Annotated in this window: 41 protein-coding genes; 14 read left to right on the plus strand and 27 right to left on the minus strand. The window is 70.7% G+C overall.

What is annotated here, in order from left to right:
• Positions 1 to 49: 49 nt before the first annotated feature.
• On the minus strand, positions 50 to 1,558 hold the full coding sequence (gene hflX, locus Q1K33_RS11950) for a GTPase HflX (RefSeq protein ID WP_300404198.1): 1,509 nt from the start codon (positions 1,556 to 1,558) through the stop codon (positions 50 to 52).
• Between the two features lie 159 nt (positions 1,559 to 1,717).
• Between hflX and Q1K33_RS11955 the strand changes: the two genes are divergently transcribed.
• The gene (locus Q1K33_RS11955; RefSeq protein WP_300404201.1) at positions 1,718 to 2,029 is read left to right on the plus strand and encodes a hypothetical protein; all 312 of its coding nucleotides are present in this window, start codon (positions 1,718 to 1,720) and stop codon (positions 2,027 to 2,029) included.
• A gap of 22 nt (positions 2,030 to 2,051) precedes the next feature.
• Positions 2,052 to 3,068 (plus strand): hypothetical protein, encoded by a 1,017-nt coding sequence (locus tag Q1K33_RS11960; RefSeq protein WP_300404203.1) that lies wholly within the window; start codon positions 2,052 to 2,054, stop codon positions 3,066 to 3,068.
• A 126-nt stretch (positions 3,069 to 3,194) separates the two neighbouring features.
• On the opposite strand, the gene Q1K33_RS11965 is transcribed toward Q1K33_RS11960, so the two are convergent.
• From Q1K33_RS11965 to miaA, 5 genes are all read right to left on the minus strand, one after another.
• A complete protein-coding gene (locus Q1K33_RS11965; RefSeq protein ID WP_300404205.1) occupies positions 3,195 to 3,971 on the minus strand; it encodes an SDR family NAD(P)-dependent oxidoreductase in 777 nt (258 codons plus the stop codon).
• 20 nt (positions 3,972 to 3,991) lie between these two features.
• Positions 3,992 to 4,837, minus strand: a complete 846-nt coding sequence (gene dapF, locus Q1K33_RS11970) for a diaminopimelate epimerase (protein ID WP_300404207.1) — start codon at positions 4,835 to 4,837, stop codon at positions 3,992 to 3,994.
• Entirely contained in the window at positions 4,830 to 5,471 is a 642-nt protein-coding gene (locus tag Q1K33_RS11975; RefSeq protein ID WP_300404210.1) for a pyridoxamine 5'-phosphate oxidase family protein, read from the minus strand. Before Q1K33_RS11975 ends, dapF begins: the two co-directional genes overlap by 8 nt.
• A gap of 186 nt (positions 5,472 to 5,657) precedes the next feature.
• Positions 5,658 to 7,157: an MDR family MFS transporter gene (locus Q1K33_RS11980; protein WP_300404212.1), complete on the minus strand. Its 1,500-nt coding sequence runs from the start codon at positions 7,155 to 7,157 to the stop codon at positions 5,658 to 5,660.
• Positions 7,158 to 7,230: 73 nt separating this feature from the next.
• Complete coding sequence (miaA, locus tag Q1K33_RS11985; RefSeq protein ID WP_300404215.1) at positions 7,231 to 8,193, minus strand: tRNA (adenosine(37)-N6)-dimethylallyltransferase MiaA; 963 nt, start codon at positions 8,191 to 8,193, stop codon at positions 7,231 to 7,233.
• 82 nt (positions 8,194 to 8,275) lie between these two features.
• Between miaA and Q1K33_RS11990 the strand changes: the two genes are divergently transcribed.
• Genes Q1K33_RS11990 through Q1K33_RS12010 form a run of 5 tightly spaced genes read left to right on the plus strand, consistent with a single transcriptional unit; the run spans position 8,276 to position 9,742 of the window.
• Positions 8,276 to 8,479 (plus strand): antitoxin, encoded by a 204-nt coding sequence (locus Q1K33_RS11990; protein WP_300404217.1) that lies wholly within the window; start codon positions 8,276 to 8,278, stop codon positions 8,477 to 8,479.
• Complete coding sequence (locus tag Q1K33_RS11995) at positions 8,476 to 8,640, plus strand: hypothetical protein (RefSeq protein ID WP_300404220.1); 165 nt, start codon at positions 8,476 to 8,478, stop codon at positions 8,638 to 8,640. Before Q1K33_RS11990 ends, Q1K33_RS11995 begins: the two co-directional genes overlap by 4 nt.
• A complete protein-coding gene (locus Q1K33_RS12000) occupies positions 8,637 to 9,134 on the plus strand; it encodes an NUDIX domain-containing protein (RefSeq protein WP_300404222.1) in 498 nt (165 codons plus the stop codon). Before Q1K33_RS11995 ends, Q1K33_RS12000 begins: the two co-directional genes overlap by 4 nt.
• Before the next feature lie 24 nt (positions 9,135 to 9,158).
• Complete coding sequence (locus tag Q1K33_RS12005) at positions 9,159 to 9,443, plus strand: hypothetical protein (RefSeq protein ID WP_300404224.1); 285 nt, start codon at positions 9,159 to 9,161, stop codon at positions 9,441 to 9,443.
• Entirely contained in the window at positions 9,440 to 9,742 is a 303-nt protein-coding gene (locus Q1K33_RS12010) for a hypothetical protein (RefSeq protein ID WP_300404226.1), read from the plus strand. Before Q1K33_RS12005 ends, Q1K33_RS12010 begins: the two co-directional genes overlap by 4 nt.
• 93 nt (positions 9,743 to 9,835) lie before the next feature.
• Here Q1K33_RS12010 and miaB read toward each other — a convergent pair whose 3' ends face one another.
• Positions 9,836 to 11,344, minus strand: coding sequence for a tRNA (N6-isopentenyl adenosine(37)-C2)-methylthiotransferase MiaB (miaB, locus tag Q1K33_RS12015; RefSeq protein WP_300404228.1), 1,509 nt, complete (start codon positions 11,342 to 11,344; stop codon positions 9,836 to 9,838).
• Positions 11,345 to 11,509: 165 nt separating this feature from the next.
• Here miaB and Q1K33_RS12020 point away from each other — a divergent pair, with 165 nt between their 5' ends.
• Entirely contained in the window at positions 11,510 to 12,082 is a 573-nt protein-coding gene (locus Q1K33_RS12020) for a DinB family protein (protein WP_300404230.1), read from the plus strand.
• 41 nt (positions 12,083 to 12,123) lie between these two features.
• Here Q1K33_RS12020 and Q1K33_RS12025 read toward each other — a convergent pair whose 3' ends face one another.
• The 13 genes from Q1K33_RS12025 to ligD (Q1K33_RS12085) form a co-directional block, all read right to left on the minus strand.
• Positions 12,124 to 12,561, minus strand: coding sequence for a pilus assembly protein TadG-related protein (locus tag Q1K33_RS12025; RefSeq protein ID WP_300404232.1), 438 nt, complete (start codon positions 12,559 to 12,561; stop codon positions 12,124 to 12,126).
• Complete coding sequence (locus tag Q1K33_RS12030; protein WP_300404234.1) at positions 12,545 to 13,009, minus strand: hypothetical protein; 465 nt, start codon at positions 13,007 to 13,009, stop codon at positions 12,545 to 12,547. Before Q1K33_RS12030 ends, Q1K33_RS12025 begins: the two co-directional genes overlap by 17 nt.
• Positions 13,006 to 13,389 (minus strand): pilus assembly protein, encoded by a 384-nt coding sequence (locus tag Q1K33_RS12035; RefSeq protein WP_300404236.1) that lies wholly within the window; start codon positions 13,387 to 13,389, stop codon positions 13,006 to 13,008. Before Q1K33_RS12035 ends, Q1K33_RS12030 begins: the two co-directional genes overlap by 4 nt.
• Positions 13,389 to 13,598 (minus strand): hypothetical protein, encoded by a 210-nt coding sequence (locus Q1K33_RS12040; protein WP_300404238.1) that lies wholly within the window; start codon positions 13,596 to 13,598, stop codon positions 13,389 to 13,391. The genes Q1K33_RS12035 and Q1K33_RS12040 overlap by 1 nt, the downstream gene beginning before the upstream one ends.
• Before the next feature lie 54 nt (positions 13,599 to 13,652).
• Positions 13,653 to 14,597: a type II secretion system F family protein gene (locus tag Q1K33_RS12045; RefSeq protein WP_300404240.1), complete on the minus strand. Its 945-nt coding sequence runs from the start codon at positions 14,595 to 14,597 to the stop codon at positions 13,653 to 13,655.
• Positions 14,594 to 15,451 carry a type II secretion system F family protein gene (locus Q1K33_RS12050; protein ID WP_300404242.1) on the minus strand — a complete coding sequence of 286 codons (858 nt, stop codon included), beginning with the start codon at positions 15,449 to 15,451 and terminating at the stop codon, positions 14,594 to 14,596. The genes Q1K33_RS12045 and Q1K33_RS12050 overlap by 4 nt, the downstream gene beginning before the upstream one ends.
• Before the next feature lie 3 nt (positions 15,452 to 15,454).
• Positions 15,455 to 16,738: an ATPase, T2SS/T4P/T4SS family gene (locus Q1K33_RS12055; protein WP_300404244.1), complete on the minus strand. Its 1,284-nt coding sequence runs from the start codon at positions 16,736 to 16,738 to the stop codon at positions 15,455 to 15,457.
• A 131-nt stretch (positions 16,739 to 16,869) separates the two neighbouring features.
• Positions 16,870 to 18,651 carry a CapA family protein gene (locus Q1K33_RS12060; RefSeq protein WP_300404246.1) on the minus strand — a complete coding sequence of 594 codons (1,782 nt, stop codon included), beginning with the start codon at positions 18,649 to 18,651 and terminating at the stop codon, positions 16,870 to 16,872.
• Between the two features lie 31 nt (positions 18,652 to 18,682).
• Positions 18,683 to 19,897, minus strand: coding sequence for a HAMP domain-containing protein (locus Q1K33_RS12065; protein WP_300404248.1), 1,215 nt, complete (start codon positions 19,895 to 19,897; stop codon positions 18,683 to 18,685).
• Positions 19,890 to 20,585, minus strand: a complete 696-nt coding sequence (locus Q1K33_RS12070; RefSeq protein WP_300404250.1) for a response regulator transcription factor — start codon at positions 20,583 to 20,585, stop codon at positions 19,890 to 19,892. The genes Q1K33_RS12065 and Q1K33_RS12070 overlap by 8 nt, the downstream gene beginning before the upstream one ends.
• A gap of 40 nt (positions 20,586 to 20,625) precedes the next feature.
• Positions 20,626 to 21,174, minus strand: coding sequence for a hypothetical protein (locus tag Q1K33_RS12075; protein WP_300404253.1), 549 nt, complete (start codon positions 21,172 to 21,174; stop codon positions 20,626 to 20,628).
• Positions 21,175 to 21,371: 197 nt separating this feature from the next.
• Positions 21,372 to 22,277 (minus strand): non-homologous end-joining DNA ligase, encoded by a 906-nt coding sequence (gene ligD, locus Q1K33_RS12080; protein WP_300404255.1) that lies wholly within the window; start codon positions 22,275 to 22,277, stop codon positions 21,372 to 21,374.
• Complete coding sequence (gene ligD, locus Q1K33_RS12085; RefSeq protein WP_300404258.1) at positions 22,277 to 23,218, minus strand: non-homologous end-joining DNA ligase; 942 nt, start codon at positions 23,216 to 23,218, stop codon at positions 22,277 to 22,279. Before ligD (Q1K33_RS12085) ends, ligD (Q1K33_RS12080) begins: the two co-directional genes overlap by 1 nt.
• Before the next feature lie 81 nt (positions 23,219 to 23,299).
• On the opposite strand from ligD (Q1K33_RS12085), the gene Q1K33_RS12090 reads away from it, so the two are divergent.
• The gene (locus Q1K33_RS12090) at positions 23,300 to 24,286 is read left to right on the plus strand and encodes a Ku protein (protein ID WP_300404260.1); all 987 of its coding nucleotides are present in this window, start codon (positions 23,300 to 23,302) and stop codon (positions 24,284 to 24,286) included.
• Between the two features lie 8 nt (positions 24,287 to 24,294).
• Here Q1K33_RS12090 and Q1K33_RS12095 read toward each other — a convergent pair whose 3' ends face one another.
• The 6 genes from Q1K33_RS12095 to Q1K33_RS12120 form a co-directional block, all read right to left on the minus strand.
• A complete protein-coding gene (locus Q1K33_RS12095; RefSeq protein WP_300404262.1) occupies positions 24,295 to 25,161 on the minus strand; it encodes an SDR family NAD(P)-dependent oxidoreductase in 867 nt (288 codons plus the stop codon).
• Complete coding sequence (locus Q1K33_RS12100; protein ID WP_300404265.1) at positions 25,161 to 26,561, minus strand: amidase; 1,401 nt, start codon at positions 26,559 to 26,561, stop codon at positions 25,161 to 25,163. Before Q1K33_RS12100 ends, Q1K33_RS12095 begins: the two co-directional genes overlap by 1 nt.
• A 47-nt stretch (positions 26,562 to 26,608) precedes the next feature.
• Positions 26,609 to 28,477, minus strand: coding sequence for an ABC transporter ATP-binding protein (locus tag Q1K33_RS12105; protein WP_300404268.1), 1,869 nt, complete (start codon positions 28,475 to 28,477; stop codon positions 26,609 to 26,611).
• On the minus strand, positions 28,474 to 30,285 hold the full coding sequence (locus Q1K33_RS12110) for an ABC transporter ATP-binding protein (RefSeq protein WP_300404270.1): 1,812 nt from the start codon (positions 30,283 to 30,285) through the stop codon (positions 28,474 to 28,476). The genes Q1K33_RS12105 and Q1K33_RS12110 overlap by 4 nt, the downstream gene beginning before the upstream one ends.
• A 71-nt stretch (positions 30,286 to 30,356) precedes the next feature.
• On the minus strand, positions 30,357 to 35,237 hold the full coding sequence (locus tag Q1K33_RS12115; RefSeq protein ID WP_300404273.1) for an NAD-glutamate dehydrogenase: 4,881 nt from the start codon (positions 35,235 to 35,237) through the stop codon (positions 30,357 to 30,359).
• A 30-nt stretch (positions 35,238 to 35,267) separates the two neighbouring features.
• Entirely contained in the window at positions 35,268 to 36,089 is an 822-nt protein-coding gene (locus Q1K33_RS12120; protein WP_300404275.1) for a tryptophan 2,3-dioxygenase family protein, read from the minus strand.
• Positions 36,090 to 36,194: 105 nt separating this feature from the next.
• Between Q1K33_RS12120 and Q1K33_RS12125 the strand changes: the two genes are divergently transcribed.
• The 4 genes from Q1K33_RS12125 to Q1K33_RS12140 all read left to right on the plus strand — a co-directional run bounded on the left by Q1K33_RS12125 (position 36,195) and on the right by Q1K33_RS12140 (position 39,165).
• The gene (locus Q1K33_RS12125) at positions 36,195 to 37,118 is read left to right on the plus strand and encodes a hypothetical protein (protein WP_300404277.1); all 924 of its coding nucleotides are present in this window, start codon (positions 36,195 to 36,197) and stop codon (positions 37,116 to 37,118) included.
• A gap of 181 nt (positions 37,119 to 37,299) precedes the next feature.
• The gene (locus Q1K33_RS12130) at positions 37,300 to 38,058 is read left to right on the plus strand and encodes a hypothetical protein (RefSeq protein WP_300404281.1); all 759 of its coding nucleotides are present in this window, start codon (positions 37,300 to 37,302) and stop codon (positions 38,056 to 38,058) included.
• A 140-nt stretch (positions 38,059 to 38,198) separates the two neighbouring features.
• The gene (locus Q1K33_RS12135) at positions 38,199 to 38,681 is read left to right on the plus strand and encodes a DUF2505 domain-containing protein (protein WP_300404283.1); all 483 of its coding nucleotides are present in this window, start codon (positions 38,199 to 38,201) and stop codon (positions 38,679 to 38,681) included.
• Position 38,682: 1 nt separating this feature from the next.
• Complete coding sequence (locus tag Q1K33_RS12140; RefSeq protein WP_300404285.1) at positions 38,683 to 39,165, plus strand: DUF2505 domain-containing protein; 483 nt, start codon at positions 38,683 to 38,685, stop codon at positions 39,163 to 39,165.
• Here Q1K33_RS12140 and Q1K33_RS12145 read toward each other — a convergent pair.
• The gene (locus Q1K33_RS12145) at positions 39,150 to 39,341 is read right to left on the minus strand and encodes a hypothetical protein (protein WP_300404287.1); all 192 of its coding nucleotides are present in this window, start codon (positions 39,339 to 39,341) and stop codon (positions 39,150 to 39,152) included. The genes Q1K33_RS12140 and Q1K33_RS12145 overlap by 16 nt on opposite strands.
• An 83-nt stretch (positions 39,342 to 39,424) precedes the next feature.
• Between Q1K33_RS12145 and Q1K33_RS12150 the strand changes: the two genes are divergently transcribed.
• A complete protein-coding gene (locus Q1K33_RS12150; protein WP_300404290.1) occupies positions 39,425 to 40,495 on the plus strand; it encodes an alkene reductase in 1,071 nt (356 codons plus the stop codon).
• Positions 40,496 to 40,710 lie beyond the last annotated feature (215 nt).

Here is a 40,710-nt window from a genome sequence, read left to right on the forward strand (position 1 = left end):
CTTCGTCGTCTCACACGCGGATCACGCCGCCACTACTCGCGGATCCGGGTCAGAGCGCGTAGTCGACCAGCTCTCCGGCGAGGTCCTCGTTGGCCCGGCCCTTGACGACGCTGCCCTGCGCGGTGTGCTCCAGCAGGTCGATCTCGCCCTCCTGGTGGAGGCGGTTGATCAGGTCTCCGCGCTCGTAGGGCAGCAGCGCATGGAACGCCACGCCCGGGCGGGGCAGCTCCCCCTCGACCAGGGCGATCGCCTCGGCGATGCCGGCGCCGGTCTTGGCGCTGACCACGACGGAGTGCGGCTCGGCGCGCTGCAGGCGGGCGAGCACGAGGGGGTCGGCGGCGTCGGCCTTGTTGATCACCACGAGCTCGCGCACGTCGCTCGCCTCGATCTCGGCGAGCACCTCACGCACGGCGCTGAGCTGACCCTCGGGATCGGGGTGCGAGCCGTCGACGACGTGCACGATCAGGTCGGCCTCGGCCACCTCCTCCAACGTCGAGCGGAACGCCTCGATCAGCTGGTGCGGCAGGTGCCGGACGAAACCGACGGTGTCGCTCATCGTGTAGATCCGGCCGTCGGCGGTCGTCGTACGGCGGGTGGTCGGGTCGAGCGTGGCGAACAGCGAGTCCTCCACGAGGACGCCGGCTCCGGTGAGCCGGTTGAGCAGCGAGGACTTGCCGGCGTTGGTGTAGCCGGCGATGGCGACACTGGGGATCTGGTGGCGCGTCCGGTCCTGGCGCTTGGTGTCGCGGGTGCCCTTCATCGCCTTGAGCTCGCGCCGCAGCTTGGCGATCTTGTCGTTGATCCGCCGCCGGTCGGTCTCGATCTTGGTCTCACCGGGACCACGGCCACCGATGCCGCCACCGTCGGCACCGACGCGGCCACCGGCCTGGCGCGAGAGGTTGCCACCCCAGCCGCGCAGGCGCTGCTTCATGTAGGACAGCTGGGCCAGCTCGACCTGTGCCTGGCCCTCGCGCGACTTGGCGTGCTGGGCGAAGATGTCGAGGATCAGCGCGGTCCGGTCGACGACCTTGACCTTGAGCCGGTCCTCGAGGTTGCGCAGCTGGCTGGGCGCGAGCTCGCCGTCGCAGATCACCGTGTCGGCGCCGGTGGCCTGCACGATCTCGGCGATCCCCTCGACCTTGCCGCGACCGACGTACGTCGCCGGGTCGGGCGTCTGGCGCCGCTGGTAGATGGCCTCGAGCACCTCGGAGCCGGCGGTCTCGGCGAGCAGGGCGAGCTCGGCCATGGAGTTCTCTGCGTCGGCGACCGAGCCCTCGGTCCAGACGCCGACGAGCACGACGCGCTCGAGGCGGAGCTGGCGGTACTCGACCTCGGTGATGTCCTCGAGCTCGGTGCGCAGGCTGGCCACGCGGCGCAGCTGGTGGCGCTCGGCGAGCTCCATGGCGCCGGTCGTGGGGTCGTCCTCGGGGTCGGGCTCGTCGGCGTACCCGGACACGAAGTCGTCGTCGCCCGCGGTAGGGGCGTCCTCGTGCTCGGGATCCCAGTCGGAGGTCTCGTCGAGCTCGGCGGCGAGGGAGAAGTCAGGTGCGTTCGTCATATGTGTCGATCGTAGGTCCGCATCGGCGTGGGCGGTAACCGATTTCTGCCGGGCCGCGCGCGTGGAGGACATTTTTCCAGCCTACGTCCGCCCGCGCACCGACCTGGAGAAGTGACCGTCGTCACGTGACGTCGGGCCCGGTGGCGCGTTGAACCTCACATGCGCACCGTCGCCGCCTACGACTCGATGGGCGGCTGGGCGGCCTACAAGCTGGGTCTGTCCCACCCGGACCTGTACGCCGAGGCCGTCGCGCTCGCCGGTCCGCCGCAGTGCGGTGTGTCGGTCGACGCCGACGCGCTGGTCAACCCGGCCTCGGCACGCTCGTCATGCGCTCCGACGGGCCCGGCCGGATCACCCTCGTCGGCGCGCGCTCCGACGACCGTGGGTCCTCGGCCGGCCGCCGGATCTCGAAGGGCACCACCCGGGCGCGGCTCTGCTGATACCGACACCGTGGCACGCTGGGTCGGGTGAGTCACCAGTCCGGGGAGCCGTCGTGAACGACACGTGGACCCTGCTGCCGAGCGTGATCGGCCTCGCCGTGGCGGTGGTGGTGCTGGTGCCCGTCGGCAGGCGGCTGGCCACCACCGCCGACCAGCTCTCCGAGCGCACCGGTCTCGGTCAGGCCATCGCCGGCGCGATCTTCCTGGGTGCCGTCACCTCGCTGTCGGGAATCCTGACGACGATCGCCGGCGCCGCCGGCGGTGATGCCGGCTTCGCGATCGCCAACCCCGTCGGCGGCGTCGCGATCCAGACCGTCTGGCTGGCCATCGCCGACCTCGTCTACCGCCGCACCAACCTCGAGCACGCCGGTGCCTCCCTGGAGAACATCCTCCAGGCGCTGCTCCTGATGGCCATGCTCAGTCTGCCGGTCATCGCCGTGGCCACACCCGACCTCGCGTGGGGCTGGGTGCACCCGATCTCCCTGTTGATCCCGCCGCTCTACATCTACGGGCTGGTGCTGCTGCGTGGGATGCGCAACACCCCCATGTGGAGCCCCCGGATCACCCGCGAGACCAGCGATGAGGAGGTCGCCCAACCGACCGACCGGTCCACCGGTCACCTCTGGGCCTCGCTCGTCGCGCTGGCTGCCGTGGTCGCGGTCGTGGGATGGGTGATCGGCAAGGCGGGCCTCGGCGTCGTCCAGGCGACCGGCTGGCCGAGCGCGGTCACGGGCTTCACCCTGACCACGGCGATCACGTCCTTGCCCGAGCTGATCACGCTCCTGGCGGCCGTCCGGATGGGCTCGGTCACGCTGGGCATCGGCGGGATCGTCGGCGGCAACGTCTTCGACACCATCATGATCACCATCGCCGACGTCTTCTACACGCCGAGCACCATCTACACCGCCGCGGGGCCGGCAGCGCTCGTCCTGCTCGGCGGCACGGCCCTGATCACGGCGACGCTGGCCCTCGGCCTGGTCGTGCGCGACCGTCGAGGCATCGGCTTCGAGGGCATCGCCATCCCCGGGATCTACGTGGGCACCGTGCTCCTGGCGATCTCGGCGATCTGATCAGGCACCTGCGCCTGAGCGCACCGGGTTTCGTCTCGCCTTGCGCGACCTCGTCCCTCGATCGCGGGCTCGCTCAACCTTCGGCCACCACGCGGTGCACTCGTACCTCGTGCACCACTGTGGCCTCTACTTGGGAGGCATCCGGATGCCGCCGTCGAGGCGGACCGTCTCGCCGTTCATGTAGGAGTTGGTCAGGCACTCGATCACCATCGAGGCCAGTTCGTCGGCGCTCCCGAGGCGCTTGGGGAAGAGCACGTTCTTGCCGAGGTTGGCCTTGAACTCGTCCGCGTCCGGGCCCTCGCCGTAGATCGGGGTGTCGATCAGGCCGGGAGCCACGGTGTTGAGACGGATGCCGGCGGCCGACAGGTCGCGCGCGACCGGGAGGGTCATCCCGACCACGCCACCCTTGGAGGCGGAGTACGAGGCCTGGCCGATCTGGCCGTCGAAGGCGGCCACGCTCGCCATGTTGACGATGGCGCCACGGCCGCCGTCGGCGTCGGGCTCGTTGGTGCTCATCACCGTGGCGGCCTGGCGCACCATGTCGAAGGTGCCGATCAGGTTGATGGCCACGACCTTGGTGAAGGCCTCGAGCGAGTGGGCCGAGTCGAGGGATCCGTCGCGCCCGATGGTGCGCTGGGCCCAGCCGATGCCGGCCGAGTTGACGACCGCCTTGAGGGGCGCGATGTCGGCGGCGGCCTTGACCGCCCCGGTGATCTGCTCGGTGTTGGTGACGTCCACCTGGGCGAAGACGCCCTTGATCTCCTCGGCCAGGGCTTCGCCCTTGTCGGCCTGGAGGTCGGCGACGACCACGGTGCATCCGAGGGCGGCGAGCCGGCGGGCGGCCGCGGCACCGATGCCCGACGCGCCGCCTGTGACGATGGCAGAAGATCCGTTGAGGTCCATGTCTCGGACCCTACTGTCCGTCACAGACGCGTGCTGCCACGGGCCACGATGAGAGCGGGACCGGCCATCAGCACCCGCCCGTCCGGCCGCCAGGTGATCGTCAGGGTGCCGCCGGGCAGGTCGACGCGGTACGGCGTGCCGCGCTCGGCGCCGTCGGCGCTGGCCGCCGCGACCGCGACCGCGCAGGCGCCGGTGCCACACGACTGGGTCTCGCCCGAGCCGCGCTCGTGCACCCGCATCGCGACGTGGTGCTCGCCCCGCCGTACGACGAACTCGACGTTGACGCCGTTCGGGTAGACCTCCGCATCGTGCTCGGGGGCGCTCGTCAGCGGCCCGGCCTCGGCGAGGTCGTCGAGGAAGGCGACCGCGTGGGGGTTGCCGGTGTCGACATGGGCGGCCGACCACCAGCGCACGTCGTCGCCGTCGGCGACGCCGATCTTCGACTCACCCAGCAGTCGCGGGACACCCATGTCGACGGTGATCTCGCCGTCGACGGCTCCGCCGGCGAAGGTGATGGTCTTGATGCCGTCGCGAGTGTCGACCGGCAGCGGTCGTGTCGGGTCGGCCAGTCCCTCCTGCACGAGGTGGCGGCCGAAGACGCGGATCCCGTTGCCGCACATCTCCGAGACCGAGCCGTCGGCGTTGCGGTAGTCCATGAACCACTCCGCCGCGGAGTCCGCAGCGGCGCGGACCACGCGCAGCACCCCGTCCCCACCGATCCCGCCGCGGCGATCGCACAGGGCCCGGACCCGCGACGGGTCCAGGTCGCCGTGGACGGTGCCCTCGTGGTCGGGCAGGAGCACGAAGTCGTTGTGGGTGCCGTGGCCCTTGAGGAAGGGGTAGTCGTGCCCCGAAGCGTCAGGCATAGAGTCCCTCGGCATAGTTCTCCGGACGGTAGTAGTCGTCGAGCTGCTCGACGGACATCCCGTTGGGCTCGACCTCCCGGGCGATCACGGCACGTCGCGGCACCCGCGCCTCGGGCTCCCACGTCTGCGGGTCCCACAGCTGCGAACGCAGGAATGCCTTCGCGCAGTGGAAGAAGAGGTCCTCGATCTCGACCACGACGGCCAGGAGGGGACGGTGGCCCTTGACCATCATCTCGTCCAAGAAGGGCGCGTCGGAGACGAGCCGGGCGCGGCCGTTGATGCGTAGCGTGTCCCCGCGACCGGGGATCAGGAAGTTCAGTCCGACGTGCGGGTTGACGAGGATGTTCTTGTAGCCGTCGGCGCGGCGGTTGCCCGGTCTCTCGGCGAGCGCGATCGTGCGCTCGTCGATCACGTGCACCAGCTGCCCGGCCGGGTCGCCCTTGGGCGAGGCGTCGCAACGGCCCTCGGCGTCGGAGGTCGCCATCACGCAGAACGGGCTGGCCGCCAACCAGTCCCGGTCGACGTCCAGCAGCGTGGGGCGACTCTTGGTGGCCGCCCGCTCGCTCGGCTCGCCGAGCAGGTCCACGAGCTGCTGCTCGTCGGCGATCTCGGTCCACTGCGCGTCGGTGCTCACGAGATCACGGTACGCCGAGTCGCCCGTCGCGGGTGCGTCGCGTGCCTGGCACCCGTCGTGACGCCGTCCTCCGTCGACCGCCGCGCGGGCGACCTCGCCGGCCGAGACCCACATGATCTCGGGCGGGGCGTCCTCGGAGTCGGTCTGCGGTCGGGTGCTGCGGCAGGCAGGCTCAGGCCGCCGGGACTAGGGCGTGACCGGCTCGTCGGCGCGCTCGAGGCCGGCGCCCTCCTCGTCGTACGACGAGGGCACCCGACCCGGCATGATCACCGCGATCACCACCACGACGACCGCCAGGATCGCACCGACCGCGAAGCCCCACTGCGTGCCGCCGACACGCGCGGCGATCTCGTCGGCGCCGTCGGCCAGCAGCCCCGTCTCGCGCGAGGACACGACCGCGATCACCACGGCCGTCCCGGCCGCGCCGGCGACCTGCTGGAGGGTGGCCAGCAGCGAGCTGCCGTGGGAGTAGAGGGGCGGCGGGAGCGCGCCCAGCCCGAGGCTGAACACCGGAGTGAAGACCGCCGCCAGCGACACCATCAGCAGCACGTGGGCCGCCAGGATCATCGCGTACGGGGTGGTCGCGCCCACCTGGGTGAGCAGGGCGAGTCCGACGAGCATCCCGATCGCCCCGGGGATGATGAGCGGGCGGGCACCGACCCGGTCGAAGATCTTGCCGACCTGGGGCCCCAGCAGACCCATCGCCAGCCCGCCGGGCATCACCAGCAGGCCGGTCTGCAGCTCGCTCAGCCCGCGCACGCCCTGGAGGTAGAGCGGCAGCAGGATCATCGAGCCGAGCATCGCCATGAAGGCCAGCGCCATCAGGCCGAGGCTGAGCGCGTAGGTGCGGTGCAGCAGGGTGCGCAGGTCGAGCAGGGGCACGCCGTCGCGCTGCAGGCGGAGCTGACGCGCCACGAACGCGCCGAGCGAGAGCACCCCGACGACGAGCATCGCGGCCGGCAGCCACGACGGCCCGGTGCCGGAGCCCTCGCCGAGCTGGGAGAGCCCGAAGACCAGGGGTCCGAAGCCGAAGGCCGACAGGGCGACGCTGGTCCAGTCGATCGCGCCCTGGTTGGTCTCCCCGCCGACGGCGAGGTTGCGCAGACCGACCCAGGTGATCAGGACGGCGACGGGCAGGACCGCGCCGAAGAGCCAGCGCCACGAGCCGAGCGCCAGGATGCCGCCGGAGACCGTGGGTCCGAGCGCGGGCGCGACCGAGATCGCCAGCGTCACGTTCCCCATGATCCGGCCCCGGTCCTGCTCGCGCACGATGGTCATCACCGTCGTCATCAGCAACGGCATCATGATCGCCGTACCGGCCGCCTGCACGACGCGGGCCGCCACCAGGACGCCGAACGTCGGGGCCAGCGCGGCGAGCAGGGTCCCGGCGCAGAAGACCGCCATCGCGCTGCCGAAGGCCTGTCGTGTCGTCACGCGCTGCAGGAACCAGCCCGTCGTGGGGATCACGATCGCCATCGTGAGCAGGAACCCACTTGTCAGCCACTGCGCGGAGCGCGTGGTGACGTCGAACTCCTCGGTCAGCCGCGGGATCGCGTTGATCATGATCGTCTCGTTGAGGATCACGATGAAGGTCGCGAGCACCAGCCAGCGCAGGACGCCGTAGTCCGGTGCCTCGGTGTGGGCGGTCGCCGAGGAGGATCCGGTCGGCTCAGGAGTCGTCGTCATGGTGGGGTGGACTGTTCCAGCCGTGCCGACTCATCGTCGAACCCTGATCGCTCGATGTCGCGCATGTCACACCTCAGGTCGACTGACGTGCGCCCGTCACCGCCGCCAGCGCCTGCTCCACCCGGTCGTCCGCATCGAACGGCACCCAGGTGATCCGGGGGTCCTTGCGCCACCACCCCATCTGCTTGCGCGCATATCGACGCGTGGCGTAGATGGTGCGCCGGCGCGCCTCGTCCGGGTCCAGCTCGCCGGCGAGCACCATCCGTGCCTCCCGGTAGCCGATCGCCCGAGACGCGGTGCGTCCCTCGGCCAGTCCCGCGTCGAGGAGCGCCTCGACCTCGGCGACCAGGCCGCCGTCGTACATGTCGTGCACGCGCTGCTCGATGCGGGCGTCCAGGGTGGGGCGATCGATGTCGACGCCGATCTGCACGGTGCGCGGGTCGACGTACTCCAGGTCGGGCAGCGACGAGCCGTAGGGCTCCCCGGTGATCTCGATGACCTCGAGCGCCCTGACGATACGGCGGCCGTTGTCGGGCGCGAGCGTCTCGGCCGTGCGCGGGTCCAGGTCGGCCAGGCGCCGGTGCAGGGACTCCGAGCCCACCTCGGCAAGCTCCGCCTCGAGGCGGGCCCGGACCTCCGGGTCGGTGGCCTGGAACTCGAAGCGGTCCAGGATGGCGCGGATGTAGAGCGCCGAGCCACCGACGAGGACGGGGGTGGCTCCTCGACCCCGCAGCTCGGCGATCACCGCCCGGGCCCAACCCTGGAAGACGGCGACCGTGGCCGGCTCCCGGACGTCCTGGGTGTCCAGGAGGTGGTGCGGGATGCCGCGCCGCTCGGCGGCGGGGAGCTTGGCGGTGCCGATGTCCATGCCGCGGTAGACCTGCATCGCGTCGGTGTTGACGATCTCGCCGCTCAGTCGCTCCGCGAGGTCGAGGGAGAGCGACGTCTTGCCCGACGCGGTCGGCCCGACGATCGCCACGATCGGTCGCGGTCGGAGAGAGACCGTCCCTGCGGGGGTGCCCTCCGTCGCGGTCATGTGGCTAGTGTGGCAAGCAGGCCGCTCCCGTCCGGAGCGGGCCACCACACCACTTCTCAGGACCTTGCAGGGGGAACCACGGATGGGCTTTCTGGACAACGCCAAGAGCAAGCTGAGCGACGCGGTCGACAAGCACGGGGACAAGATCTCCGACGGCATCGACAAGGCCGGCGACTTCGCCGACAAGAAGACCGGCGGCAAGCACGGCGACAAGATCGCCTCGGCGTCCACGAAGGCCAAGGACGCCCTCGACAAGCTCGACGGCAAGAACGACGACCTCCCGTGACCGCGCCCGTCCCCGAGGAGTCCAACGAGGCCATCGACCTGGAGGAGGCACCTCCCGGCGAGCACCCGAGCGAGCAGTCCGGCGGCACGGACGGCTCCAGTGCGGCAGGTGCCGTCCAGGAGGAGAACGCCGAGACGTCCCAGGACCAGCCCTCCCAGTGAACGGCACCGTCGAGCGGTTCACGGTCGTCCCCGCCGCCTACGTCTTCCTGCTGCGCGACGGTGTGGGTGGACCGGAGGTCCTGCTGCAGCTGCGGCAGGACACCGGCTACATGGACGACCACTGGGCCGCTGCGGCCGCCGGGCACGTGGAGCGTGGCGAGACCGCCGACGCAGCAGCGCAGCGGGAGGCCGGCGAGGAGATCGGTGTGCACGACCTGGTCCTGGAGTTCGTGACCACGATGCACCGCACCCGCCACGACCTGCCGATCGACGAGCGGATCGACTTCTTCTTCACGGCGCGGTCCTGGACCGGTGAGCCCAGCATCGTCGAGCCGCTGAAGTGCGCCGACCTCCGCTGGGTCCCGCTCGACGGTCTCGACGAGCTGTCGGCTCCCGTGGTGCCGCACGAACGACGCGTGCTCGACGCCTTGGCTGCCGGAGAGGCACCCGCGGCCTACACGACCCTCGGCTTCGACGACCGAACGACCTCTTGACCATCAACCAGGGAAGGACCACCCATGACGCAGGACGGTGACCTCGGGCCCGCGCCCGAGCCGCAGATCGAGCCCGGCGAGCCCAACCCCGGAGGCGTGGACGCGATCTCCTTCCCCCACGGAGCCGAGGCGATCGTCGAGGACGGCGAGGAGCCGCCCGCCCCGGTGATGCGCGACCTCGACCCCGACGCCAACCCGGCGGTCGAGGAGTCCCTGCCCGACGAGATGAAGCAGGGCGAGGACACCACCACCGAAGCCACGAAGGGCAAGGCCGACGACGTCGACCCGGACGAGGAGTCACCGGCATGAGCAGGGACGAGAACACGCCCGAGGACGCCTACGACATCACGTCGTCCGACCAGGACACCAGTGGTGACATGGGCGTCAGCAGCGAGACCGAGGGCCCCACCGGACCTGGCCAGCACGGCACCTCCGGCACCCGCGACGTCTCCCCCCAGGAGCGCGACCCCGACGCCGACGTGCCTCCCGAGCAGGCCGCCGGCGGGGTGGAGGTCAACCCCGACCCGCCGATCCCGCCGAAGTCGGGCTACGCCAAGGACGACCCCCGCTCCGCGGAGAACCCCTACGACAAGCAGCCGCTGAACTAGCGCAGGCGCCTGCTCACCGAGACCGTCGCCGCGTCTCCACCACACGTGACGAAATGGCCCCTGATCGCGCGACTCAGGGGCCATTTCGTCGGTTCAGCGGCAGGCAGGCGCGTCGGGCAGGGGCGCCGGGACGCCGATGCTCGGCATGCCGAGGGTCACGCCGGCGGCTGCGGGGGCCCCGAGGTCCGCAGTGCGGGCCTCCCACGCGTCGCCGGAGCGGGTACGCCGTACGGACAGGACGCGGTCGGCGACGAGGTGGTGCGGAGCGGCGTGGGTGATCTCGACCGTCACGTTGTCGCCGGGGCGGACCTCGCCGAGCGTGGCGTCGGGGGCGGCGAAGTGGACGAGCCGGTTGTCGGGGCCCCGGCCCGAGAGCCGCAGGGTCTCGGCGTCCTTGCGCCCCTCCCCCTCGGAGACCATCAGCTCGACGCTGCGGCCGACGAGGCGCTGGTTCTCCTCCCAGGCGATCTCGTTGACCAGCTCGACGAGGCGGCCGTAGCGGTCCTTGACCACCTCGGGGCTGATCTGGTCGGGCAGGTCGGCAGCAGGCGTGCCGGGACGCTTGGAGTACTGGAAGGTGAAGGCGCCGGAGAAGCGTGACTGCCGTACGACGTCCATCGTGGCCAGGAAGTCCTCCTCGGTCTCACCGGGGAAGCCGACGATGATGTCGGTGGTGATCGCCGCGTCCGGCATCGCGGCGCGGACCCGTTCGATGATGCCGAGGTACTTCTTGCTGCGGTAGGAGCGGCGCATGTCCTTGAGGACCTTGTCGGAGCCGGACTGCAGCGGCATGTGCAGCTGCGGCATCACGTTGGGGGTCTCGGCCATCGCCTCGATGACGTCGTCGGTGAACTCGGCCGGGTGCGGCGAGGTGAAGCGCACCCGCTCCAGACCCTCGATGGTGCCGCACGCACGCAGCAGCTTGGAGAAGGCCTGGCGGTCGCCGAACTCGACCCCGTAGGCGTTGACGTTCTGTCCGAGCAGGGTGATCTCGCAGACGCCGTCGGCGACGAGCGCCTCGATCTCGGCGAGGATCTCGCCGGGGCGGCGGTCCTTCTCCTTGCCGCGCAGCGCCGGGACGATGCAGAACGTGCACGTGTTGTTGCACCCGACCGAGACCGACACCCACGCGGCGTAGGCGGAGTCACGCTTGGTGGGCAGCGTGGAGGGAAAGACCTCGAGCGACTCGAGGATCTCGACCTGGGCCTCGTCCTGCGACCGAGCACGGTCGAGCAGAGCCGGCAACGAGCCGATGTTATGGGTGCCGAAGACGACGTCGACGTACGGCGCCTTCTTCGTGATCGTCTCGCGGTCCTTCTGCGCCAAGCAGCCACCGACCGCGATCTGCAGGTCGGGGTTGGCCGCCTTGACCGGGGCGAGGTGCGAGAGGTTGCCGTAGAGCTTGTTGTCGGCGTTCTCGCGCACCGCGCAGGTGTTGAAGACGACGACGTCTGCCTGCTCGCCCTCGGAGGCGGCGACGTAGCCGGCCGTCTCGAGCAACCCCGTCAGGCGCTCGGAGTCGTGGACGTTCATCTGGCACCCGTAGGTCTTGACCTCGTAGGTGCGGGCGGCGGGCGCAGTGGCTTCAGGCAGGGCAGTCATGACCGCACAACTGTACGGCGAGCAGGCTGCCGGGACGGAACCAGCGGCGGACAGTGCGGTGCGGCGCTGCCATCGGCTGGCAGTGCCCACCGCACTGTCCGGGTGATCGCGAAACTAGTCGGATTGAGGTCACAAGCTGACCGCAAGCCTTTCTAGCGTTGCCTCATGACCACGACACAGCAGCCCCAGCCCACCTTCACCAAGCCCTCCACGACCGTCGCCGCCGAGCGCGCCGACCTCCTCGACACCCTCCACCAGCACCGTGAGCTCTTCCTGCGCACCGTCGAGGGGCTGAGCGACGAGCAGGCCGCGGCCACCCCGACCGCGAGCCAGCTCTGTCTCGGAGGACTGGTCAAGCACGTGACCGCGTCCGAGGCCGAGTGGGCGCGCTTCATCACCGACGGCCCCAAGGAGGCGTCCTTCGACTGGGCCAGCATCGACTGGAGCAACCCTCCGGCCGAGGTCGTCGCCTACCAGCAGCAGTTCCGGATGCTCGAGGGCGAGACCCTCGACGGAGTGCTGGCGGCGTACGCCCAGGTCGCGGCGACCGTCGACGAGCTCGTACACACCGTCGACCTCGGCGCGCGCCGGCCCCTGCCGGCCGCACCGTGGTTCGAGACCGGGGCCAGCTGGTCGGCGCGGCGCACCTTCCTCCACCTCGTCGCCGAGATCTCCCAGCACGCCGGCCACGCCGACATCATCCGCGAGACGATCGACGGCCAGAAGTCGATGGGCTGACTGCGCTGGGCCGACCGCGCGGGCCCGACCCCGATGGCCGGTCACTGCGGGTCGACGATGGCCGACCCGGTCGCCGAGACGCGGGCCGTCTCGGGGGCACCGGGCAGGGTCAGCGGGAAGTCGACCGGGGCACTGACCCTGACGATCACCTGGTCGCCGCGCACGTCGACGTCGAAGCCCAGGCCCGGGAAGTCGCGGTGCGCACCGACCGCGGCAAGGTACGCGCGGACCCCGGCCTGGGCCTGCGCACGCGTCAGCGCCAGCGGTTGCGCGCCGACTCCGCCGCCGTACACGTCGTCGCCCTGCGCTCCGGCCTCGGCACCCGACAACGCCGCACCGTCGGCGAGGGTGTCGAGGCCCTGGCGGTGCAGGAACGCCGCCGAGGCGTCGACCACGAACGCCACCGTCATCGCGAGCAGCAGCGCGAAGCCGATGATCAGCGGCATCGCGGTGCCCCGCTCGTCACGGGTCGGCGACATCGACGCTCACCTCCCGGTAGCGCCCGATCGGCACGGTGTGGCGGGAGTCCAGCTGGAACGACGGCCGGTCACCACCGAGGAAGTCGGGCATGAGTGGCAGGACCACCCGCGAGGTGACGACCACCGTGATGACCGAGGTGCCGCTGTGGCACGAGGTCGGGTACGGCGTGCACGTCACCGCCACGTCGACCGGCACCTCGTCGATGCCTTGATCGCGCAACGACTGGCGTGCGGCAGCCTCGGCGGCTCGTTGACCCGAGATGTCGTCGGGAGCCAACGCGAACGCCCTCCCGGCCGAGCGCGCGGCCGACGAGACGGCGAAGGCGCCGCTCTGGACCTGGAAGACGGAGACCACGATCCACAGCAGCGGCACCAGCAGGAGGATCCCGAGCCAGACCAGCTCGACGATCGCGCTCCCCCGCTCGTCGCGGAGATCGCCAGGACTCACGGTGCCACCTGCTCGGCGACGGCGTGGCCCTCGACCTCGAGGTCGACTCCGGGCCCACCCAGTCCCAACGCGGGGACGGTGGCGCGCACCATCACCTCCACGGTCGGCACGCCACCCACCATCACGTGTCGTACGACGATGTCGTCAGCGAAACCGCCCGCGATGCCGTCCTCGATCTGGGCGCGTGTCCGGGTCTCGCCGGCGATCTGCGAGGCACCCTGGGTCGCCGCGTAGCGGGCGCCCTCCGAGGCAGCGGCCGCCAACGTGTTGCGCACGTGCAGCACCAGGGCGACCTGGAGGATGCCCAGGACCATCGGCACGAGCACCATGATCACGAGCACGATGTCGACGACGGCCGCGCCGCGCTGGCCTCTGGGCACTACTTCACCGAGTTGAGGGCCGAGCGCAGCATCTCGGTGAGCTGGTCCTCGGCCACCGCGCCGATCACGACCATCAGGCCGACCGACATGAGCGTGACCAGGACCCAGCCGGGCACGTCCCCGCGGTCGTCGCGTGAGCGATCGTGGGCAGGTGGGGGCGATATCAGCGTGAGCCGGAGTCGTGCCAAGGTGATGAGTATCGTTGCCATGGTGTGGTTCCTTTCCGAGAAGACCAGGGTCGGGGGCGCCGGCGCCGAAGCCGGCTAGGGAGCCGTGAGGGACAGGCCGAGCAGGCCGGGCCAGAAGGCGAAGAGAACGGTCACGGGCAGCACCAGGAACACGACGGGCACCATCATCGCGACCTCGCGGCGGGCGGCGAGCTCGATCAGGTCGCGCCGACCGGCCTCGCGGACGTCGGCGGCCTGGGCGTGCAGCACGTCGGCAAGCGGAGTGCCCCGGTCCATCGCGATGGCGATCCCCTGCGCGAAGCGGGAGACGAGCGGGAGTCCGGACGCACCGGCCAGGCGATCGAAGGCGGCCGCTACCGGCTCTCCGGTGCGGATCGAGGCCAGCACGCGGCCGAGGTCGTCCGACAGCTCGCCGCCACTTCGTCGTACGACGCGGTCGAGCGCCGACACCGGCGACTCACCCGCCGCGACGGCGAGGGCGAGCAGCTCGGCGATGGTCGGGAACTCCTCGAGGATGCGCCGCTCGCGGGCCTTGACCTGGCTCGAGAGCCACGTGTCCCGGCCGACGACCCCGATGGCGAACGCGACGACGCACAGCACCAGCAACCCCACCGGATTGGCCGGCCCCGACAGGGCGCGCAGCACCCCGAGGCCGGCGGCGAGCGCGAACCCGACCAGTCCCCAGATCACCTGCTCGATCCGGAAGTCGTGCACGGTGCGATCGAGTGCCGCTCGCTCGAGGCGTCGCCGTACGGAGGCCGAGCCTCCCAGCACCCGTTCGACACCGTCGGCAGCGGCTCGCAGGACGGGACCGAAGACCCCGACCGCCGCCGCAGTCGGCGCCGCGGACGGGGTCCTCCGCACACCGGGCGGATCGCCGATCCGGGGCACGTCGCGTACGTAGGGCAGGACGCGCGTCGCCAGCTGGGGTCGTCGGATGACGCCGACCCGGAGCACCACGAGCACCAGCCCCAGCCCGGCCACCCCGCCCAGCGCGGCACCCAGCAACGCGGGACTCATGACAGGATCCGCCGCTCCGTGGGCAACCGACCGATCCGCATCATGATCCGGTAGGCGCCCACGCACAGCACGGCACCGACGGCGAGGACGACGACGCCGGCGGACGAGCGATAGCGGCCGATGACATCGGGCTGCGACGACATGAAGAGCAGCACGAGCCAGGGGGCCGAGACAGCCAGCCGAGCCCCGTTGATCGTCCAGGCCTGCCTCGCCTCGAGCTCGGAGCGCGTGCGTTGCTCGTCGCGCAGGTAACCGGACAAGTGCCGGAGGAGTCGCCCCAGCTCGCCGCCACCGACCTCACGTGCGATCCGCAGCCCCTCGACGACACGGTCACCCACGGGGTCGGACAGCGCGACCTTCAACCGGTCCAGGCAGTCGGAGAACCTGCCGGTGACCTGGTAGTCGAGCGCGAAGGCAGCAAAGGCGTCTCGCAGGGGCTCGGGCCCCCGCGTCGCCAGGCCGGCCAGGGCGTCGGGCAACGACAGGCCGGCGCGCACCGCCGAGGCGAGGTTGTCGATCGCCTCGGGCCAGACCTCGGCGAACTCACGTTGCCGCCGCCGCGCGCGTCCGCCCACCACCGCGACGGGCAGGTAGGCGCCCATCACCGCGAACACGAAGGAGATGGGTGCGGTGCCGGTGACGACCTGGACCACCATTGCGGCCACGACTGCGGAGAAGGCGCACAACAGGAGCAGTCCGGTCACAGAGACCTCGCTGAGTCCTGCCGCGGCGAGAAGTCGAGCGAGCCGTCCCGGTCGGCGCGCGGGAGCGGAGGTGGTGCTGCGTGGCAGCACGAAGGCCGACCAGATCAGCAGCAGCCCGATCCCGAGGCCGAGCCCGACCACGACGCCCATGGTCTAGCGCCCGTCGTTGAGCAGTCGGTGGACGTCGATGCCGATCCGCTCGTAGCGCTCGGTGCGCGGCGGCATCCCCGCCGTACGGCGCAGCTCGTGCTCATGACGCACGAAGATCGGCTCCGCCTCGATGATGTCGTTCTCCACCCGGCCCGGCACGGCCACGATCTCGTTGACACGGCGTACGCCGTGCTGGTCGAGGCCGAGGTGCACGACGAGGTCGACCGAGGCGGCCACGGTGGGGACGACGAAGCGCGCCGAGATGTTCTCGCCAGCCAGCAGCGGGAGGGTGCACATCTTCACCAGTGCCTCGCGCGCAGAGTTGGCGTGCAACGTGCACATGCCCGGCAAACCTGCGTTCAAGGCCAGCAACAGGTCCAGGCACTCCTCGGCGCGGACCTCGCCCACGATCATCCGAGATGGCCGCATGCGCAGGGACTCCTTGACCAGGTCGCGCAGCTTGACCTCGCCGTTTCCCTCCAGGCCGGACTGACGCGTCTGCATCGCGACCCAGTCGGGGTGGTTGAAGCGAAGCTCGAAGACCTCCTCGGCGCTGACGATTCGTTCACCCCCGGGGATCGCGGCGGCCAGGCAGTTCAGAAGCGTCGTCTTTCCGGCCTGCGTCGACCCCGCGATCAAGATGTTCAGCCCCGCCCGCACGCTCGCGTCGAGGAAGGTCGCCGCTCGCGGACTCAGGCTGCCGAGCCCGACGAGGTCGTCGAGCCGCGCGGCGCGCAAGACGAACTTTCTGATGTTCACCGCGGTGAACCCACGAGCGATCCCGCCCAGGACGACGTGCAGCCGATGCCCCTCCGGCAACATCGCGTCCACGAACGGCGAGCTCACGTCGAGCCTGCGACCGCTCGACTTGAGCATGCGCTCGACGAGCTCGTCGACCTCGGCCGCGGTCAGGACCAGGTTGGTCAGCTCGTGCCGCCCATGACGCGCGACGAAGACCCGGGACGGGTCGTTGATCCAGATCTCCTCGACGGTGGGATCGTCCAAGAACTCCTGCAGCACGCCGAAGCCGGCCACCCGTGCCACGAGCTCGCCCACGAGGGAGTCGGTGTCGACCACCGGCGCGACCATGCCGGTCAGGCTGCGCTCGTCGTGATCCCGCACGACCCGGTCGGCGATGCGTCGTACGACGCCGGAGTCGCGCTGCGGATCGACACCCTCGCGTCGGACCAGGTCGCGGACCACCGCGTCGAGCGCCTCGACGACGCCGGGGTCGTCGCGGCGCCGCTCCCCCGTGACCCCATGGTCAACGGCGCGCGTCAGCGTCATGGTGGCTCCTGCCGAGTCAGGTTCCGGTTGCTGTCCACAGCAACGTAGGCGCCGTACTACCCGACCGGAAGAGCCTCAAACCGATCTGTGGACAACTGTGGCGAAAAGAGTCACATGAGGCAGGTGGTGCGTCACTCCGCGCTGAAGTGCTGGAAGTCCGGGTCGGAGAAGTCCCCGCCCCAGCTCCACCCCGCCCGCGCGAAGGCCCGGGTCACGACGTCGTCGGACCCGATGACCCCGCGCCCGGTCGACGCACCCGACGAGCGGTCGACGTCGACGAAGCGGCCACCGCGCGGTGGCTGCACGATCGCGCCGCGCACGTAGGGGTTCTGCACCGGGTTGATGTCGATCGCCCTGCCGTAGGCGTGGTCGGAGAAGGTGTCGGTGCCGGCCACGGTGCGGCAGTTGTAGGCCGAGGTGTTGTTGGCGGCCATCGAAGCGTTGTCGTCGCCGGCGTACACGTCGACCAGGCGCATCTGCTGGACCCGGAAGCGGGCCTCGTACAACCTCTCGAAGGTGCTCACCACGTCACGGGCCACGTCGCGGTGCACCACCAGCACGCCGGTCCTCGCGCCGCCGCCGAAGCCGACGTACGACAGCTCCAGGCGCCGCAGGTCGGCGAACGGCACCGGACAGGACGCCGGGTCGTGGCTGCTCCCGGTCATCCGCTCCTGGAGTCGGGTGCCGATCCGCCCGATCGCGGAGGTGTACGGCGGCAGCGCGTCGCGGTCCCCGTCGGGCCGATCGCCCGACCCATCATCGGTGGGCTGGGCCGGCCCCGGACCGGGGGCCAGGCGCGTGCAGTCGCGCAGGTCGTTCCACCCGGAGACCGCCTCCTCGGCGGGTGACCCGGTCAGTCGCTGCGGCTGGCCGCCCTCCGGCGGGATGTAGGCCGGGTGCCACTCGTCGGCGACGACCTCGTCTCCGCGCACGGCCAGGCGCAGCACCCCGCTGGAGGAGCGGCCGCCGTTGTACCAGAGGAAATTGCCGAGCCCGTAGCTCACGTAGGTGTCGCCCAGCAGCCCGGCACCGACCGGCGTGTGCGCGTGCGTGCCGACAACGATGTCGGCCCCCGCGGCGGAGAGATCGCGCGCGAGCGACTGCTGGTCGCCGGTGGGGCACGCGTCGCCCTCGTCGCCCCAGTGCAGGTAGACGACCACCAGGTCGTCGACGGCGGCCGCCTTGCGCACTGCCCGGGTGAGCTGGTTGGTGTAGGGCACCCGGGCCGAGGCGATGCCCGGGCCCGACCCCGGCAGCACGCCCCAGATCGGGTCGGCGCTCTCCCGGAAGGACGAGTCGGCGGCGAGGACCGCCACGTCGGTGCCCTTGATCGTGCGTCGGTACGGCGTGAACGCGGCGTCGCGATCGCGGCCGATGCCGACCACCGCGACCGGGCTGTCCTCGGCGGCCCGCAGGGTGTCCCGCAGACCGCGGACCCCGTAATCGCCGCCGTGGTTGTTGGCCACCGACACCACGTCGACGCCCGAGCGGTCCAGGACGTCGAGCGCCGACGGGGCGCTGCGGAACCAGTAGCGATCGCCCGCGACCTCGCGCTCCTTGGGGGCCATCGCGCCGCGGGTGGTGACCGGGCTCTCCAGGTTGACCATCGCCAGGTCGGCGCTGCGCAGCCAGCGCGACATCGCACCGACCGTCGAGCCGGCCCGGTCGGGCAACGAGACCAGGGCACCCTCGAAGTGGACGTCCCCGGCGAAGGCCAACGTGATCCGGCGCTGGGGGTCCTCGGGCGCGGAGTCGGAGAGCTCGGGGTCGGAGAGCTCGGGGTCGGAGCCGGACCCGAGGTCGACCGTGGCCTCGCCGTCGCGGGGACCGACGACCTCGTCGGTGACGTTGCCGCCGCTGGTACAGGCGCTCAGGGCCAGCACCCCCACTGCGACGAGCGCGACGAGTCTCACGCGTCAACCGTGACGGGTCGCTCCAAACGGTTCAGCGACGCGGCAGCAGCACGCGTAGGGCCTGGCCCTCGAGGCCTTCGAGGCGCTCGACCCGCCCGCCCAGCGCCGCGAGGACTGCTGACGTCCGGTCCGTCGTCGGCAACTCGGCCGTGCAGGCCTCCCCCGCGGCGTCGGTGCAGCGGATCGTGATGACCAAGAGGTTGGCCAGGCCCTCGAACACCAGGCGCACATCGCCGCGGTGGTGGCCCACCAGCTCGGTCAGCACCAGGTCGAGCACCTGCTCCACGGGGCCGGGCGTGAAGAGAAGCTCGATGTCGCCCTCGACCGCAGCCGTGAGCGAACAGCCGTCGTCCTCCAGCTTCTCGGACCATCGCTGAGCCACCTGGAACGCCACGTCGCGCAGGGGCAGGGCCGCACCGGCCACGAGCACACCCCGCCCGGAGACCTCGACCAGCTCACCGGCGATCTCGCCGATGCTGCCCACCGTCTGCAAGCAGTGGAGAGCGGCCTGCCGGGTGTCGTCGCCGATCGACGGGTCACCGACGAGCTCCTCGAGGGTCAGTCGCAGCGAGGTCAGCGGCGTGCGCAGGGCGTGGGAGGCCAGCAGCCCGAACTCGCGCTCCCGCTCGAGCCGATCCCGCAGCTGACCGGCGCTGCTGTCCAGAGCCTGTGCGATCGCACGCGCCTCGGGGATCCTCGTCGTCGGCAGGTCGAGGTCGAAGCGGCCGCGACCGAGCGCGGCCGCTGCGGTGGCCAGCTCTCGGAAGGGCCGCGACAGGCCGCGCGCCACGAAGTACCCGGTGACACCCGCGATGATGGCGAGCAGGAGGAGCAGCCCGAACGTGGAGGCGACGTTGCCGCCGTAGATCGTGTCGATGGGTTGGCTGCTGCTGCGGGTGACGGTGATGACACCGTCGGCCAGGAAGACGGTCGCCGAGACACTCTCCTCGTCCATCGCGAAGTCGGTGCCGGTCAGCACGATGTCGCGACCGTCGGCCGCACCGGACGGCTCGTAGAGCACCCTGGCGCGCGGCACGACGAACTGGCTGAGGAGCTCCTCGTCGATGGCCTCCCCCTGGGCGGTCTCCAGCGCGAGCACCTTGCCGATGGAGCGTGCCTGGTCGTTGACGAAGTCGCTCTCCCGCTCGCGCAGCTCGCCGGTGACGGCGTACGACCGGACGAAGGCCGCCCCCAGGAGCATCAGGAGCGTGATGGCGACGAACGCAGCAGTCAGGCGCTCACGCATGAGGCGCGGGAGCCTCGAGCCTGAACCCCACGCCCCTCACTGCCACGACACGCTCGGTCACCCCGACGCTCTCGAGCTTCTGCCGAAGCCGCCCGATCGTCACGTCCAGGGTCTTGGTCGAGCCATACCAGTTCTCGTCCCACACGTCGGCCATCAGCCGGCCGCGGGAGACGACCTTGTCCTTGTTGGCCGCGAGGATGTTGAGGACGTCGAACTCCTTGCCCGTCAACGGCACCTCGGTCTCGCCGGCGTAGACCCGGCGGGCAGGTACGTCGATGCGCAGGCCGTCCTCGGAGTCATCGGCGCCGGAGCCGTTCCCTGCTCCGGTACGGCGCAGCAGCGCGCGCACCCGAGCCTGCAGCTCGGCCAGTCCGAACGGCTTCGCGAGGTAGTCGTCGGCGCCGTAGTCGAGACCCACGACGCGGTCGAGCTCTCCTGCGCGCGCGGTCACGATCATGATCGCGCCCTCGAAGCCAGCGGCGCGCGCCTTCTTGCAGACCTCGAGCCCGTCCATGTCGGGAAGGCCGAGGTCGAGGATGATCACCTCGGCAGAACGACCCACGAGCTCGTCGAGCGCCTTCTGGCCGTTGTCCACCCAGTTGACGTCGTAGCCCTCACGCTCCAGCGTCCGGACAAGGGGGAACGCGATGTCCTCCTCGTCCTCGACGACGAGAACTCTGTGACCCATGACCTAGAGCATAGGGGTTCGGAGGCAGTTGCAGGTGCAACTACCCGGATGTGGGCACGCTGAGTGTCGATTCGGGCCCCGGCCGGAGCCGGCCCGACCCCAGGAACCCCAGGAACGTGGAGGCGGCCAGGGCTGCCCCGCACGCCACCAACGCCGCCAGAACCCACAGGACAAGACCCTGCGCACCGGCCAGCGGCAGGCCCACGACCGGCAGGACGAGGACGGCACGATCGATGGTCGGCGTGTCGCCGGACCTCATGGCGGTCGTCGAGGCCTCCGTGGCCGACGAGGCGAGCGCATCCTGAGCACGCACCGTGCCCTGCTCCACCGACAGGACCCGCCACATCCCGTCACCGGCCGCGAGCAGGTCGTGCGACTCGACGTCACTGGTGGGCACCGACCGCGTCACCACGAGCGTGCCCTGCTCGTAGTCACCACGCGTCTCGTCGAGGACGGTCGTGCGCAGGCCGAACATCCCGGGCACCAGCGTGACCAGCACCAACCACCCGAGCAGCAGCGCCGCAACGGAGACCAGCACCTGGCGATGGCCCAGACGCGTCAGTCGACGCGAGCGCAGCTGCAGCTCCACGGCCCCATGCCTCCGTCCGAACCAACCCGAGAGAATCCCGGTCGGGGCGCCCGCACGCCCCCCAGCAGTGCGGCTCGGCCCCGACCGATGAGACAAATCTACGACGGCGGGCTCCACGGACCGGGTACGCCGACCACACGACACCGCCACCGTTCGGTAACAGCAGCCTGCCGCCACGTCGCGGGTCAGGCAGCGGGTCAGGCGAAGAGGTCGCCCAGCCGCTCGACCCGGTCCAGGACCTCCGGGAAGGCCATCTGCTCCAGACCGAGCGGGTCCTCGGCGCCCGCGGTGACCTCGCCCCACGACACCGGCGCGGCGACGTAGGGCCGCTCGCGTCCGCGCAGGGAGTACGGCGCGATCGTCGTCTTCGAGCCGGCGTTCTGGGACCAGTCCAGGAACACCTTGCCGTGGCGCCGCGCCTTCGTCATCGTGGCGGTGACGAGCCGGGGGTGCTCGGCCTGGAGCTCCTCGGCGATCTCCTTGGCCAGTGCCGTCGACTCGTCGGGCGGCAGCCGGCTGGGCAGCGTCGCGTAGAGGTGCAGGCCCTTGCTCCCGCTCAGCACCGGTCGCCCGACCAGGTCGCGCTCCTCGAGCTTGTCGCGCACCAGCAGCGCCACCTGGCAGCACTCGTGCAGGCCGGCCGGCTCGCCCGGGTCGAGGTCGACCACGATCCGGTCGGCATTGCGCGGGCGACCGTTGCGCCCGACGCGCCACTGGTGCACGTGCAGCTCGATGGCAGCCAGGTTGGCCAGCCAGGTCAGCGTCGCGAGGTCGTCGACGACAGGGAAGTCGAGGGTGCCGTCCTTGCGGTCAGCGGTGCGGCTCCCCGTCGTCGGGACGCTGACCGTGCGCACCCACGACGGCGTGCCGGCGGGAGCGTTCTTCTCGAAGAAGCTCATGTCCTGCACACCGTGCGGCCAGCGGATCCGCGTGACAGCTCGATCGCGCAGGTGCATGAGCATCGTCGGCGCGATCCGTGCGTAGTAGTCGAGGACCTCGCCCTTGGTCGTCCCGGTCTGCGGGTAGAGCACCTTGGCGAGATTCTTGATCACCAGCGTGCGGCCCTCCACGTCGACGCGCAGCTCCTCTCCGTCCCCCGCCATCAGGCCTCCTCAGGCGTCAGGTCCTCGGGCGTCAGGTCGTGACGCACCCCTTGGTACGACGGCTGGCGCAGCCGCGTGTGGCCCCGACCGTGCGTGTCCACGTCGACCACCAGCACCGGGTCGAGCCATCGCGTGCCACGGGCGTCGATCGCGGGCACGTCGTCGTCGAACGGACTGCTCGTGCGCGACAGCTCGGCCACCGCCTCCGCCAGCACCCGGCTCTGCTTCGGGCCGATGCCGCTTCCGACCCGGCCCCGGTAGAGCAGACCCTCGGGGGTCACCTCCCCCACGACCAGCGCGGCCAGGCGGTCGTCCGTGCCCTCCTGCGGCCGCCAGCCGCCCACGACGTACGACAGCCGGTGCCGGTGGGCGAACTTCAGCCAGTGCGCGCTGCGCTCCCCGAAGCGGTACGGCGAGGACAGCCGCTTGCTCACGATGCCCTCCAGTCCCTGGTCGAGCGTGACCTGGTGGAGCATCGCTCCGTCGTCGTAGGCCGGCGGCACCTGCCAGGTGGAGCCGTCGAGCACCTCGGTGAGACGGGCTCGCCGTACCTCCAGGGGCTCCCCGGCGAGGTCGCGACCGTCCAGGCGCAGCAGGTCGAAGACCATGAACGTCACCGGCACTGCTTCGACCAGGCGTGCGACGGTACGGCTGTCGCGCACGTGCATCCGCTCCTGCAGCACCCGGAAGTCGGGGATGCCGGCATCGTTGAGCGCGATCACCTCGCCGTCGACGAGGAGGTCGCGCTCCTCCAGCGGGGACCCGGCGACGTCGGGCCAGGCCGCGGTCACGTTGTTGTCGTTGCGGCTCGTGAGCCGCGCCTGCCCCCCGCCGGCGGCCCCGACATCGGCCAGCAGGCGCATGCCGTCCCACTTGACCTCGTGGGTCCAGCCCTCTCGGGTGGGGACGTGGTCGCCCTTGGTGGCGAGCATGGGACGCATGGGTACATCCTGTCCGATGGATTCTCGGTGTCCCACAGGTCACACTTGGTGTCCTGCCCAATTCCGGCGAGAGGCTTCCCCATGCGCGCGATCTGGAAGGGCGCTGTGTCCTTCGGTCTGGTCAGTGTCCCCGTCAAGCTGTACTCCGCGACCGAGAGCCACGACGTGTCGTTCCGGCAGGTCCATGCCAGCGACGGCGGACGGATCAAGTACCAGCGCGTGTGCGCGATCGACGGCGAGGAGGTCGCCTACGCCGACATCGCCAAGGGATACGAGACCGAGGACGGCGAGATGGTCATCCTCACCGACGACGACCTGGCCGACCTGCCCTCGACGTCCTCGCGCGAGATCGCGGTCGAGAAGTTCGTCCCGACCGACCAGATCGACCCGATGCTGTTCGAGAAGTCCTACTACCTGGAGCCGGAGAAGACGGGTGCCAAGCCCTACGCCCTGCTGCGCCAGGCCCTGCTCGACGCCGACCGGATGGCGGTGGTGACGGTCGCGCTGCGCCAGCGTACGTCGGTCGCCGTGCTGCGGGTGCGCGACGACGTGATCGTGATGCAGACGATGATGTGGCCCGACGAGATCCGCACCCCCGACTTCTCCATCGAGGCCGGCGAGGTGAAGGACTCCGAGGTCAAGATGGCCACGATGCTGGTCGACACGCTCGCCGGCGACTTCGACGCCACCGAGTTCGAGGACGACTACGCCGGCGCCGTCGAGGCACTGGTCAAGGCCAAGATCGAGGGCGGCGAGATCAAGCGGACGCCCACCTCGACGAAGTCGTCGGGCGAGGTCGTCGACCTGCTGGCCGCGCTGCAGCGCTCGGTGAAGGCCGCGCAGAGCGCCCGGGGCGAGAGCGGCTCGGACGAGGAGGACGACGCCGCGGACGAGAAGCCCGCGAAGAAGACCACGACCAAGAAGGCAGCGACCAAGAAGGCGCCCGCCAAGAAGTCCACGGCGAAGAAGAGCGCGACCAAGAAGGCACCCGCCAAGAAGGCCGCCGCGAAGAAGGCCCCGGCCAAGAAGACCGCGGCCAAGAAGACCCCTGCCAAGAAGGCCAGCTAGCTCCCTACCTAGCTCGCAGCGTCCTGGCCGCTCGCCGCAGCGGAGTTGTTCGTCCGCTGGTCCAGGCGCCACATCACCGCATCCATCAGCCGTGGCGCGACGAAGCCCACCAGCTCTCCGGCGACCCCGATCGGGATGTTCCAGACCACGGGGCGGTCCTCGAGGGCGCGCACCACCCGTGCAGCCGCCTCCTCGGCGCTCATCGCCGGCAACCCGTCGTAGGCCTCTGTGGGCGCGACCATCGCGGTGCGGACCAGTCCGAAGCGCATGTTGGTGAAGGTGACGTTGTCGCCGTACGCCTCGCGTGCCGCGATCCGCGACCACGTGTCGAGGGCGGTCTTGGACGCCAGGTAGGCCGAGAACTTCGGCGCCTTGAGCTGCACGCCCCAGCTCAGGATGTTGACCACGTGACCGAACCGCTGGGCCCGCATCGCCGGCAGCAGCCCGAGCGTGAGCCGGACCGGGCCGAAGTAGTTGATCGCCATGGTCCGCTCCACGTCGTGGAAGCGGTCGTAGCTGAGGTCGAGGGAGCGGCGGATCGAGCGGCCCGCGTTGTTGACCAGGTAGTCGACGGCGCCGTGCTCGGCCAGCACCTGCTCGACCAGCGCGTCGAGAGCATCGGAGTCCGTCAGGTCGCACACGTACGTCGTCGCGCGGCCGCCGGTTGACGTGATGTCCCCGGCCACCCGCGCGAGCTCCTCGGCCCGGCGCGCGACGAGCAGCACGCTCGCCCCACACCGGGCGACCTCGCGCGCAGTGGCCTCACCGATGCCCGACGAGGCCCCGGTGACCAGCACGGTCCGGCCGTCGAGCGGGCTCGGGCCGCCCGGCCGCAGCAGGCGCCGGAGCCGGGCGCGCGGGGTCTGCAGCAGCATCAGTCAGCGACCCCCGGGGCCCCGGCCAGCAGCGGCCAGGGCCGCGCCTGCTCCAGCTGGGCCGACAGGCTCAGCAGGACCTCCTCGCCGTCGGTCGGTCCGACGAGCTGGACGCCGACGGGTAGGCCGTCGGGAGCGAGCCCGCAGGGCACCGACGCCGCCGGGTTGCCGGCGACGTTCCACAGGGCGGCGTAGGCGATGGCGGGCATCGCGAGCAGCGAGGAGGCGACGGTGCCCCGACCGTCGATGACGCCCACGCGGGGTGGGCGGTGGGCGACGCTCGGGGTCAGCAGCACGTCCACGTCGTCGAAGACCCGGTTGGCCTTCGCGGCGACGCGCTCGCTGGCCCGCAAGGCCCACTGCGTGACCTTCGGAGTCACCCAGGACCCGAGCCGGTAGGTCTCGCGGGTGCGTCGCTCGAGGCGGTCGTAGTGCTCCACGGCCTGTGCCTCGGAGCGGATCCCGGCGAAGAACTGCGGCACGAAGGCGGCGGTCGGGTCGGGGTAGGCCGGGTCGACCTCGCGTACGTCGTGACCCAAGGTCGTCAGCAGGCGCGCGGTCTCCTCGACCGCCGCGACGTGGAGCGGGTCGGGCCTGACACCCACCCCGACGGGTTCGACCGACCAGCCGACGCGCAGGCGCCCCGGCTCCCGGAGCGCGGCCGCCTCGAACGACCCCGTCGGGCCGGCGCGATACAGGTCGGTGTCGGTGTTGCCCTTGATGACGTCGTAGACGATCGCCGCGTCGCGCACGGTGCGCGCCAGCGGTCCGACCGTGCCGAGCGCCCACCACAGGTGCTCGTGCGGAGCGGTGGTGACCCGTCCGCGCTGGGGCTTGAGGCCGAAGAGTCCGCACATCGCCGACGGGATCCGGATCGAGCCTCCGCCGTCGCCGCCGATGCCGACCGGCACCATCCCCGACGCCACCGCGGCCGCCGTACCGCCGCTGGAGCCGCCCGGCGTCCGGGTCGGGTCCCAGGGGTTGCGGGTGACCCCACGCGAGGCGCCCTCGGTGTAGGGATAGGCGCCGAACTCCGGCATGGTCGTCTTGCCGACGATCACCGCCCCCGCCGCCCGCAGTCGAGCGACGAGCTCGGCGTCGGCTGCGGCCGGCGTGGTGTTGGCCTCGCCGCCGAACGTCGTCACGCAGCCGGCGACGTCGATCTCCTCCTTGATCGCGATCGGTACGCCGTGCAGCGGACCGGGCGTCCCGCGGCTCCGGCCGAGGGCGACCGCGTCCTCGTGGGCGCGCTCGGCGAGCACCACGGAGAAGGCGTTCAGCCCGGGGTCGAGGGAGGCGATGCGGCCCAGCGCCTCGTCGACGACCACGCGCGGCGTGAGGTCGCCGTCGCTGGTCAGTCGTACGGTCTCGGCCACGCTCGCGCTGCGGAGATCGGTCACCGCGCCACCCTACTCAGCGCACCGGTTCGGGTCAGCCGGTCAGCCGATCAGGCGAGGGACTCGAGCCACGCGTCGTGCAGGTCGGCGAAGCGTCCCTCGCCGCTGCCGACGAGCTCGGCCGGCGAGCCGTCCTCGAAGATCCGGCCGTGCTCCATCACGAGCACCCGGTCGGCGATCTCGACGGTGGAGAGCCGGTGGGCGATGATCACCGCCGTGCGCCCGGCGAGGACGGTCTGCAGCGCCTGCTGCACGAGTCGCTCTGACGGCACGTCGAGGGAGGAGGTCGCCTCGTCGAGGATCAGCACGGCGGGGTCGGCCAGGAACGCCCGGGCGAACGCGACGAGCTGTCGCTGACCCGCGCTGAGCCGGCCACCTCGGTTGGCCACGTCGGTCTGGTAGCCCTCCGGCAGCGCCATGATGAAGTCGTGGGCTCCCAGCGCGGTGGCGGCCTGCTCGACCTCGGCCATCGACGCCTCCGGCCGTCCGAAGCGGATGTTGTCGGCGATGGTGCCGGAGAAGAGGTAGTTCTCCTGGGTCACCATCACCACCCGCTCACGCAGGTCGTCGGCCGTGAGGTGTCGCAGGTCCACCCCGTCGAGGCGCACGGTGCCCTCGACCGGGTCGTAGAAGCGCGTCGCGAGCTTGGCCAGGGTGGTCTTGCCTGCTCCGGTCGTGCCGACCAGGGCGATGGTCTGCCCGGCCGGCACCGTGAGGTCGAGACCGGGGATGACGTCGCGGCCCTCGGTGTAGCTGAAGCGCACGGCGTCGAAGCTGACCTCGCCGTGGGTCTCCTGGAGGCGGTGCGGCTCGTCGGGCTCCGGGACGCCGGGCTCCTCGCGGAGCACGCCCGCGAGCTTGTCGAGGGCTGCCGAGGCCGACTGGAAGGTGTTGTAGAACTGCGAGATCTCCATCATCGGCTCGAAGAACTGGCGCAGGTAGAGCAGGAAGGCCGCCAGCACCCCGACGGTCACGTCGCCGTGGTAGGCCAGGTAGCCGCCGTACAGCAGCACGACGGCGATCGTGACGTTGCCGATCAGCTTGATGCCGGGCATGAAGAAGGCGACCAGCCGGAAGGCGTGCAGGTTGGCGCGGCGGTACTGGTCGTTGACGTCGTCGAAGATCTCCTGGTTGCGCGGCTCGCGGCGGAAGGCCTGCACCGCCTGGACGCCGCCCATCGACTCGACGAAGTGGACGATGACCAGCGCGACCTTCTCGCGAGTGATCCGGTAGCTGGCGCTCGAGGCTCGACGGAACCAGTTGGTCAGCAGGAACAGGAACGGCCCGCACGCCAGCGCGACCAGACCGAGCTTGAGGTCGAGGAAGAGCAGGATCCCGGCGGTGCCGACCAGGGTCAGGGCGGCGGTGATCAGCCCGTCGAAGCCGGTCTCGAGCATCTCGTAGATCGCGTCGACGTCGGAGGTCTGGCGCGAGATCACCCGCCCGGACGTGTAGTCGTCGTGGAAGGCCGGGCTCAGCACCTGGAAGTGCCGGAAGACGCGACGACGCACCTCGTAGAGGACGTTCTGACCGAGCAGGCCCGAGCGCACCAGGAAGAAGTTGCGCGAGATCGCCTGGGTGACCGCGGCCACCAGGACCAGGCACACCACGATCGTGAGCGGCGTCAGGTTGTCGTCGGTGCGGATCGGCGGGATGCCGGTGTCGATGCCCTCCTTGACGAGGTAGGGGATCGAGAGGCGAGCGGCGTTCTCGACGACCACGACGCCGATCAGCAACCAGATCGCCTTGCGGTACGGCGCCAGCAGCTCACGCAGCAGGGCCCCGGAGCCGCCGGAGAAGCGCACCGAGCGCTCCCGCTCGGCCGCCTCGTCGTCGTCGACCTGGGCGACGCCGCGCCAGCTGGGCTGACGGCGTTCGTCGGTCTCGGGCTGGTCGTGGGACGGGGTGTCGGTGCTCATGCCGTCACCGCCTCGTCGAGCCCGGACAGGTCGGACAGCTCGGACAGCTCCGCGTCAGCGGCGAGGAGCTCGCGGTAGGCCGGCACGTCGGCGAGCAGGACCCGGTGGTCGCCGACGTGGGTGATGGTGCCGTCCTGCAGGAGGGCGACCCGGTCGGCCAGCAGGACGGTGGAGGCACGGTGGGCGACGACCAGCCCGGTCGTGGAGCCGAGCACGCTCTGCAGGGCGTCCTCGACCAGCTTCTCGGTGTGGACGTCGAGAGCAGACAGGGTGTCGTCGAGGACCAGGACCTTGGGTCGGGCCAAGACTGCTCGGGCCAGCGCGAGGCGCTGCCGCTGCCCGCCGGACAGGGCCATCCCCTGCTCGCCGATGCGGGTGTCCAGGCCCCACGGCAGGTCGCGCACGAAGCCGGCCTGGGCGATGTCGAGGGCCTCGTCGATGTCGGCGTCGCTGGCGTCCGAGCGTCCGAGCGTGACGTTCTCCCGGGCGCTCATCGAGAAGAGGGTCGGCTCCTCGAACGCCGTCGCGACCAGCGAGCGCAGGTGCTGCAGGTCGAGCTCGCGGACGTCGACCCCGTCGAGCGTGACGCGACCGGCGGTGACGTCGTAGAGCCGCGGCACCAGGGAGGTGAGCACGGTCTTGCCGGAGCCGGTGGCCCCGACCAGGGCGACGGTCTCGCCCGGCGCGAGGTCGAGGGACACGTCGCGCAGGACCAGCTCGTCGGGAGCGTCGGGGAAGGCGAAGTCGACGTGCTCGAAACGAAGGTGGCCGCGCGGCTCGGCGATCACCTCGGTGCCGCCGACGATCGACGGCTCGGTGTCGAAGATCTCCAGGATGCGGGCGGCGCTGGTCATCGCCTCCTGGGCCATGGCCAGGATGACCCCGAGGGACGAGACCGGCCACACCAGCGAGAGCAGCAGGGTGATGAAGGCGACGAGCTCACCGGGGGTCAGGGAGCCGCGGCCCACACCGATCGAGCCCAGGAGCAGGACCACGGCGACGGCCAGGTTGGGGATGATCTCCAGGAACGTCCAGAACTTCGCGGCCAGGCGGACCTTCACCATGCTGGTGTCGCGCAGCTTGTCGGCGGCCTCCTCGTACTGCAGGGAGACGTGCTCGCCGCGACCGAAGGACTTGATGACGCGGATCCCGACGGCGCCCTCCTCGGCGTGCGTGGCGAGGTCGCCCTGCTCGTCCTGCACCTGGCGCGAGATCACGACGTACCGCTTCTCGAAGCGCATCGACAGCGCCACGATCGGCACGGCGGCGGCGCCGACGACGAGGCCCAGCGGCCAGTACATGTTGAGCAGCACGATCGTGACCACGATGACCTGCACGATGTTGATCAGCAGGAACAGCATCCCGAAGCCGAAGAAGCGCCGGATGCCGCTGAGGTCGGTGGTCGCACGCGAGAGCAGCTGGCCCGACTGCCACCGGCTGTGGAAGCCCATCGGCAGCTCCTGGAGGCGCTCGTAGAGGTCGTGCCGCATGGCGGTCTCGACCCCGAGCACGGCGTTGGACTGCACCCAGCGGCGCCAGAAGATCAGCGCCGCCTCGAGCACGCCGAGGCCCAGCGCCAGAAGGCCCAGCGGGAGCACCGCGCCGAGGTCCCGGTTGGTGATCGGGCCGTCGATGATGGCCTTGGTGACCAGCGGGATCGCGATCGTGAGGCCCACCCCGGCGAGCGAGGTGAGCAGCATGATCGTCAGCGCCACGCGGTGCGGCTTGAGATAGCCACGCAGCCGCCAGAGCGAGTGCACGCCTGCCGGTGGGTTGGAGTCGGGATCGGGTCCGAGATCTGTTGCCATCAACAACGAGATTAGGTCGCGGCACCGACAACCGCGAATGAATAAGGTACCTCAGGCCACGTTGCCGCAGGTCAGGACAGCAACCCCCGCACCACGCGCAGCGCCACCGACATCCGCGCCAGGTCGGCGTGCTCGTCGGAGCAGATCTCACGCAAGGTGTCGGCCGCGCGCGCCACGACGACCGCGTCCGCGTCCTCCCAGGCGGAGATCCGAGCAGCGGCCGGCTCCTCGGCCTCGTCGGGTCCGCCGAGGGAGATCACCTGTGCGGTGAGCTGGGCGTGGACGGCGTGCAGGTCGTCGCGCAGGGTGGCGCGCGCCATCGTCTGCCACCGGTCGTCGCGCGGCAGCGCCAGGATCCGCTGGACCAGGGTCGGCAGCCCGAGCCGCTCGGCGAGGGTGAAGTGAACCCGCGCCACGTCGGCCGGCTCGAGGTCCTCGCGCAGCGCGATCTCGATGACGTTGAGCAGCATGTACGCCGTCGGGAGGACCGCCACCTGCGAGGCGAGCTCGACGGGCACGTGGTTGTCGACCAGACGCTCCAACCGACCTTCGTACGCCGCCAGCTCGGCGCCGCTCATCAGGTCCGGCAGCGCCTGCATCGTCGCCTGCACCGGAGCGGCGAAGGCGTCGACGAGGCCCTGCGAGTCCAGGGGCGGGCGCCGGTTGGTGACCAGCCAGCGCGAGCCGCGCTCCACCAGGGTGCGCATCTCGACGCGCATGTGCGTCTGCACGGCCGCCGGGATCCGGTTGTCCTGGGCACTGATCTGGTCACGCAGGGGCAGGGAGCCGAAGATCTCCCGGGACACGAAGTTCGCCCGGGTCAGCTCAGCGGCCGACGCCCCGGTCTCCAGTCCCAGCCGCGGCCAGTAGGTCATCCCCGCGCCGTTGACCAGGTCGTTGACGACCTGGGTCACGATGATCTCGCGACGCAACGGGTGCTCGACGATGCGGTCGTCGAACCCGTCGCGGATCGGCGTCGGGAAGTACGCCCGCAGGTCCAGGTCGCAGTAGGGGTCCTCCGGCAGGTCGGAGTCGAGCAGCTCGGCGGCGAGCACGATCTTGGTCCAGGCCATCAGCACCGACAGCTCGGGCGTGGTCAGCCCCTCGTGCCGGTCGATCCGTCGCGCCACCTGACGACTCGTCGGCAGCCCCTCGAGCTCGCGGTTGATGATGCCGTCGGACTCCAAGCGCTTCATCCACGACTCGTGCACGTGCAGCAGCGGCGCGGCGTTGGAGGCGGCGTTGCCGAGAGCGACGTTCTGCTCGTAGTTGTCGCGCAGCACCAGGGCAGCGACCTCGTCGGTCATCTTCGCCAGCACCGCGTTGCGCTGCTTGCCGGTCAGGTCGCCGGAGGCCACCACCCGGTCGAGCAGCACCTTGATGTTGACCTCGTGGTCGGAGGTGTCGACCCCGGCGGAGTTGTCGATGAAGTCGGTGTTGACCCGACCGCCGGTGCGGGCGTACTCGATCCGGCCCAGCTGGGTCAGCCCGAGGTTGCCTCCCTCCCCGATGCAGCGGACCCGCAGCTCGCCGCCGTTGACCCGGATGGCGTCGTTCGCCTTGTCGCCGGCGTCGGCGTGGGTCTCCCCCGCGGCCTTGACATAGGTGCCGATCCCGCCGTTCCACAGCAGGTCTACCGGGGCGAGCAGGATCGTTCGCATCAGCTCGACCGGAGTCATCGCCGTGACGTCGGCGTCGATCCCGAGGGCGCCGCGGATCGCGTCGTTGAGTCGGATCGACTTGGCCGAGCGGGAGAATACACCGCCGCCCTCGGAGATCTTCGAGGTGTCGTAGTCCTGCCAGCTCGAGCGCGGCAGCCCGAACAGCCGCTGCCGCTCGGCGTACGACGCCGCGGCGTCCGGCCGCGGGTCGATGAAGATGTCGCGGTGGTCGAAGGCCGCCACGAGCCGGGTGTGCTCGGAGCACAGCATGCCGTTGCCGAAGACGTCGCCGGACATGTCGCCCACGCCGACGCAGGTGAAGTCCTCGGTCTGGCAGTCGACGTCCATCTCGCGGAAGTGTCGCTGGACCGACACCCAGGCGCCTCGGGCGGTGATGCCCATCGCCTTGTGGTCGTAGCCGACCGAGCCACCGCTGGCGAACGCGTCACCGAGCCAGAAGCCGTAGTCCTGGGCGACGCCGTTGGCGATGTCGGAGAACGTCGCGGTGCCCTTGTCCGCGGCCACCACCAGGTAGGAGTCGTCGCCGTCGTGGCGCACCACGCGCGACGGCGGGACCGTCTCGCCCTCGACGAGGTTGTCGGTGACGTCCAGGAGGCCGGAGATGAACGTCGTGTAGCAGGCGATGCCCTCCGCCTGCCAGGCGTCGCGGTCGGACGGGTCGGGCAGGTTCTTGGCGAAGAACCCGCCCTTGGCACCCACCGGCACGATCACGGTGTTCTTCACCATCTGTGCCTTGACCAGGCCCAGCACCTCGGTGCGGAAGTCGTCGCGACGGTCCGACCAGCGCAGGCCACCGCGCGCGACCGCACCGAAGCGCAGGTGCACGCCCTCGACGCGGGGCGAGTAGACGAAGATCTCGTACGTCGGTCGCGGCTCGGGCAGGTCCGGGATGGCGGACGGCTCGAGCTTGAAGCTGATGTAGCTCTTAGGGGCACCGCTGGAGTCGTTCGAGTCGGCCCGCTGGAAGTAGTTGGTGCGCAGGGTGGCTCGGACGTGCGTCAGGTAGGAGCGCAGGATCCGGTCGTGGTCGAGGCTCACGACGTCGTCGAGGGCGCCGTACAGCCGCTCGACGAGCGCCTCCTCGTCGCGCGCACCCGAGATGTCCGGGTCGAAGCGGGTCTCGAAGAGGTCCACCAGCATCCGGGTGATGTCGACGTTGCTGGCCAGCGCCTCCTCGATGTAGTCGAGGGCGAAGGGCGAGCCGCCCTGGCGCATGTACTTCGCGTAGGCCCGCAGCACCGTCGCCTGGCGCCACGTGATCCGGGCTCCGAGCACCAGGGAGTTGAAGCCGTCGATCTCGGTGAATCCGTCCCACACCGCACGTACGGCGTCCTGGAACAGGTCGCGCGCCTCTTCCGGGAGGCGACCGGGGTAGCGCAGGCCGAACTCGTAGACGTGGGAGGGACGCCCCAGCCCCGTCAGCGTGTAGGGACGCTCGTCGACGACCTCGACGCCCATCGAGCTGAGCATCGGCAGGATCTGGGAGAGCGACAGCGGCTCGCCGATCCGGTACAGCTTGAGCCGGGCCTCGCCGAGGCCTGCGTCGACCTCCTGGTAGAGCGCGTGGTCCAGGCCCTCCTCGCCGATGATTCCCTCGAGCCGGCCGAGGTCGACCGAGGCGGTGCGCGGGGAGAAGTCCTCCTTGTAGGCCTCCGGGAACGAGTCGAGGTAGCGGCGGCCCAGGATCGCGCCGACCTCCTCGCCGTACTCGGCGATGACGGCGGAGGTGAAGTCGTCGCGCCACGACCGGGACGCATCGGTGAGACGGCGCTCGAGGTCGACGGTGTCGATCGCGTCCACCGAGGTGATCGTCGAGCCCTTCGGCAGGTGCGCCACGAAGTGCACCCGCGCAGTCGTCGACTCGTTGATCCGCACGTTGAACTCCACGGAGTCGGCGGCGAGGCGCTCGGTGAGGATCTCGACGAACCTCTCGCGCACGCTGGTGTTGTAGCGGTCGCGCGGCAGGTAGACGAGCACGGAGACGTAGCGGCCGTAGGTGTCGAGCCGCAGGAACATGCGTACGGCGCGCCGCTCGCGCGCCTGCATGGCCGCCTCGGCGAGTGGCGCGAGCTCCTCGACCGGCGTGTGGAAGAGGTCGTCGCGCGGATAGGTCTCGAGCGTGTCGAGCAGGGCCTTGCCGGCGTGGCTCTGCGGGTCGAACCCGCTGCGCGCGAGCACGGCCTGGGCCTTCTCGCGCACCAACGGGATCCGGGTGAGCGACTCGGTGTAGGCGGCGCTGGAGAAGAGGCCGAGGAAGCGGCGCTCACCGGTCACGTCGCCGGCGTCGTCGAACGTCTTGACCCCGACGTAGTCGAGGTACGCCGGACGGTGGACCGTGGCCCGCGAGTTGGCCTTGGCCAGCACCAGCAGCGTGCGCTCGCGCGCCTTGACCTTGACCGGGTCGGGAAGGCGACCAAAGGACTCCGAGACGTGCCGGTCGGCGCGCAGGATGCCCAGGCCGCTTCCGGGGACCGCCCGCAGCACGTCCTCCTCGACGCCCTCCACGTCGGCCCGCTCGAGGGCGTACTCGCGGTAGCCCAGGAAGGTGAAGTGCCCGTCGGCCAGCCACTCCAGGAGGTCGGCCGACTGAGCCAACTCGTCGGCAGACAGGGAGGGTGGGTCCTGCCGGATGTCGGCCACGATCTCGCCGACGCGCTCGTGCATCTTCGACCAGTCCTCGACAGCCTCGCGCACGTCTCGCAGGACGCGCTGCACGTCCTCGACGATGCTCTCCTCGCCGAGGTCGTCGCCGATCCGCCCGATCTCGACGTGCATCCACGACTCCCGGACCGCGTCGTCGGCGGGCTCTCGGGAGCCGTCGGCGACGGGGGTCACCGACTGGAGCTCGCCCGTGATGTCACGCACGACGTCGAAGTTGGGGTGCACGACGAGGTGGACGTCGCGCAGCTGCCGGGAGAGCTCCATGGTCAGGGAGTCGACGAGGAAGGGCATGTCGTCGACGACGACCTCGACCACGGAGTGGCCTCCGGCCGACCAGCCGTGCTCGCTCAGCGTCGGCGTGGACAGACGCACCTGCGCCGTCCCCTGGGGCCGCGACCGCGCCACCTTGTAGTGGGAGGCCAACGCGCCGTACACGTCTGCGTCGGAGCGCTCGGTGAGGTCCTCCGGCGCGACATGGCGGTAGTAGGCACGCAGCAGGTCGCCGACCGCGTCACGCGGGAGGCCGCCGCTGCCCCGACCCTGGCGCGCCAGGTCGATGGCCTTGGAGAGGAGCTCGGACTTGTCGGAATCGTGCGTCGTCGTTGACACGCTGTCCACGGTAGGACCCAGCGCCCACGCTCACAACCGGCTGCGGATCTCCCACAGCACCGGGTAGTACTGCAACGGCAACCGGCCGCGCAGGTAGGCCGATCCACTCGACCCTCCGGTGCCCGACTTGGCGCCGATCATCCGCTCGACCATCACCACGTGCCGCGCCCGCCAGCTCGCGGCCAGCTCGTCGTGCTGCAGCAGCGCCTCGGCCAGTGCCCAGACGGCGGCGTACGACGACCGGTCGTGCGCCGTGCGCCGGACCGACGTCGCGACCTGCTCGTCGTCGTCAGCGGGCAGGTCGTGGGCTCGCAGCACGGCGAGGAAGGCGTCCCACAGAGTCGGCTCGTCGAGACGGCGTCGCAGCCGGTCCTGCTCGTCGTCGGTGAGTCCGCGGAACCGGTCGAGGTACGCCGGGTCCTTGGCGCCGCTGACGAACTCCAGCTCACGGAACTGCACGCTCTGGAAGCCGCTCGCCGGAGCCAGTCTCTGACGGAACTCGAGGAAGTCCTGCGGCGTCATCGTCTCCAGGACGTCGACCTGCTGCACCAGGGTGCGCTCGATGACGTGCACCCGCTGGAGCAGGTGCTGGGCCCACCAGAGCCGCTCGCCGGTGCGATCGCCCAGCATCGCGTCACGCGCGGCCACGACCTCGTGCAGCAGCTGCTTGAACCACAGCTCGTAGACCTGGTGGATCGTGATGAACAGCAGCTCGTCGTGGGCCGGCGGGTCGGACTCGAGGTGTTGGGAGTCGAGCAGCTGGGGCAGGCGCAGGTAGCTGCCGTAGGTCAGCTGGGCTCCCTGCTCACCGAAGGAGACGAACGACTCGGGGGACTCGGGGTTCTGGGCCATTGCGGCACTCAACCAGACCGGGGCGCGGGAGTCTCGCGCGGCGGCGCCGGTGACGATCGCGCAAAAACCGCCTCGGGCCGCGGGGCGGTGTGGCACCCTCCTGGCGTGACTCGGCACCGAATCCGCCTGGCCCTGAGCTTCGCGACCCCCCTCGTCGTCCTCTCGCTGGCAGCCTGCACGGCCCCGGATCCCTCGGGTGCCGCCTCCGACGCGGACGTCTCCTCGGAGTCCCCCTCCGAGACCGCCGCCCCGACTCCGACACCTGCAGAGCCGAGCACCGGGTCGGCCGCTCTGACCAAGCCGGAGGCGCGACGTCTCGCCCCCTCTCTCGTCGAGGCCAGGACCGGCAGCTTCCGCAGCGTGACCCAGCTGTCGGGCGGGAGGATCGAGCGCACGGGTCAGTACGACCTCGAGCGGCTCGCGCACACGTTGCGCGCCGACTTCGAGATCGGCAACGAGGCCTTCGCCGTCGACGCGGTCATCGTCGGCAACGACTTCTACTTCAAGTTCACCGAGGCCGGCGCGAAGGCAAGCCGCTGCTGGTCCGCCTTCAACTACGGCGACCTCGGCGATCAGATCGCGGACTCGGGCTTCCTCGTCCCCACCGAGGGCGCTCTTGGCATCCCTCCGGAGCTCGCGACGCTGGCCTTCGTCTCGGTCGACTCCGACGGGCAGGTCACCTCCGACCTCTACACGACGGCGTCCGTGATCGGCAGCCGCTTCGTGACCGCCCTGGCGATCGACCCGGACGCCGACAACCTCGCCCCCATCGACCTCACCGACAACGGCGACGGGTCGCTCTCGTGGTCCACCAACCTGTCCGCCCTCCTGGACGCGGTCGTCGCGTCCGGCGCGGAGCCCGACCCCGCCATCGGGATGCTCTTCGATACCGAGTCCTCCATCGCCGCGGAGATCACAGGCGTCGGCGGTTCAGTGACCGTGCAAGGTCCTCCGGACCGTCTGGTCGTGCGACCGACCGGCAACGACGCAGCCGACCAACGTGCCTTCGAGCAGTGCAACCGTGCGTGAGCGACTCGCCGGCGCGGTGGGGCTCTGTTTCGCCTCAGCCCTGGCAGTGACGGGCTGCGCCTCGGGACAGGGAGGTCCCGCCGAGGCGCCCGTGCCGCTCGCGCAGGCGAGCAATCCCCCGTCCGGTGCTGCCGAAGAGGACCCAGATCCGCGATCCCCCTCCGCCCGATCCACAGACCAGATGAGCGGCGCGGAGCTGCGTACCGCCCGTCGGGTCATGGAGGACGCCGGCGAGGGCTCCTTCAGCACGTCGTTCGAGGCTCCCGGCGTCTACGTGCGTATCCGGGGCACCTTCGACCTCCGTCAGCCGGGCTACAGGACTACGACCGAGGTCTTCACCGATTCCTTCGGCGACTACACCTTCAGGGCCGTGTCCATCGACGACGTCACGTTCCTCAACTCGTCCCGGGCCACGCAAGCGTGCTGGGCCGCCTTCGAGGGCAACGAGCTGCAGGTCCTGCAGCAACCGGGCGCCCCGGCAGTTCCGACGGGACCCATCGCCTTCCACCCGTCTCTCCTCGTGCTGTTCGAGGCTCGCCGTGGGGTGCGCGGGTACGACGCCGACCTCGCCCTGGTCGGTTCGGTGCTCGGCGCGGGCATCGCCACGGCTCTGGGTATCGAGTCCGACCTGTCCACCAGAACTCCGGTCCAGCTCGAAGTGCTCGGCGACGGCGGCTATGCCTGGAGCGCCACGCTGCGCTCGATCGTCCGGTCCGCTCGCAGTGCTGGCTCGGATGTCCCCGACGAGACTGTCGCCGGACTGGCGGACAGCGAGATCAGCACCACGCTGCGGCCCGCGCGCACGGGCTACCCCATCCACCCTCCACCGCCTCACATCGTCGTCGAGTACGACGCCGGCAACCCCGGACAGGCAGCGCGCGACGTCGCCGAGTGCCTCGGTGAGCATTCTTCGGGCAGCGCGCTCGGGGCACCTGCATGAACGCGCCGTTGCCGGCACCCGCGAGGCGCAGCGCCTCCCTGTCGGTCCTGGCTGTCGCGATATCGCTGGTCGCGGCCTGCGGCAGCCCGTCCTTCACCGCCTGTGAGTACGGGTGAGTCCCCGACCGGCATGATGGCGTCATGAAGTTCCGACACGAGCTCACCTACGACTCCCCGCCCGACGAGGTCTTCGCGATGCTCGCCGACCCCGCCTTCCGCGAGAAGGTCGCCGCAGCGCAAGAGGTCGTCTCGGCCGACATCACGCTGACGCCCAACGGGGAGGGCTTCGACCTGCTCAGCGACCAGGTGCAGAACACCTCCGGACTGCCGGCGATCGCCAAGAAGATCGCCGGCGACACGACCCGGGCCGTGCTGACCGAGCACTGGGCCGACGCCAACGGCGGATCGCTCGAGATCGAGGCGCCGGGCAAGCCGACCTCGGCCAAGGGCACCATCGCCCTGCTCGAGTCGGGCGCGGGCACCAGCGAGATCGTCGAGCTGGAGATCAAGGTCAAGGTGCCGCTGATCGGCGGCAAGCTCGAGGCCCTCATGGCCGACACCATCAAATCCGGCATCGAGGTCGAGCAGACCGTCGGTGCCGCCTGGCTCGCAGGAGAACGCTGACATGTCCAAGACCATCACCCACGAGCTCACCTACGACGCTCCCGTCGAGGCCGTCACCGCGATGCTGGCCGACCCGGCCTTCCGCGAGGAGGTCTGCGCCTACCAGCGGTTCACCAAGTACGACGTCACCATCGACGTCGAGGGCGAGACCAAGAAGGTGAAGATCGACCAGTGGCAGCCGACCCAGGGCATGCCGTCCTTCGCCAAGAAGATCGTCGGCGAGGAGACCAACATCGTCCAGGAGGAGACCTGGACCAGCCCGACCCGCGGCGACATCACCGTGACCATCCCCGGCAAGCCGGGTCAGATGTCCGGCACCGCCTCGATCGCCGAGTCCGGCGTCGGCACCGTCGAGACCGTCTCGCTGACGGTCAAGGTCAACATCCCGCTCGTCGGCGGCAAGCTCGAGGGCTTGATCGCCGACCTCCTGCTCAAGGCCCTCAAGGCCGAGAACAAGGTCGGGCGCGACTACCTGTCGCGCTGATCGGGGACCTCGTCGGACGCCCGGGCCTCGTCCCGGGCGTCCTGGGCGTCCTCGGCGCGGCGCCGCAGCACGATCACGATCCCCAGCACCACGAACGGCCCGAAGGCCAGCAGCAGGGTGAGCGCCTGCTCGACGGGGTGGAGGGCTCCGAGGTGGAGCGGCAGGACGTCGGGCATTCCCTCATCATGCCGCAGCGCCTGGTGAGGCTCCTCACCGCGGGAGGCGGAAGAGGCGCCTGCGTGACGAGGTTGAGACCTACATGCCTGACCTCTTCGAGCCTCTGACCGTGAAGTCCTGGACCCTCGCCAACCGCCTGGTGATGGCCCCGCTGACCCGCAACCGCGCCGAGGGCACCGTCCCCGGCGACCTGCAGGTCGAGTACTACGCCCAGCGCGCCGGCGCCGGACTGATCATCACCGAAGGATCCCAGCCCAGCGCCCGCGGCCAGGGCTACCTCAACACTCCCGGCTTCCACTCCCCCGAGCAGATCGCGGGGTGGCGTCGCGTCGCTGACGCGGTGCACGCCAGGCACGGCCTGATCGTCGCCCAGCTGATGCACGCCGGTCGCATCTCCCACCCCGACAACACCGGCGGGCAGGAGATCGTGGCCCCGAGCGCGATCGCGGCGCCCAACGAGATGATCACCGCGGCCGGGCCGCAGCCGCATCCGGTCCCGCGCGCACTGAGCACCGACGAAGTCCCCGACGCCGTCCAGGAGTACGTCACCGCGGCACGCAACGCGATCGAGGCCGGCCTCGACGGGGTGGAGATCCACGCCGCCAACGGCTATCTCATCCACCAGTTCCTCGCCCCGGGCAGCAACCAGCGCGAGGACGAGTACGGCGGCAGCCCGGCCAACCGCGCCCGCTTCGCCGTCGAGGTCACCCGTGCCGTGGTCGACGCGGTCGGCGCCGACAAGGTCGGCATCCGGATCTCGCCGGCGCACAACATCCAGGGCGCCACGGAGGACGACCCGGCCGACGTCGAGGCGACGTACACCGGGCTGGTCCAGGAGATCGCTCCCCTCGGCCTGGCCTACCTGTCGATCCTCGCCGACCCGCGGCTGGACCTGGTCCAGGCGCTGCGCAAGGAGTTCGGTGGTGTCGTGATCGTCAACGACGGCTTCGGGTCCGTGACGACGCGGGAGTCAGCCCAGGAGATCCTGGACAAGGACCTCGGGGACGCCGTGGCCGTCGGCCGGCTCTACCTGGCCAACCCCGACCTCGAGCAGCGCTGGGCCACCGGCGCCGACCTCAACGAGCCGAACCCGGACACGTTCTACGGCGGCGGGGCCGAGGGGTACACCGACTACCCGGCGCTGGGCGACTGACGCAGGCTTCTTCGGGGCCGCGGCGCCCGCGCGCGTCGTTGACCGGCGTTCTTCGTGGGTGTGGCGTCCGCGCCCTTCGGTGCTGCCCCGTTCCTCGGGTTGGTGTGGCGCCCGCGCGCGTAGTCGACCGGGTCTCGCCGTCAAGGATCGCCTGCGGCGCCCGCTGCGCGGTGCCTGCGGCATCCGTTGACTGCGAGCCTCTCCCGGTCGACTTG

The sequence above is a fragment of the Nocardioides sp. genome, assembly GCF_029937575.1.
Taxonomy (GTDB): Bacteria; Actinomycetota; Actinomycetes; order Propionibacteriales; family Nocardioidaceae; genus Nocardioides.

Excerpts from the sequence above, each read along its gene's own strand:
- Q1K33_RS12020 (WP_300404230.1), top strand. The coding sequence starts at position 11,510 with ATGACCACGACACAGCAGCCCCAGCCCACCTTCACCAAGCCCTCCACG.
- miaB (WP_300404228.1), bottom strand. The coding sequence starts at position 11,344 with ATGACTGCCCTGCCTGAAGCCACTGCGCCCGCCGCCCGCACCTACGAG.
- Q1K33_RS12110 (WP_300404270.1), bottom strand. The coding sequence starts at position 30,285 with ATGGCAACAGATCTCGGACCCGATCCCGACTCCAACCCACCGGCAGGC.
- Q1K33_RS12090 (WP_300404260.1), top strand. The coding sequence starts at position 23,300 with ATGCGCGCGATCTGGAAGGGCGCTGTGTCCTTCGGTCTGGTCAGTGTC.
- Q1K33_RS12130 (WP_300404281.1), top strand. The coding sequence starts at position 37,300 with ATGAGCGGCGCGGAGCTGCGTACCGCCCGTCGGGTCATGGAGGACGCC.
- hflX (WP_300404198.1), bottom strand. The coding sequence starts at position 1,558 with ATGACGAACGCACCTGACTTCTCCCTCGCCGCCGAGCTCGACGAGACC.
- Q1K33_RS12120 (WP_300404275.1), bottom strand. The coding sequence starts at position 36,089 with ATGGCCCAGAACCCCGAGTCCCCCGAGTCGTTCGTCTCCTTCGGTGAG.
- Q1K33_RS12105 (WP_300404268.1), bottom strand. The coding sequence starts at position 28,477 with ATGAGCACCGACACCCCGTCCCACGACCAGCCCGAGACCGACGAACGC.
- Q1K33_RS12145 (WP_300404287.1), bottom strand. The coding sequence starts at position 39,341 with ATGCCCGACGTCCTGCCGCTCCACCTCGGAGCCCTCCACCCCGTCGAG.
- Q1K33_RS12055 (WP_300404244.1), bottom strand. The coding sequence starts at position 16,738 with ATGACGCTGACGCGCGCCGTTGACCATGGGGTCACGGGGGAGCGGCGC.
- Q1K33_RS12135 (WP_300404283.1), top strand. The coding sequence starts at position 38,199 with ATGAAGTTCCGACACGAGCTCACCTACGACTCCCCGCCCGACGAGGTC.
- ligD (WP_300404258.1), bottom strand. The coding sequence starts at position 23,218 with ATGCGTCCCATGCTCGCCACCAAGGGCGACCACGTCCCCACCCGAGAG.
- Q1K33_RS12140 (WP_300404285.1), top strand. The coding sequence starts at position 38,683 with ATGTCCAAGACCATCACCCACGAGCTCACCTACGACGCTCCCGTCGAG.
- ligD (WP_300404255.1), bottom strand. The coding sequence starts at position 22,277 with ATGGCGGGGGACGGAGAGGAGCTGCGCGTCGACGTGGAGGGCCGCACG.
- Q1K33_RS11965 (WP_300404205.1), bottom strand. The coding sequence starts at position 3,971 with ATGGACCTCAACGGATCTTCTGCCATCGTCACAGGCGGCGCGTCGGGC.
- Q1K33_RS12005 (WP_300404224.1), top strand. The coding sequence starts at position 9,159 with ATGACGCAGGACGGTGACCTCGGGCCCGCGCCCGAGCCGCAGATCGAG.
- Q1K33_RS12095 (WP_300404262.1), bottom strand. The coding sequence starts at position 25,161 with ATGCTGCTGCAGACCCCGCGCGCCCGGCTCCGGCGCCTGCTGCGGCCG.
- dapF (WP_300404207.1), bottom strand. The coding sequence starts at position 4,837 with ATGCCTGACGCTTCGGGGCACGACTACCCCTTCCTCAAGGGCCACGGC.
- Q1K33_RS12010 (WP_300404226.1), top strand. The coding sequence starts at position 9,440 with ATGAGCAGGGACGAGAACACGCCCGAGGACGCCTACGACATCACGTCG.
- Q1K33_RS11980 (WP_300404212.1), bottom strand. The coding sequence starts at position 7,157 with ATGACGACGACTCCTGAGCCGACCGGATCCTCCTCGGCGACCGCCCAC.
- Q1K33_RS12040 (WP_300404238.1), bottom strand. The coding sequence starts at position 13,598 with ATGGCAACGATACTCATCACCTTGGCACGACTCCGGCTCACGCTGATA.
- Q1K33_RS11955 (WP_300404201.1), top strand. The coding sequence starts at position 1,718 with ATGCGCACCGTCGCCGCCTACGACTCGATGGGCGGCTGGGCGGCCTAC.
- Q1K33_RS12070 (WP_300404250.1), bottom strand. The coding sequence starts at position 20,585 with ATGGGTCACAGAGTTCTCGTCGTCGAGGACGAGGAGGACATCGCGTTC.
- Q1K33_RS11990 (WP_300404217.1), top strand. The coding sequence starts at position 8,276 with ATGGGCTTTCTGGACAACGCCAAGAGCAAGCTGAGCGACGCGGTCGAC.
- Q1K33_RS12065 (WP_300404248.1), bottom strand. The coding sequence starts at position 19,897 with ATGCGTGAGCGCCTGACTGCTGCGTTCGTCGCCATCACGCTCCTGATG.
- Q1K33_RS12050 (WP_300404242.1), bottom strand. The coding sequence starts at position 15,451 with ATGGGCGTCGTGGTCGGGCTCGGCCTCGGGATCGGGCTGCTGCTGATC.
- Q1K33_RS12025 (WP_300404232.1), bottom strand. The coding sequence starts at position 12,561 with ATGTCGCCGACCCGTGACGAGCGGGGCACCGCGATGCCGCTGATCATC.
- Q1K33_RS12150 (WP_300404290.1), top strand. The coding sequence starts at position 39,425 with ATGCCTGACCTCTTCGAGCCTCTGACCGTGAAGTCCTGGACCCTCGCC.
- Q1K33_RS12045 (WP_300404240.1), bottom strand. The coding sequence starts at position 14,597 with ATGAGTCCCGCGTTGCTGGGTGCCGCGCTGGGCGGGGTGGCCGGGCTG.
- miaA (WP_300404215.1), bottom strand. The coding sequence starts at position 8,193 with ATGACCGCGACGGAGGGCACCCCCGCAGGGACGGTCTCTCTCCGACCG.